This is a genomic window from Pseudalkalibacillus sp. Hm43 (assembly GCF_051842935.1).
Taxonomy (GTDB): domain Bacteria; phylum Bacillota; class Bacilli; order Bacillales; family Fictibacillaceae; genus Pseudalkalibacillus.
In genome coordinates this window covers 1,660,793-1,716,916 of the sequence record NZ_JBPXRR010000001.1, presented here as the reverse complement: position 1 = coordinate 1,716,916, position 56,124 = coordinate 1,660,793, and the positions used below count along the sequence as shown (strand labels likewise).

The 56,124-nt window shown below is 41.6% G+C and carries 68 protein-coding genes and 1 tRNA gene (2 of these 69 only partly in view); 57 read left to right on the top strand and 12 right to left on the bottom strand.

The features are described 5' to 3' along the window. The 16 genes from ACSVDE_RS09210 to ACSVDE_RS09135 all read left to right on the top strand — a co-directional run. On the top strand, positions 1 to 245 hold the 3' portion of the coding sequence (locus ACSVDE_RS09210) for a GNAT family N-acetyltransferase (RefSeq protein WP_439300634.1). Its footprint begins 187 nt before the window's first position; the window shows 245 of its 432 coding nt (coding positions 188-432); its start codon lies off the left edge, out of view; it ends in the stop codon at positions 243 to 245. 74 nt (positions 246 to 319) lie between these two features. Further along, positions 320 to 886, top strand: a complete 567-nt coding sequence (locus tag ACSVDE_RS09205) for a hypothetical protein (RefSeq protein WP_439300633.1) — start codon at positions 320 to 322, stop codon at positions 884 to 886. A 168-nt stretch (positions 887 to 1,054) separates the two neighbouring features. Next, positions 1,055 to 1,726 carry a 5'-methylthioadenosine/S-adenosylhomocysteine nucleosidase family protein gene (locus tag ACSVDE_RS09200; protein ID WP_439300632.1) on the top strand — a complete coding sequence of 224 codons (672 nt, stop codon included), beginning with the start codon at positions 1,055 to 1,057 and terminating at the stop codon, positions 1,724 to 1,726. 103 nt (positions 1,727 to 1,829) lie between these two features. Then, positions 1,830 to 1,979, top strand: coding sequence for a hypothetical protein (locus ACSVDE_RS09195; RefSeq protein ID WP_439300631.1), 150 nt, complete (start codon positions 1,830 to 1,832; stop codon positions 1,977 to 1,979). A 125-nt stretch (positions 1,980 to 2,104) separates the two neighbouring features. Further along, positions 2,105 to 2,857, top strand: coding sequence for a phosphotransferase (locus ACSVDE_RS09190; protein ID WP_439300630.1), 753 nt, complete (start codon positions 2,105 to 2,107; stop codon positions 2,855 to 2,857). 208 nt (positions 2,858 to 3,065) lie between these two features. Beyond that, on the top strand, positions 3,066 to 3,353 hold the full coding sequence (locus ACSVDE_RS09185; RefSeq protein ID WP_439300629.1) for a hypothetical protein: 288 nt from the start codon (positions 3,066 to 3,068) through the stop codon (positions 3,351 to 3,353). 70 nt (positions 3,354 to 3,423) lie between these two features. Further along, positions 3,424 to 3,891, top strand: a complete 468-nt coding sequence (locus ACSVDE_RS09180) for a hypothetical protein (protein ID WP_439300628.1) — start codon at positions 3,424 to 3,426, stop codon at positions 3,889 to 3,891. A 256-nt stretch (positions 3,892 to 4,147) separates the two neighbouring features. Continuing rightward, entirely contained in the window at positions 4,148 to 4,513 is a 366-nt protein-coding gene (locus ACSVDE_RS09175; RefSeq protein ID WP_439300627.1) for a GNAT family N-acetyltransferase, read from the top strand. A gap of 55 nt (positions 4,514 to 4,568) precedes the next feature. After that, complete coding sequence (locus ACSVDE_RS09170) at positions 4,569 to 4,991, top strand: VOC family protein (protein WP_439300626.1); 423 nt, start codon at positions 4,569 to 4,571, stop codon at positions 4,989 to 4,991. 529 nt (positions 4,992 to 5,520) lie between these two features. Then, complete coding sequence (locus tag ACSVDE_RS09165) at positions 5,521 to 6,078, top strand: DJ-1/PfpI family protein (RefSeq protein ID WP_439300625.1); 558 nt, start codon at positions 5,521 to 5,523, stop codon at positions 6,076 to 6,078. 425 nt (positions 6,079 to 6,503) lie between these two features. Beyond that, entirely contained in the window at positions 6,504 to 6,695 is a 192-nt protein-coding gene (locus ACSVDE_RS09160; protein WP_439300624.1) for a PspC domain-containing protein, read from the top strand. A 256-nt stretch (positions 6,696 to 6,951) separates the two neighbouring features. Next, positions 6,952 to 7,512, top strand: coding sequence for a sugar O-acetyltransferase (locus ACSVDE_RS09155; protein WP_439300623.1), 561 nt, complete (start codon positions 6,952 to 6,954; stop codon positions 7,510 to 7,512). An 81-nt stretch (positions 7,513 to 7,593) separates the two neighbouring features. Then, complete coding sequence (locus ACSVDE_RS09150; protein ID WP_439300622.1) at positions 7,594 to 7,836, top strand: hypothetical protein; 243 nt, start codon at positions 7,594 to 7,596, stop codon at positions 7,834 to 7,836. 313 nt (positions 7,837 to 8,149) lie between these two features. Beyond that, a complete protein-coding gene (locus tag ACSVDE_RS09145; protein WP_439300621.1) occupies positions 8,150 to 8,659 on the top strand; it encodes a hypothetical protein in 510 nt (169 codons plus the stop codon). 139 nt (positions 8,660 to 8,798) lie between these two features. Continuing rightward, positions 8,799 to 9,272: a DUF2975 domain-containing protein gene (locus ACSVDE_RS09140; protein WP_439300620.1), complete on the top strand. Its 474-nt coding sequence runs from the start codon at positions 8,799 to 8,801 to the stop codon at positions 9,270 to 9,272. A 10-nt stretch (positions 9,273 to 9,282) separates the two neighbouring features. After that, a complete protein-coding gene (locus ACSVDE_RS09135; protein ID WP_439300619.1) occupies positions 9,283 to 9,498 on the top strand; it encodes a helix-turn-helix domain-containing protein in 216 nt (71 codons plus the stop codon). A 72-nt stretch (positions 9,499 to 9,570) separates the two neighbouring features. Here ACSVDE_RS09135 and ACSVDE_RS09130 read toward each other — a convergent pair whose 3' ends face one another. Together ACSVDE_RS09130 and ACSVDE_RS09125 are read right to left on the bottom strand one after the other, a co-directional pair. Beyond that, positions 9,571 to 10,302, bottom strand: coding sequence for a HipA family kinase (locus ACSVDE_RS09130; protein ID WP_439300618.1), 732 nt, complete (start codon positions 10,300 to 10,302; stop codon positions 9,571 to 9,573). Between the two features lie 68 nt (positions 10,303 to 10,370). Next, positions 10,371 to 10,694, bottom strand: a complete 324-nt coding sequence (locus ACSVDE_RS09125; protein ID WP_439300617.1) for a hypothetical protein — start codon at positions 10,692 to 10,694, stop codon at positions 10,371 to 10,373. 199 nt (positions 10,695 to 10,893) lie between these two features. On the opposite strand from ACSVDE_RS09125, the gene ACSVDE_RS09120 reads away from it, so the two are divergent. The 3 genes from ACSVDE_RS09120 to ACSVDE_RS09110 are packed head-to-tail and all read left to right on the top strand — an operon-like array spanning position 10,894 to position 13,120. Beyond that, positions 10,894 to 11,448, top strand: coding sequence for a cysteine hydrolase family protein (locus tag ACSVDE_RS09120; protein WP_439300616.1), 555 nt, complete (start codon positions 10,894 to 10,896; stop codon positions 11,446 to 11,448). Positions 11,449 to 11,464: 16 nt separating this feature from the next. Continuing rightward, complete coding sequence (locus tag ACSVDE_RS09115; RefSeq protein WP_439300615.1) at positions 11,465 to 12,223, top strand: class I SAM-dependent methyltransferase; 759 nt, start codon at positions 11,465 to 11,467, stop codon at positions 12,221 to 12,223. Positions 12,224 to 12,241: 18 nt separating this feature from the next. Beyond that, positions 12,242 to 13,120, top strand: coding sequence for a GNAT family N-acetyltransferase (locus tag ACSVDE_RS09110; protein WP_439300614.1), 879 nt, complete (start codon positions 12,242 to 12,244; stop codon positions 13,118 to 13,120). 43 nt (positions 13,121 to 13,163) lie between these two features. On the opposite strand, the gene ACSVDE_RS09105 is transcribed toward ACSVDE_RS09110, so the two are convergent. Both ACSVDE_RS09105 and ACSVDE_RS09100 read right to left on the bottom strand, forming a co-directional pair. Then, positions 13,164 to 13,487, bottom strand: coding sequence for a hypothetical protein (locus tag ACSVDE_RS09105; RefSeq protein ID WP_439300613.1), 324 nt, complete (start codon positions 13,485 to 13,487; stop codon positions 13,164 to 13,166). 105 nt (positions 13,488 to 13,592) lie between these two features. After that, positions 13,593 to 13,937 (bottom strand): winged helix-turn-helix transcriptional regulator, encoded by a 345-nt coding sequence (locus ACSVDE_RS09100; RefSeq protein WP_439300612.1) that lies wholly within the window; start codon positions 13,935 to 13,937, stop codon positions 13,593 to 13,595. Between the two features lie 121 nt (positions 13,938 to 14,058). Between ACSVDE_RS09100 and ACSVDE_RS09095 the strand changes: the two genes are divergently transcribed. The 6 genes from ACSVDE_RS09095 to ACSVDE_RS09070 all read left to right on the top strand — a co-directional run bounded on the left by ACSVDE_RS09095 (position 14,059) and on the right by ACSVDE_RS09070 (position 18,507). Then, the gene (locus ACSVDE_RS09095; protein ID WP_439300611.1) at positions 14,059 to 14,553 is read left to right on the top strand and encodes a lactoylglutathione lyase family protein; all 495 of its coding nucleotides are present in this window, start codon (positions 14,059 to 14,061) and stop codon (positions 14,551 to 14,553) included. Positions 14,554 to 14,711: 158 nt separating this feature from the next. After that, positions 14,712 to 15,674: a metal ABC transporter solute-binding protein, Zn/Mn family gene (locus ACSVDE_RS09090; RefSeq protein WP_439300610.1), complete on the top strand. Its 963-nt coding sequence runs from the start codon at positions 14,712 to 14,714 to the stop codon at positions 15,672 to 15,674. 548 nt (positions 15,675 to 16,222) lie between these two features. Continuing rightward, entirely contained in the window at positions 16,223 to 16,657 is a 435-nt protein-coding gene (locus ACSVDE_RS09085; protein ID WP_439300609.1) for a BrxA/BrxB family bacilliredoxin, read from the top strand. Positions 16,658 to 16,775: 118 nt separating this feature from the next. Then, a tRNA-Arg gene (locus ACSVDE_RS09080) sits at positions 16,776 to 16,850 on the top strand. Positions 16,851 to 16,972: 122 nt separating this feature from the next. Next, complete coding sequence (locus tag ACSVDE_RS09075; RefSeq protein ID WP_439300608.1) at positions 16,973 to 17,929, top strand: aromatic acid exporter family protein; 957 nt, start codon at positions 16,973 to 16,975, stop codon at positions 17,927 to 17,929. A 62-nt stretch (positions 17,930 to 17,991) separates the two neighbouring features. Then, entirely contained in the window at positions 17,992 to 18,507 is a 516-nt protein-coding gene (locus ACSVDE_RS09070; RefSeq protein ID WP_439300607.1) for a L,D-transpeptidase, read from the top strand. 81 nt (positions 18,508 to 18,588) lie between these two features. Here ACSVDE_RS09070 and prli42 read toward each other — a convergent pair whose 3' ends face one another. Continuing rightward, positions 18,589 to 18,678, bottom strand: coding sequence for a stressosome-associated protein Prli42 (gene prli42, locus ACSVDE_RS09065; RefSeq protein WP_439300606.1), 90 nt, complete (start codon positions 18,676 to 18,678; stop codon positions 18,589 to 18,591). Between the two features lie 170 nt (positions 18,679 to 18,848). Here prli42 and ACSVDE_RS09060 point away from each other — a divergent pair, with 170 nt between their 5' ends. From ACSVDE_RS09060 to ACSVDE_RS09040, 5 genes are all read left to right on the top strand, one after another. Next, positions 18,849 to 20,504, top strand: a complete 1,656-nt coding sequence (locus tag ACSVDE_RS09060) for an acyl-CoA mutase large subunit family protein (RefSeq protein ID WP_439300605.1) — start codon at positions 18,849 to 18,851, stop codon at positions 20,502 to 20,504. 24 nt (positions 20,505 to 20,528) lie between these two features. Beyond that, entirely contained in the window at positions 20,529 to 21,371 is an 843-nt protein-coding gene (mce, locus tag ACSVDE_RS09055; RefSeq protein WP_439300604.1) for a methylmalonyl-CoA epimerase, read from the top strand. 2 nt (positions 21,372 to 21,373) lie between these two features. Continuing rightward, the gene (locus ACSVDE_RS09050; protein WP_439300603.1) at positions 21,374 to 22,921 is read left to right on the top strand and encodes an acyl-CoA carboxylase subunit beta; all 1,548 of its coding nucleotides are present in this window, start codon (positions 21,374 to 21,376) and stop codon (positions 22,919 to 22,921) included. A gap of 24 nt (positions 22,922 to 22,945) precedes the next feature. Beyond that, entirely contained in the window at positions 22,946 to 24,073 is a 1,128-nt protein-coding gene (locus ACSVDE_RS09045) for a M20/M25/M40 family metallo-hydrolase (RefSeq protein ID WP_439300602.1), read from the top strand. A 253-nt stretch (positions 24,074 to 24,326) separates the two neighbouring features. Continuing rightward, on the top strand, positions 24,327 to 24,830 hold the full coding sequence (locus ACSVDE_RS09040; protein WP_439300601.1) for a MarR family transcriptional regulator: 504 nt from the start codon (positions 24,327 to 24,329) through the stop codon (positions 24,828 to 24,830). Here ACSVDE_RS09040 and ACSVDE_RS09035 read toward each other — a convergent pair. Continuing rightward, the gene (locus tag ACSVDE_RS09035; RefSeq protein WP_439300600.1) at positions 24,827 to 25,051 is read right to left on the bottom strand and encodes a hypothetical protein; all 225 of its coding nucleotides are present in this window, start codon (positions 25,049 to 25,051) and stop codon (positions 24,827 to 24,829) included. The two genes, ACSVDE_RS09040 and ACSVDE_RS09035, sit on opposite strands and share 4 nt — an antisense overlap. Positions 25,052 to 25,161: 110 nt before the next feature. Here ACSVDE_RS09035 and ACSVDE_RS09030 point away from each other — a divergent pair, with 110 nt between their 5' ends. The 4 genes from ACSVDE_RS09030 to ACSVDE_RS09015 are packed head-to-tail and all read left to right on the top strand — an operon-like array spanning position 25,162 to position 29,756. After that, positions 25,162 to 26,385 carry a DNA polymerase IV gene (locus ACSVDE_RS09030; RefSeq protein WP_439300599.1) on the top strand — a complete coding sequence of 408 codons (1,224 nt, stop codon included), beginning with the start codon at positions 25,162 to 25,164 and terminating at the stop codon, positions 26,383 to 26,385. Next, the gene (locus ACSVDE_RS09025) at positions 26,360 to 27,310 is read left to right on the top strand and encodes an AAA family ATPase (protein WP_439300598.1); all 951 of its coding nucleotides are present in this window, start codon (positions 26,360 to 26,362) and stop codon (positions 27,308 to 27,310) included. Before ACSVDE_RS09030 ends, ACSVDE_RS09025 begins: the two co-directional genes overlap by 26 nt. Beyond that, positions 27,307 to 28,515, top strand: a complete 1,209-nt coding sequence (locus ACSVDE_RS09020) for a DUF58 domain-containing protein (protein ID WP_439300597.1) — start codon at positions 27,307 to 27,309, stop codon at positions 28,513 to 28,515. The genes ACSVDE_RS09025 and ACSVDE_RS09020 overlap by 4 nt, the downstream gene beginning before the upstream one ends. Next, positions 28,512 to 29,756 (top strand): hypothetical protein, encoded by a 1,245-nt coding sequence (locus ACSVDE_RS09015; RefSeq protein WP_439300596.1) that lies wholly within the window; start codon positions 28,512 to 28,514, stop codon positions 29,754 to 29,756. The genes ACSVDE_RS09020 and ACSVDE_RS09015 overlap by 4 nt, the downstream gene beginning before the upstream one ends. Before the next feature lie 137 nt (positions 29,757 to 29,893). Here the strand turns inward: ACSVDE_RS09015 and namA are convergent, their stop codons facing one another. Beyond that, on the bottom strand, positions 29,894 to 30,910 hold the full coding sequence (namA, locus tag ACSVDE_RS09010) for an NADPH dehydrogenase NamA (RefSeq protein ID WP_439300595.1): 1,017 nt from the start codon (positions 30,908 to 30,910) through the stop codon (positions 29,894 to 29,896). 102 nt (positions 30,911 to 31,012) lie between these two features. Next, complete coding sequence (locus ACSVDE_RS09005) at positions 31,013 to 31,804, bottom strand: glycerophosphodiester phosphodiesterase (protein ID WP_439300594.1); 792 nt, start codon at positions 31,802 to 31,804, stop codon at positions 31,013 to 31,015. 248 nt (positions 31,805 to 32,052) lie between these two features. Here ACSVDE_RS09005 and ACSVDE_RS09000 point away from each other — a divergent pair, with 248 nt between their 5' ends. The 4 genes from ACSVDE_RS09000 to ACSVDE_RS08985 all read left to right on the top strand — a co-directional run bounded on the left by ACSVDE_RS09000 (position 32,053) and on the right by ACSVDE_RS08985 (position 36,299). Continuing rightward, positions 32,053 to 33,675 (top strand): M20/M25/M40 family metallo-hydrolase, encoded by a 1,623-nt coding sequence (locus ACSVDE_RS09000; protein ID WP_439300593.1) that lies wholly within the window; start codon positions 32,053 to 32,055, stop codon positions 33,673 to 33,675. Positions 33,676 to 33,832: 157 nt separating this feature from the next. Further along, the gene (plsY, locus tag ACSVDE_RS08995) at positions 33,833 to 34,429 is read left to right on the top strand and encodes a glycerol-3-phosphate 1-O-acyltransferase PlsY (protein ID WP_439300592.1); all 597 of its coding nucleotides are present in this window, start codon (positions 33,833 to 33,835) and stop codon (positions 34,427 to 34,429) included. Positions 34,430 to 34,540: 111 nt separating this feature from the next. Beyond that, positions 34,541 to 35,527, top strand: a complete 987-nt coding sequence (locus tag ACSVDE_RS08990) for an MBL fold metallo-hydrolase (RefSeq protein WP_439300591.1) — start codon at positions 34,541 to 34,543, stop codon at positions 35,525 to 35,527. After that, complete coding sequence (locus ACSVDE_RS08985) at positions 35,514 to 36,299, top strand: SDR family NAD(P)-dependent oxidoreductase (RefSeq protein WP_439300590.1); 786 nt, start codon at positions 35,514 to 35,516, stop codon at positions 36,297 to 36,299. The genes ACSVDE_RS08990 and ACSVDE_RS08985 overlap by 14 nt, the downstream gene beginning before the upstream one ends. Before the next feature lie 38 nt (positions 36,300 to 36,337). Here the strand turns inward: ACSVDE_RS08985 and ACSVDE_RS08980 are convergent, their stop codons facing one another. After that, a complete protein-coding gene (locus ACSVDE_RS08980) occupies positions 36,338 to 36,538 on the bottom strand; it encodes a YqzH family protein (RefSeq protein WP_439300589.1) in 201 nt (66 codons plus the stop codon). 142 nt (positions 36,539 to 36,680) lie between these two features. Between ACSVDE_RS08980 and ACSVDE_RS08975 the strand changes: the two genes are divergently transcribed. The 7 genes from ACSVDE_RS08975 to ACSVDE_RS08945 all read left to right on the top strand — a co-directional run bounded on the left by ACSVDE_RS08975 (position 36,681) and on the right by ACSVDE_RS08945 (position 41,242). Beyond that, positions 36,681 to 36,857, top strand: coding sequence for a hypothetical protein (locus ACSVDE_RS08975; RefSeq protein ID WP_439300588.1), 177 nt, complete (start codon positions 36,681 to 36,683; stop codon positions 36,855 to 36,857). 93 nt (positions 36,858 to 36,950) lie between these two features. Beyond that, entirely contained in the window at positions 36,951 to 37,868 is a 918-nt protein-coding gene (locus ACSVDE_RS08970) for a GNAT family N-acetyltransferase (RefSeq protein WP_439300587.1), read from the top strand. Next, positions 37,843 to 38,445 (top strand): TetR/AcrR family transcriptional regulator, encoded by a 603-nt coding sequence (locus ACSVDE_RS08965; RefSeq protein WP_439300586.1) that lies wholly within the window; start codon positions 37,843 to 37,845, stop codon positions 38,443 to 38,445. The genes ACSVDE_RS08970 and ACSVDE_RS08965 overlap by 26 nt, the downstream gene beginning before the upstream one ends. 108 nt (positions 38,446 to 38,553) lie before the next feature. Continuing rightward, positions 38,554 to 39,810, top strand: coding sequence for an MFS transporter (locus ACSVDE_RS08960; RefSeq protein WP_439300584.1), 1,257 nt, complete (start codon positions 38,554 to 38,556; stop codon positions 39,808 to 39,810). Between the two features lie 256 nt (positions 39,811 to 40,066). Beyond that, positions 40,067 to 40,267, top strand: a complete 201-nt coding sequence (locus ACSVDE_RS08955; RefSeq protein ID WP_439300582.1) for a hypothetical protein — start codon at positions 40,067 to 40,069, stop codon at positions 40,265 to 40,267. A gap of 14 nt (positions 40,268 to 40,281) precedes the next feature. Then, on the top strand, positions 40,282 to 41,010 hold the full coding sequence (locus ACSVDE_RS08950) for an alpha/beta fold hydrolase (protein WP_439300580.1): 729 nt from the start codon (positions 40,282 to 40,284) through the stop codon (positions 41,008 to 41,010). A gap of 10 nt (positions 41,011 to 41,020) precedes the next feature. Beyond that, complete coding sequence (locus tag ACSVDE_RS08945; RefSeq protein WP_439300579.1) at positions 41,021 to 41,242, top strand: hypothetical protein; 222 nt, start codon at positions 41,021 to 41,023, stop codon at positions 41,240 to 41,242. 42 nt (positions 41,243 to 41,284) lie between these two features. Here ACSVDE_RS08945 and ACSVDE_RS08940 read toward each other — a convergent pair whose 3' ends face one another. Continuing rightward, positions 41,285 to 42,808, bottom strand: a complete 1,524-nt coding sequence (locus tag ACSVDE_RS08940; protein WP_439300577.1) for a glycine betaine uptake BCCT transporter — start codon at positions 42,806 to 42,808, stop codon at positions 41,285 to 41,287. 274 nt (positions 42,809 to 43,082) lie between these two features. Here ACSVDE_RS08940 and nagA point away from each other — a divergent pair, with 274 nt between their 5' ends. The 6 genes from nagA to ACSVDE_RS08910 are packed head-to-tail and all read left to right on the top strand — an operon-like array spanning position 43,083 to position 48,794. Beyond that, positions 43,083 to 44,258 (top strand): N-acetylglucosamine-6-phosphate deacetylase, encoded by a 1,176-nt coding sequence (nagA, locus tag ACSVDE_RS08935; protein ID WP_439300575.1) that lies wholly within the window; start codon positions 43,083 to 43,085, stop codon positions 44,256 to 44,258. A gap of 1 nt (position 44,259) precedes the next feature. Beyond that, complete coding sequence (nagB, locus tag ACSVDE_RS08930) at positions 44,260 to 45,000, top strand: glucosamine-6-phosphate deaminase (RefSeq protein ID WP_439300574.1); 741 nt, start codon at positions 44,260 to 44,262, stop codon at positions 44,998 to 45,000. Further along, positions 44,990 to 45,745 carry a GntR family transcriptional regulator gene (locus ACSVDE_RS08925; RefSeq protein WP_439300572.1) on the top strand — a complete coding sequence of 252 codons (756 nt, stop codon included), beginning with the start codon at positions 44,990 to 44,992 and terminating at the stop codon, positions 45,743 to 45,745. Before nagB ends, ACSVDE_RS08925 begins: the two co-directional genes overlap by 11 nt. Then, the gene (locus ACSVDE_RS08920) at positions 45,729 to 46,685 is read left to right on the top strand and encodes an N-acetylglucosamine kinase (RefSeq protein ID WP_439300570.1); all 957 of its coding nucleotides are present in this window, start codon (positions 45,729 to 45,731) and stop codon (positions 46,683 to 46,685) included. Before ACSVDE_RS08925 ends, ACSVDE_RS08920 begins: the two co-directional genes overlap by 17 nt. 1 nt (position 46,686) lies before the next feature. Continuing rightward, a complete protein-coding gene (locus tag ACSVDE_RS08915; protein WP_439300568.1) occupies positions 46,687 to 47,850 on the top strand; it encodes an exo-beta-N-acetylmuramidase NamZ family protein in 1,164 nt (387 codons plus the stop codon). Then, complete coding sequence (locus ACSVDE_RS08910; RefSeq protein ID WP_439300566.1) at positions 47,847 to 48,794, top strand: GNAT family N-acetyltransferase; 948 nt, start codon at positions 47,847 to 47,849, stop codon at positions 48,792 to 48,794. Before ACSVDE_RS08915 ends, ACSVDE_RS08910 begins: the two co-directional genes overlap by 4 nt. A gap of 48 nt (positions 48,795 to 48,842) precedes the next feature. Here the strand turns inward: ACSVDE_RS08910 and ACSVDE_RS08905 are convergent, their stop codons facing one another. Further along, positions 48,843 to 49,463 (bottom strand): class D sortase, encoded by a 621-nt coding sequence (locus ACSVDE_RS08905; RefSeq protein ID WP_439300564.1) that lies wholly within the window; start codon positions 49,461 to 49,463, stop codon positions 48,843 to 48,845. A 6-nt stretch (positions 49,464 to 49,469) separates the two neighbouring features. After that, the gene (locus ACSVDE_RS08900) at positions 49,470 to 50,633 is read right to left on the bottom strand and encodes a processed acidic surface protein (RefSeq protein WP_439300562.1); all 1,164 of its coding nucleotides are present in this window, start codon (positions 50,631 to 50,633) and stop codon (positions 49,470 to 49,472) included. Between the two features lie 372 nt (positions 50,634 to 51,005). Between ACSVDE_RS08900 and ACSVDE_RS08895 the strand changes: the two genes are divergently transcribed. The 6 genes from ACSVDE_RS08895 to ACSVDE_RS08870 form a co-directional block, all read left to right on the top strand. Next, positions 51,006 to 51,719, top strand: a complete 714-nt coding sequence (locus tag ACSVDE_RS08895) for a hypothetical protein (protein WP_439300561.1) — start codon at positions 51,006 to 51,008, stop codon at positions 51,717 to 51,719. Between the two features lie 80 nt (positions 51,720 to 51,799). Continuing rightward, positions 51,800 to 52,219, top strand: coding sequence for a hypothetical protein (locus ACSVDE_RS08890; RefSeq protein ID WP_439300559.1), 420 nt, complete (start codon positions 51,800 to 51,802; stop codon positions 52,217 to 52,219). A gap of 477 nt (positions 52,220 to 52,696) precedes the next feature. Continuing rightward, positions 52,697 to 53,212, top strand: coding sequence for a GNAT family N-acetyltransferase (locus ACSVDE_RS08885; RefSeq protein ID WP_439301963.1), 516 nt, complete (start codon positions 52,697 to 52,699; stop codon positions 53,210 to 53,212). An 86-nt stretch (positions 53,213 to 53,298) separates the two neighbouring features. Then, positions 53,299 to 53,514 (top strand): DUF6366 family protein, encoded by a 216-nt coding sequence (locus ACSVDE_RS08880; protein WP_439300558.1) that lies wholly within the window; start codon positions 53,299 to 53,301, stop codon positions 53,512 to 53,514. Positions 53,515 to 53,636: 122 nt separating this feature from the next. Further along, on the top strand, positions 53,637 to 54,125 hold the full coding sequence (locus tag ACSVDE_RS08875; protein WP_439300557.1) for an HIT family protein: 489 nt from the start codon (positions 53,637 to 53,639) through the stop codon (positions 54,123 to 54,125). A 748-nt stretch (positions 54,126 to 54,873) separates the two neighbouring features. Continuing rightward, a protein-coding gene (locus ACSVDE_RS08870; RefSeq protein ID WP_439300556.1) for a tetratricopeptide repeat protein crosses the window boundary here: on the top strand, positions 54,874 to 56,124 show its 5' portion. The gene runs 138 nt beyond the window's last position; 1,251 of the gene's 1,389 nt are visible here — the first part of the coding sequence; it begins with the start codon at positions 54,874 to 54,876; its stop codon lies beyond the right edge, outside the window.

The following is a 56,124-nucleotide window of genomic DNA, read 5'->3' as shown; positions in this document are numbered from 1 at the left end:
ATTTGTTCTACGAATACGATGGTTCTTATGTTCGAATTGTAGCTTTTGTTGTTGATTCAAATTACAGAAGGAAAGGCATAGGAAAAAAGTTGATGAAAGAAATCGAAAGTTGGGCAAGAGACCAAGGTGTTAATGCAATAGCTTTAAATAGTGGAAATCGTAAAGAGAGAAAGGATGCACACCAATTTTATTTAAGTATGGGCTTTGAGGCTCAAAGTATTGGATACGGTAAGGCTCTTACTTAACTAATTCAGCTAATTAATAGAATATCATTTGTTATTGCGTAAACGGGGGCTATTCTTAAAATAGGGGAATAGCTTTGTATAAATTTATTGCGGTAGGGTTGAAGGTTAGGGTAGGAGGGAGTTCTATTTTAGAATTTTTGTATGTTTTAACGTTAGTGACCCTTATTTTAGGGCCAATGTTTGTGTTGATCCATGAATTAGGTCACGTTTTACCTGTTTATTCTCAATCAGAAAAAGTATACATACAATTAGGAATACCTTATAAAGGTTTGTCTAGGCGTATGATCATAACGTTAGGAAAGATAAGGTTTAAGATATTTCCCCTTATATTAATTAACGGCAGTTTCACTATATCTAACTGGAATCAATTTTCTAAGAAATATAAAATTGCAAGCTTATTATCCGGTCCTATAATTACACTTGTGATGCTCGTAATTACAATTACTTTTTTTTTATTAGATTTAAAAGACTTAAATGTTTTTATAGATTATTTAATATTTGCAAGTTCTGTTTTTTTATTTTGGGAATTAATCTTCACGGCTATTCCAATGGTGTATTCTAGAAGATTTGGCCAATTCTACGATTCCCGAGAAAGTGATGGACTCCAGGTTCTAAAATTGATTAGTCGAAAGGGAGGATAACAGGCAGGTCCCTTATTGTGCTTACCAAGCAGGTTAGGAAAAAAGGATACTTACATATCAATAACAATTTTTGTTGAATCGAGGAAAGAAGAATAGGCATAAACATGAAATTCTGACCATGTATAGACATTTTAAAGTGACTAATTAAATTTGTAGGGTGATCAGTCGATGATAGGAATAAGCATAGCAACGAAGTGGGAATACGAAGCAACATTGAAATACTATAGCATAAAAGATAACGAACGTATCGATTACCCATTTGGCGAGTATTTTATAAGAACAATTAATGATGCCGAACTGGTTTTTTATAGTACAGGTGTAAGAAAAGTAAATGGTGTTGGTGGTAATCAGTATATGATTTCTAGTTTTAATTTAACTAAAGTTATCGTTGCTGGAACTTGTGCAGGAATAGATGATAAGTTCAGTAATTTAGATATTTTTGTACCCGATAAAGCCGTTCAATATGATTGCACAGTAAAAGAAATTGAGCCTCTTATTAAAAAATCCTTCATAGTCGATATTGCTCTATCAAAATATGGAGATGATTTTTATACTGGAACAATTGCCACCGCTGATAAAGCAGTTGTTATGTGGAAGGACTATTTAGAACTTAAAGAAAACGAAATAACAATAGCCGATACAGAAGCGAGTGCAATTGCTTATATCTGTAAGAAGAATGATGTTGAATGTATTATTATAAAAGGGATATCTGACTTTCCAACGGAAGAAAGTAACTCTGATCAATTCGAATCGAACATTGAACAAATTAATGTTTATTTAGAAAACACCCCCAAAGTTATGAACAAAATATTTGGCGAATATTTAAATAGATTTATATAAATAAATTGGTTAATAGAAAGGTTAATATTGCTGACCTTATTCAACAAACGAGGCGATTTTCTTAGAAGTGTTCGCTCTATTATATGAAAGGTGGTTTTTATTCTTGGCAATTATATTTCTATTATTAGGAGCGATAATGCTATTTGGTATAATTTATTATGGAGTAAGAATGGGGATTGATAGCTCTGAAACTAGTATCTATATTAAAAAAATACACGATCTTCTTGAAGAACAGAAAAACAAAGAGTCTTGATTTGTTTTATTCCATTATAGGGGCATATCCAGAATAGGAGATGTCCCTTAATTATGAAATTTTTAATTGTGTTAAATCTTATAATTTGAAATAATTGGTATTAAGAGAGGGGGTATTAGAGTCAAATGAATTTAGGTACTCCAGTAGCGATAGGAAACACAGCAAAGATCTATCTTTATGAAAATAAAATCATCAAGTTATTTAATGACAATTTACCAGATAATGAATCTATAAATGAAGCGTTTAAACAGAAGTATGCTTATTCGTGTAGACTCTCTGTTCCGAAGGTATTGGATGTCACAAAAATAGAAGGTAAGCAAGCTCTTATTATGGAATACATCAAAGGAAGAACAGTAGGGAAGATTTTATCAGGTAATATAGAACAAGCAGAATATTACATGAGCATTTCCATAGATATACAACAAAAAATTCATCAAATTGAAGCCAATACAATCGAACTTATGTCAAAAAAATTGACTCGACAAATAGAAAATGCTTCTGCTTTAGGATATAAAGTGAAGTTAGCTTTGATAGATAAGTTAAACTCAATGAAATTTGAAAAAAGGCTTTGTCATGGAGATTATCATTTATTTAACTTAATTATGTCGGAAAATAAAGTGACAATTATTGATTGGGTAGATTCAAGTGCTGGTGATTTACGGGCCGATATATATAGGACGTATCTGCTGTATTCACAACTTTCATTAGAATTAGCTGATATGTATTTGCGAATTTATTGCGAAAAAAGTGGCTTGTCAAAAGATGAGATCTTTCAATGGGCTCCAATAATTGCTGCAGCAAGATTGTCTGAGAATGTATCATCTGAAAATTCCAATCGACTAATGGAAATTGTAAATTATTATTGTTCTACAAGATAATTTTATTCAACAAACGGGAGCATATCTGATGTTTGGATATGTCTTTTTATTATGGAATTAATGATTGAGTTAATACCTATATTTTGGAATAATTGCTATAAATCTAGAGTGCAGATTTATTCAAAAGAAATTAAAAGTAATTTAAAAACTGGGATGAAGCACATTATTATTTATCAGGATATGATTAAAATATATGGAGGTATTAGTTATGTGGGTAATATTAGGGGTTATTGCAATAGTAGCAACTATTATAAATCTTTATATGTATACAGCAGGAAAGGATTATAAGCTTGCTATGGCAATGGGATTATCATTTACAGCATTAACACTTTGTGCAGAATACAGTCTTGTATCTCGATGGGTAAAAGTGGAAGATTGGGCAGCTTTATTAGATGTAGTACCTGGTATGGAAAGGGCATTATGGGTTTTAACAATCGTTTCTATCTTACTAAATATATCACCTATAATTTTAGAACTAAGAGGTAAGAAAAAATGATTTTTCTTGTTCAACTTTCTTTGGCGAATTTCTATGAAAGATAGGCTAAATCATATGAAGGGGTTACCATATGAAAAATACACTAGTCATATTTTTGTTTCTAATTGGATTAACCCTTAGCGGATGCTCGAATAATGGCTTGGATGGAGAAAGGCCTCCAGAAGCTTTCGTAAAAGTGGGAAGTGAAACTTTTAGAACCATTTTAGGAACTTATTGCTGGAAAGGAAAAGGAAAAGGGATTTGTGTAGATACAGTTGGACCTAAAGAAATTTTGAAAGGGAAAGAACCGATTCCAGTGAAACAAGGAGAAGAAATAAATCTTGTAATCAATTTTGAACCAAAACCAAATGAGTTTCATGTCCTACAGATCAATGAGAATGATGAAGAAATTGAAGTAAGTGTAAAAAATAATAGTTTCAATGTCCCTTTGCAGAGGGGCGTTTACTATTATTCTTATGGAGTATGGTGGATGGACGAAAAGGTAGAACACTTATCTCATGGTGATGCTTTTTATAATTTTGTTATAAAAGTGGAATAAGCTATTTGAATGAGCGTTGATCTATTAAAGGATTAATGCTTTTTTTGTTTTATATCTAACCTTATTAATAGGTTCGTTTACCGTTTGAAGGATAAACGGTCCTTTTATCGAATCTTTAAATAACAGTTGGCAGGAAAAATTTTGACAAGGTGATTTATATGGTTAGGATGGGGATAGGTGTCTCTTGAAAAGTAATTAGGGAGGCGAAAACATAAATATAAAATATGAAGAAGATACTGAGTTAGAAATCTATGCAGTGAAAACATTATATAATGATGCGAACTGGTCAGCTTATACTAATGATATCGTAAAACTGAAGGAAGCAATAAACTGTTCTTTAAAGGTTATTACGGCTTGGGATCATGACAAATTGGTAGGGTTAATTAGAGCTGTCGGTGATGGAAAGACCATTATCTATATCCAAGATATATTGGTTCTGAAAGCATACCAGAATAATGGAATTGGTTCACACCTTCTTGAATTGCTGTTATCAAGATATAAAGATGTCAGACAAAAAGTGTTATTAACGAATGATGCGGTGGATGTAAGAGCCTTTTATCAAAAACACGGATTTTCATCGTGTGATAAAGGTGATCTAGTATCGTTTGCTAAGTTTGATTAATGATTTTCTCTTTCAATTAGGGTTTTCTTTATTATTCCAAAGGAGTTGTTGAATAATGTCAATTTCACTGAACCCATATTTATTTTTTGACGGTAACGCGAGAGAAGCAGTCCAGTTTTACGAGAAAGCGCTGGGCGGTAAAGTAATCGGTATCATGACTTACGGAGATATGCCGGCGGACCTGAATAATCCGCTGTCGGATGATATGAAAGATCGTGTCATGCATGCACATTTGAAAGTTGGCGATGGGGACCTTATGTTCTCTGATACGTTTGAAGGCATGCCTTATCAGCCAGGCGATACAATTCAGATTGCCATCCATCCAAAGGAAGAGTCAAGAGCGAGAGACATTTTCGCTGCTTTGGAAGACGGCGGACAAGTCCTTATCCCCCTTCATAAGACGGATTTTAGCCCATTGTATGGGATGGTAAAAGACAGGTTCGGGGTTAGTTTTAATGTGAATGTTCCAGCGGAGTAACTTACAAGAAACAAGCTCTTACTATTTCAACCAACAACGCCTCCTGTTCAATGGCACAGGGGGCTTACTCATTTTCAAGTTCAATGGTAGGCTTAATCCTAACTGGAGTGTGTGTGCAATCGATAGAAAGAATTAGATTGGAGTATAGAAAATGTTAGGTGAAGAGAAAATTCCGGATTTTTCACCTCATCCATTCACTCAGTGGTTTTTGGTGATTGTATTCGGTGTTCCATTTGTAGTGTTGTTAATATGGTCCATAAAAAATTCCGAAAAAAGCTATTTATTCGGGAAACGATGGCTGTTTAAAGGCGAACCGCATATTTCTAAAGTAGGCATCTTTTGGCTTCGTATAACTAATACCATACTATTAATTATCACATTATTGTTCTTTATGAACTGGCTAATTAGTTTTTTCAAGAATTAGTTGGTCAAAGCTTACGATTACATAAAGGGGTTGTTATATATGAAACATATTAAAAACAAAGAAACAGGTCGTTGTAGAATTTAAAATGACAAAGGGGATGAACATTTGAAAGTTTTATTTTTTCTGTATGATGGATATGTAGATTGGGAGATTAGTCCATTGTCTTACATGTTAAGTATTTCGGATATTGCTATTGAAACAGTAGCATTAACAGAGGAAGTCACTCATAAAGGTATGTTCAAGATCATGCCTGATCTGAATATTGAGGATTGCGACCCATCAGAATATGAAATGTTGATCATACCCGGAGGCGAGCCTGCTCCACTAGATAAAGAGGAGCGCTTGTTGGATCTTATCCGTAAGTTCGATGAACAAGGGAAATACATTGCTGCCATTTGTGGCGCTCCGACATTTCTTGCAGCAACAGGAATATTACGGGAAAGAAAATACTCGACCTCAATTGAAGAGCCAGAGTACTTACATTACTTTGATCAAACATTCAAAAGTGAATCAGATGTGACTGTGTGTGAAAATCTAATAACCGCTGAAGGGAATGCCTATATTGAATTTAGTGTTGCGGTTGGTAAAGAACTGAAAATATTTGAAGACAGAGAAGATGAACTTGAAACAGTCTTGTTCTTTAAAAATCAACTTAGAGGATAATAGCGTACAGGAAAAGATCAACCATATTGCTGGTTGGTCTTTTTTTAGTAAGTATTTAAAAATTTGTACGCTCTTTTTTTGTACCCTTGTTCCTTCTGGAAAATATAAGAAACTTTTTGATTGATTAATGCGTATAGAAAGAAATAAGCTTTATTAATGGGAGGTATTCCATGGATTTTATTAGTTGGTATGACTGGATAACACCTACTAATCCTTATGCTTCAATATTTTTCGGCGTCTTATTTACTATGATTCTAGGAATTACAATATGGGTAGAAACGAAGCATTTTAGAACTGTCATAATCCTTGCTGTAACTGGGTTTGTTGTGACTGGCATTGGGGTTGTCATACTAAATGCTATCGGCTACTATGTGTAACTCTAAAATAGTGGTTTTGATTTAAATATGTGAGAAGGAGGGGGGGCTATGATGTATAAAAGAAATTTAAGAAGATCATATATTGATAAGTCCATACAAGGAGTTTGTGGGGGAATAGCTGAGTTTTTTGGTATTTCTTCGTTAGCTGTTAGATTAATATTTGTACTTACACTGCCAACTTCTTTACTTATATATCTGATTCTTGCTAACACGCTTGACGATACCCCTCCAACTTTATAGAATTCTGAAGGACATATTTTATTTCACTGGGGGACTTGTAATGGGAATAGGTTTAATAATCTTTGGGATTACTATTTTTCTGCTAGGTTTATTTACACCTGTGAATGATTTTTATACTCTTCCAATATCAATCGTATTGATTGCATTCGGTAGTAATCTAATAATGAATAGACGAAAATCCTCTAGGAGGCGTTAATCTAATTAAGGGTTACGCTTTCTTACTTTGGAAGAGGAATATAAAAAGGAGATTTACTTTATGAGAACAGAAAAAGAGAAGATGTTAGCAGGAGAAATGTATGATCCAGCTGACCCAGTCTTATTAAAAGAACGGGAGGAAGCTAGACGAAAGGTCAGAATCTATAATCATACATTGGAGACTGAACATGAAAAACGGATAGGAATATTGAAAGAACTACTTGGATCTACTGGTAAAAACGTTTATATGGAGCCAAATATCAGATTTGACTATGGTTATAACACGCATGTTGGAGAGGACTTTTTTGCGAATTTCGATTGTACCATCTTAGATGTCTGTGAAGTACGATTTGGGGACCACTGTATGCTTGGTCCTGGTGTACAAATCTATACAGCAACTCATCCTCTTCAACCGACAGAACGTAATTCAGGTAGAGAATACGCCAAACCGATTACATTTGGAAATAATGTGTGGATTGGAGGAGGTGCAATCATTAACCCTGGTGTAAAAGTTGGGCATAATGTGGTAATCGCCTCTGGTGCAGTAGTAACGAAAGATGTCCCCGAGAATGTGTTTGTTGGCGGTAATCCAGCAAAAGTAATTAAAGAGATAGAAGTTTGAGCAGCTCATTCTGGAATAATACCGAAACAAAATACATAACCATTCGTAAATAATAAATAAAAACTTAAAGGTGGGATTAGTTTGAAAAAGAGCGTAATCTCATTAGTGGGTGGAATAATCTTAGGTCTCATCATTTCTTATTACACACTTGAATACAACGGTTGGAAATATATCTATGGAGACGAGAATGGTGATCCATATCTCATCATTAATGAATTGGATGTAGATTTATTAATGAACGGGTTATTGATTGTAATCGGTATGTCAGCCCTGATTTATTTGATTTGGACTCTGATAGAAAGGATTTCGGAAAGGATTAATTAGGGGAACAGACGAAAGACAATCCAATACAACGATTTGAATTCATCACCCTTCATGTCTTGGTTAATGTTTGCACCCATAACTTACTATTCATTCAAGATAGAGTTTTACATCATTTTCATAGGTGCAGCATTGTGGCAGCTATTTCTGTTCATTCATTTAGTTAGAAATTTGTTATAGAAAAGATAGACAAGTAGATCGTTTTAGATGATTAAGATTCCCCAATATAAAGTAGGAAGCTTCACATTTATATACCTGAGTGTAATTCGTTAAGTGATGAGGGATACTACAATGAAAATATATTGGGGTGATGTTTTTGAAGAGAGAAATGTACTTATTTGTAGTTGTGTTAATTGGTCTAACCCTAGTCCCATTCAAATCCTATGCTGAACAACCAAGGTTATCGGAAGAATGTATGAAAAAGATGGAATTGAGAAATGAAAAATACAATCGATTGGTAATGAAGGATATCATTGCCGGGTTCAACCTTGATATAGATGAAGTGAATTACCGAAAAGTAACAAGAGAAGGTCTGGAAACGGCATATATGATTTACGGTGGAAAGCTAAGAGATGACTACTACAATTCTTTGAAAGAATATTTTAATGTGGCATCTCGTGGAAATCCTATGTTATTTGTAAGACCACAAGAAGCTTATCTTTTGTATAAACAGCTTAACAACACAAATGTAATGATTCATTTAAAGCTCAACGGCTCTAAATGGGTGGAAATCAACCGGGATAAAAAATCAGGAAACTACATTGAATTTCAAAAGCTGAAATGCGAAACAAAATACATGAAAGAAAAGCAGAAAATTTTAAACTAAATTCAGCTAGGAGCATTCCTTCATAAGGAGTGCTTTTTATTTTGTCTGTGAGATATATATTAATAAATAACAATTATTTATTGTAAAACAATAAATAACGTAGTATATTTAACTAAAATAAATAAGCGAGGTGCTTTTAATGAATAGAGGAACGCTCTTCCTGAAGGTGGTTGTCTTTCTCCTAGCCATTCCAATCATCGGGATGTGTATATTTTTGTTACCGTGGATTGCGCGAGAAGTATCAGATAGTCAATTTGCGAATTATTTTTATCCAGTCTTAATCGGTATGTATGCATCAACGGTTCCATATTTAATCGGTTTGTTCCAGGCTTATCGTTTGTTGAGCTATATTGATCAAAACCGAGCGTTCTCACAATCGTCCATAGGTGCTTTGAAAACAATCAAGTTCTGTGCCAGTACTATCAGCGTCTTCTATCTCGTATGCTTACCCTTTTTCTACCTTATTGGAGAAAAAGACGATGCACCAGGAGTCATCCTCATGGGGTTCATTCTTATTTTCGCCCCAATGGTGGTCGCTGTCTTTGCTGCTGTTCTCCAGAAGCTTTTACAACAAGCCATCACCATAAAAACAGAAAATGATCTGACAGTGTGAGGTGGTTATTATGGCAATCATAATTAATATTGATGTGATGCTAGCGAAAAGAAAAATGAGCGTAACAGAACTCACCGAAAAGGTTGGTATAACGATGTCCAATCTTTCTATCTTAAAGAACGGAAAAGCCAAAGCGATTCGATTTTCAACGTTGGAGGCAATTTGCAAAGCGTTGGATTGCCAACCAGGAGACATTTTAGAATATAGAAATGACGAGCATGAATAAAAACACCCATGATAAAAAGTACCCTAAGCTGTCAGTGCTAAGGGTACTTACTGAGCAGTTATACAATATCGATTAAGTTGCTAGTATCGCATTCATGTTCTTTGCTAATTGTTCTTTAGATCTTTCTAAAAAGGCTTTTATAGCTTGCTTTTTTTGATCGGTGACTTTCCAATCAGAAGGTATGGATTCAAGAAGTTCGTCTAATTTATCTTCAGGAAACTCCTCAATTTGTTTGATAAACGTTAATGTGGCGTCTTTACAATTTGAAATGGATAGTAACCAATCGTGTATATGTTTTTTACTTGAATGCAACTGTTGATAGTTGGTTTCCGCAAACGTATGGGTGTGGTCTATTATATGAATGAAGTATTGATCGTCCTCGAGTTTTTGACAAAGGATATTTTTCCGATGTCGATCCTTGTTACCTGTCCATACATCAAATACGAAGACTTTAGGTCCTGCATCCCGATTGATGAGTTGATGTTCATTCGGTCTAAATTTGTTCAAGTCAATACAATTCGTTAGATACTCACTGCAAAATTGTGTCCCGTGCTTAAATCGATGCTTGAATAGTCTTCCATTTTTTCTGATGAAGCTTTTCGGTATCTGAATGGTATCGAATTGAACGATGGGAAGGTTCAGTTCTTGAGCAAGTCTACCGATAACATACTCACGAACCAGATATTTTGATCCACCAAGGTAATGTTGGAATTTGACGACATACTGCCTTTCGTTATCAAATTGTATGATTTGTGGACGTGTGAAACCATGTAATTCCTTGATGACTTTAATTGGTGTCACCATGGCCTGCCCTCCTAATCTATCTTCAAACTAAAAAGGGGTGGCCGATTAGACACCCCATCCAATTTCTGTTACTCGCTGCTGTTATCTTGAGGTGTATTGCCCCAATATTGAATCCCTTTTATCTCTCTGCAGTCAACTGTGACTGGGAGGTTCAGGTCACCATCATTGTCTTCACTAATAAATGTTGCAGCACAGATGTCTTCTTCTAAACAAACGAATCTCAGTACAGCTGCTGTGGAAGTAGGGTCTGTAGTCGTAATCAAGAAGTAATCATCTCCGAATGTGATACGGACTCTGTCCCCGACATTCAACCGTTTAACGAGTTCACAGCCGAATGAATCACATTTCTTTCCTTTCTTCTTACAACACCCATCACTTGAAAATAAACTCATTCTCCATCCCCCTTTCTTCGGGTTTCATATTAATATATTGCGACTAGCAGAAATTTGGATGGACATGTACCCAAGTCGTCCAAATTTGGGTTCACATCAGATTGTAAGCAGCTGTCCATAAATTTACAAATATACATCTTTTGCTTATGATGAAGAAGTGGGAAATTTCAGATAAAAGAGAAAAGGGGTTCTTGTGATCATGATACATAATCAGGTTTTGTTGAGTGTTGATGTACAAAATGCATTTTTCGACCCGAAATGGGGCGAGCGCAACAATCCGAATGCGGAAGAGAATATGAGAAAAGTATTGGATGTGTATCGTGAAAAAGGTTGGGAAGTCATACATATCCAGCATAAAAGCGACAAACCTGACTCGGTTTTCTACCATGAAGGGGAAGGATTCACTATAAAGGAGATCGTTGCACCGATTGAAAGTGAGAAAGTGTTCACGAAGTATGTGAACAGTGCTTTCATCGGAACAGGTCTGAATGAGTATTTACAAAGTATACACGCTGAACATGTTGTCATTGTAGGGTTGACGACTCCTCATTGTGTATCGACGACAACGCGGATGAGCGGAAACTTCGGGTACGATACGTACTTGTTATCCGATGCGACTGCTGCTTATGAACTGGTCGACCACAACGGCAAAAATGTAGATCCAGAAACGGTCCACTATGTGTCGCTTGCTACTTTGCATGAGGAATTTGCGACTGTGATGACCACTGAACAATATTTGCAAACAATCAAATAACAAACGAGGGATACATATGCTAGGGTACTATAGTCGATTATCATCTGAAATTTATGATATTGATAAGCCGATCGGCCGTTCGTTCGGCGATATCGAGTTCTACTTGGAACGTCTCGAGTCGGTGGAGGGACCGATCCTCGAACCTGCGACAGGGACTGGCCGGATCTTGATTCCTCTGCTGGAAAAGGGCTTCCAAGTAGATGGCTTCGATTCATCCGAGGAAATGCTCAGCATCTGCCGAAGAAACTGTAAGCAACGAGGGTTAGACCCGACACTTTTCAATGGAAAAATGGAATCCTTTTCATTGGACACCCAATACGGAGCGATCATCATTCCGACGGGCACCTTCTTGCTGTTGCATGAGCGGGAGAAGTCGATCGCTGCGTTAAAGAATTTCCACAAACATCTGAAACATGGTGGGAAGTTGATCGTCGATGTGTTCTTACAAACGGATATTACGCTTGGAAAAGTATCGACAAGAACGTGGGAGTTGGCGAACGGGGATGTCATCACGCTGGAAGACAAGACCGTGCAAGTCGATTACATCAACCAGTATACAGTTGGTCACAACCGTTATGAAAAGTGGCGTGATGGAACGTTGATTCAGTCTGAGCTGGAGAAGTTTCCATTGCGTTGGTACGGGGTAGAGGAGTTCAAAACGATCCTGGAGCAGGTCGGGTTTGAGAATATCGTCATTTCTTCCGGTTATGAGTATGGAAAATATCCCGAGACGCATGGTCAGCCAATCACGTTTGAAGGGACGGTACACAAATAAAAGCAAGGAGTTCGAATGATGATCCATTTGCAAAATCGTCCGGTCTATGAAGAAGTGGCAAGTTTCATAGCGGAGTTAAACAAAGAAAAACATCACCACGTCGGTTATTGTGGTGAACAGACAGATGAGGTCTTACATACTTTGCTCAACGAATTTTCGGATTTACCGTTGGAATCCTCTTTAGTCGCTGCCTTTGAGGATGACCGAATGGTAGGTGTGTTTGGCATCGATCTGGAGAAAGAAAGTGGAGAAGGTGAATTGTGGGGACCGTTTGTCCGACATGTAGATTGGCATGAAGTTGCCACGTTGATGTGGGCGTTTTTAAATGGACAAGTTTCCGATCATCTGAAAAAGGTGGTGGGCTTTTACAACGTGGAAAATCAGAATGCCCATCAGTTCATGGAATGGTTGGCAGCTGAAAAGCGTAACAGACATGCTATTTTGAAGATCGCTCAAGGGAACCATACCTCTGATACTGTCGGGCAAGAATGCGTTGAACTGTCAGATCCATTGATTGAGGATTTTCAAAGGTTACATGACGAAACGTTTGAAGATACGTATTTCTCTTCCGTTGACATTCTCGGTAGGAAAAATCGAGAAAATAAGGTGTTCGTAGAGAAAGATGGTGGCGATTTGAAGGGATACATTTACGTGGAAGCGAATCCTGCTTTTGGCGAAGGAGATATCCACTATGTCGCCGTGTCACCTCAGTATCGGAAGCAGGGTGTTGGAAAGCGGTTGGTTCAGAAAGGGTTGGATTTCATGTTCTCATTCCAGGAACTTGAGGAGATTGTCTTATGTGTGGATGCGGACAATGAACAAGCATGCAGATTATATGTAGGGGCTGGCTTTAAAAAAGTACATACGCTCAATTCGTATGTACTGGAGGTCAATTAAGTGGAAGGACACATAAATGGTTTATGTGTCCTTTTTTTTCATGTTACTTTAAACGGTTGAAATTCGGGAACAATTGGTCGGCTTCTGATAGTGAAGAGAGGTTTTTCATTTCGGCGACTTCCATCATATGCTCCCAAACTTTCATGACTGTACTGGATTCATGGGCCTGATTTTTTGCCTCGACAGATTTCCATTGAAACAGTTCTAAATATGTACCGTTCTCACTTTTGAGCAGCAAAGGTTGGAAATCGGTAATCAAGCCTTCACGCCGTAATAGTGGTGTGTGACCTTCAATGATCTTCAGCAGTTCTTCTTCTTTTCCCTCTTTAGGTTGATATAGAGCAATGGCGAAATTCGAATTTTCCACTTCAGACACCCCTTTAGATTAGATACTTCAAGCGTAATCCGAAGGCCGCTCTTTGTAAATAAAAAGGTGAACGGTGTCGTTCATCTATCATTACATTATTCCTCATCAACAGAAGTCTTCGCCGTTATCGGTTCCCCAGCGATGCATTTCATGGAGTATGGGCATGAGGGTCATTCCTTTATCCGTCATGGAGTATTCGACTCTTGGTGGAATCTCATCATATTGCTTTCGAGTGATCAGTCCATCCTGCTCCAATTCCTTCAACTGTTCTGTCAAAACTTTATGTGTCACACCGGGAAGTAGCCGTCTCAATTCGTTATAACGATAGGTTCCTTCGACTCCAAGGTGCCATAAGATGACCGTTTTCCACTTGCCGCCGATTTTGTTCAATGTATATTCGATTGCACATTTCAGTTTCCCTTGATCATCGACTTGAACAGAATTTTTCATGTATTATTCCACTCCTTACTTACCTTAAGGTTAGTTTCTCACAAAAAAGTGCATTCTTACATAAACGAATCTTACTGATTTATAATAATCAATGTCAAAAGATAACTAGGAGGGAATTGAAATGTACCCATATCCAAGAACATTTTCACATATCGGATTGTCTGTACCGAACCTTGAAGAGGCAGTCAAATTTTATAAAGAAGTCTTTGGTTGGTATGTCATTATGGAACCATCCGAGGTTCTGAACGATGATACGCCAATTGGACAAATGTGCCGCGACGTATTCGGGAATGATTGGGAGAAGTTCCGTATTGCCCATTTAGCGACTGGAGACAAGATTGGCGTTGAGCTATTCGAGTTTCCACACAACGAAAATCCTGAAAACAACTTCGAATATTGGAAAACTGGGTTGTTCCACTTCTGTATCCAGGATCCTGATATCGAAGGAATTGTGGAGAAAATCAAAGAATACGGCGGAAAGCAACGGATGCCGATTCGCGAATACTATCCAGGTGAAAAGCCTTATAAGATGGTTTACGTGGAAGATCCATTCGGTAACATTTTCGAGATTTACACACACAGCTACGAATTGACGTATTCACAAGGTGCATATTAAGAATAGGAAAGACAGGGTGACTGCATGGTCATCCTGTTTTTTTTACATTGGAAAAAGAAATAGCTTGTCTAACGCTTGAAAATCGGAATGGTTACGATATAATAGAGAATGCTTTTATTTTAAATAGTAATTGGAAAGAGACGAAAGGGGAAGTACCATTGAGATTATTCACGATCATACTCTTGTTCTCGATGTTGATTGCCGGATGCAGTCCTGATGGCTCAGACGCGGAAAAAGAACAAGGATCTCAATTGAAAATTTATACGTCCATCTATCCGTTGCAATATTTTGCTGAGCGGATCGGTGGGGAGCACGTAGACGTTCAATCGATCATTCCGCCAGGTGCGGATGGACATACGTATGAGCCGACAACGAAAGAACTGATTAAAATTGCTGAATCGGATATGTTGATCTATAACGGCGCAGGGTTCGAAGGTTTTATTGATAAAGCGAAAAACTCCCTGGATGAACAGGATGTCGTATTCGTGAAAGCATCGGAAAATATTCATGCTGGTGAAGAGGGCGAGGATGCCCATGAGGACCATAGTGATCATGATGAAGGTGAGCATGAAGGCGAACATGATGAACATGCTCATGAGGGTGAAGATCCACACTTCTGGCTTGATCCCGTTCAAGCGATTCAGATGGCTGATACGATTAAGCATGAAATCATCGAGCTACGCCCTGAGTTGAAAGATGAAATCGAAGCGAATTTCGGCACTTTGAAAAAGGATCTGCAAGAGCTGGACGGACAGTTTGAAAAAGTAGCAGAGGAAGCGGAACGAAAAGAATTCATCGTCGCCCATAGTGCCTATGGGAAGTGGGAAGAGCGGTACGGCTTGAAGCAGATTTCCATTTCCGGCTTGTCCCCGTCGCACGAACCAACTCAGAAAGAAGCACAAAAAATCATCGATTATGCCCGAGAACATGATGTCCGCTATATCATCTTCGAGAAAAACTTCACTTCGGATGTCGCTGAAATGATCCGTAAAGAAGTGGATGCAGAAGTGCTCTATTTGAGCAATTTGGAGTCACTGACTGAAGAACAGCTAGATGCTGGAGAAGATTATATGAGCATTATGAGAGAAAATGTCCAGACACTGAAAAAAGCACTAAATTAATTACAAAAAAATCCTGGAAATTAGTTTTAAAATTTGACAGCGGGGTATATAACCAATACAACACCTCTATACCCCCTAACCCCCTTTCAAAGTGAGCCTCGTGCTTGCTTTCTTTTTTTGCGCAGATCTAGGTGATATCATGCACGAAAATCGGGTTTTAGGGGGATTTCCTGCGGGTAGAGCGGTTATCCTGCCCTCAAACTAGCTGTTCTGTTGTTTTCAGGGAAGGATCTAAGCCCAATCCCTCGTATTCATTACCACCAAGACTGATTTCTGCGTTCATAGGGATGAATAGCCCTTATTCATTCCCATCATCAGCGGTTTTTGCCCTTCTTAGGGACGAATAGACCCTATTCAAAACCATCATTGATGGTTTTTTCATTTTATAGGGATGAATAGATCTCTATGAGTACCCGAAAAACCAAAGATCCAAAAAGGAGGACTCATACATAAGTATGAGTCGTCATATTGAATCCACAAATTTGCGCTCCAACCCTGATTCAGAATAAAATAGGATTAAGAGGGATATGGAAAGGGTGTGTTGGATTATGAGTAATATGAATTTCAACTTCTTCATGAATGATGTCGTCGTAACGGCCCGTAACGAAGCGAAAGAGGCAGGTTTCCAGGAGCTGACGACTCCAGATGAAGTCGATACAGCTCTAACGAAAGAAGGAACGACGCTCGTACTCGTGAACTCGGTTTGTGGATGTGCAGGTGGAATCGCACGACCAGCAGCCAATTATGCACTGCACAAGAGCGAAGTGAAACCAGAGCATACGGTAACAGTTTTCGCTGGACAAGATAAAGAAGCGACGGAAAAAGCAAGATCTTACTTTACAGGCTACCCGCCTTCATCACCGTCATTCGCACTACTAAAAGACGGCAAGTTGTTGACGATGATTGAACGTCATGAAATCGAAGGTTCAGAGCCGATCGAGGTTGTCGAAAAGCTTCAGGCAGCCTTCAAAGAACATTGCTAATCGATCAATTCAGAACGTCAGCCCACCCAAGGGATGACGTTCTTTTTTCCATTAAAAACACTGTTGACAATCCTATCGACTTCCGATAAAATTAATTTCTGTCACCACATAACAATTTGCGTCCATAGTGAAATGGATATCACACGAGATTTCGGCTCTCGTATTCTGGGTTCGAATCCTGGTGGGCGCGCCATTCATTGACTATTCAAACTCTGCTTAGCGAAAGCGGAGTTTTTTTGTTTTTGTTTGACCTTTATCGGATTTTTGGGCACGATGATTAATGAAAGATTTTCGTTCAGGAGGAAGGGGTAACCCATGAAATTTCAAATTGGGTATCGGACCATCAAGACTGCAATCGCAGCTCCCATAGCGATTCTCATCGCACAAGCTTTCAATCTGGAATTTTACATATCAGCAGGAATCCTTGCCATCCTTTGCATCAAGGTAACGAAAAAGAAATCGATCGTCAGTTCCTGGGAGCGTTTTGCCGCCTGTCTGGTCGGGATTCTTTTCGCTTTCATCTTCTTTGAAGGGATTTCGTATCATCCGTTGGTCCTTGGGCTTCTGTTGCTCGTTTTCATACCAACGATGGTCGCACTCAAATTGAAGGAAGGCGTCATCACAAGCTCGGTCATCATCCTACACTTCCTGGTCATTCAAGATTTTACATGGGCAATCGTATGGAATGAACTGGGCATCATCGTCATCGGAATCGGTATGGCGTTAGTCATGAACTTGTACATGCCGAGCATGGAAAAACAGTTGAAGAAATACCAGGGAGAGCTTGAGTCGAAATTCGAGATAATCCTTAAAGAGATCGCCTCATTCTTAAGAGAAGGCAAAAGCGATTGGGATGGAAAAGAGATCGTCGAAGCGGATGAAATCATCCAAAAGGCGAAGAGTCTTGCGTTCCGGAACGTCGAGAACCATCTCACCCGACATGAAGACCAATATTACAATTATTTTAAAATGAGGGAAAAGCAGTACGAAATCCTCGGAAGGGTCATGCCAATCATCACTGCTATAGACCACACCTACGTTCAGAACTTCCGTATCGCTGACTTTCTGGATGATATCGCAGATGCGATCCATCCTGGGAATACAGCACAAATTTATCTGGATGAATTAGAAGGGATGAGGGAAGCATTCCGAGAGATGGACCTACCAAAAGACCGATCGGAATTTGAGACGCGTTCAGCGCTCCATTACTTCCTGACCGAAATGGAACAATATCTGATCCTGAAAAGGTATTTTAAAGCTAGAGACGTGTGATAATCATGAGCCATTCAACGCAAAATAACCTGAAAGCGACTATTTCAGGAGGTTATGGCGTTATGGCATCATTCACACTGTTTCTAGCTTCTTTTTTATTCGTGGCGTCTCCGATCTGGCCACTCGGACTCAATCCACTTCCGGGTGATCCTTATGTGATCGTCAATAAAGCCGATAATACGTATGCCTATATTGATGATGGGAAAATTGAAAGGGAAGGGCAAGTCGCCACAGGGAGATTCAATGGGCTCACACCCGAGGGGGAATTCACGATCGTCGTCAAAGCGAAGGATCCTTATTATCGTAAAAAAGACATCCCTGGCGGAGATCCGGAAAACCCGCTTGGGTCAAGATGGATCGGCTTTGACGCTGAAGGGACGGACGGTCGCATATACGGACTTCACGGCACGAACAACCCAGAAGTCATCGGGAAATTCATCACTGCAGGTTGTGTGAGATTTTACGAGAACGATATCCAATGGCTCTTCGATCACGTTCCTTTAGGTACGAAAGTGTTAATCGTCGATCATGACACATCCTTTGAAGAACTCGCAAAAGAACGCCATTTAATCGAATAACCGATTCGTCATGAAAAAAGGCGGGAAAAGGATACCGAAGTCACAGCTACGGTAATCACATTTCCCCGCCTTTTCTAGTATCTAGAACATCAGTGCAACATTCGCCAAGAGTGAGACGACCATCGTTACGATCATGATGTAGATCATCACTTTCATCAATTTGTTTCGCATGGAATCTACCTCCTAAAACTCTCCTTCTTATTGTACATAGATTCGTGAAACCGGACAAGTGAAAGACTAGTTCGAGTTTTTTCGACGATTTGCAGGAGTTAACCGCTTACATAGAGAAGTGATGTAGGTGGTATATCTGGTTTACGTTATGGAAAAAGGAGGCTTCTAGAATGGAACAGGAGAAAGACTTCAATCAATTATACAAAGAGTGGCAAGAAACGACGAAAAAGTTGATGGAAAGATTCCCGGAGCGGAAAGAGGAGTTCAAAACTTCCTCCAACATACCGGTTGAACGATTATACTTACCTGAGCAACTGGAATCTGACTATATGGAGCAGCTCGGACTGCCTGGACAATATCCATATACAAGAGGGATTCAGCCGACGATGTATCGTGCACGGCATTGGACGATGCGCCAATATGCAGGATTCGGTTCTGCGGTTGAAACGAACAAACGGTTCCACTATTTGCTTGAGCAAGGACAAACGGGACTGTCCGTCGCGTTTGATCTCCCGACTCAAATCGGGTATGACTCCGATCATGCGATGTCGAGAGGGGAAGTCGGAAAAGTCGGCGTAGCCATTGATTCCTTAGAAGACATGGAAGCTTTATTGAAAGGCATTCCATTGGATAAAGTAAGTACATCAATGACGATCAATGCACCGGCGGCAGTGCTGCTAGCGATGTATATCGTCGTTGCAGAAAAGCAAGGGGTCTCACCTGAGAAAATCTCAGGAACGATCCAAAATGACATTTTGAAAGAATATATTGCACGGGGGACTTATATCTTCCCGCCTAAACCATCAATGCGTCTCATTACAGACATTTTCGCGTATTGCTCGGACAATGTGCCTAAGTGGAATACAATCAGTATTTCCGGTTATCACATCCGTGAAGCGGGAGCAACGGCAGCGCAAGAGCTTGCTTTTACAATTGCCAATGGAAAAGCATACGTCGAGGCGGCATTATCGGCTGGTCTCGATATCGATAAATTTGCACCACGCCTCGCATTCTTCTTCAATGCGCATAATGAATTTTTTGAAGAAGTGGCCAAGTTCAGAGCGGCGAGAAGAATGTGGGCGAAGATCATGAAAGAAGAGTACAATGCGAAGAATCCGAAAAGCTGGCAGCTCCGTTTCCATACCCAAACAGGTGGTTCTACATTAACGGCGCAACAACCTGATAACAACATCGTACGTGTTACGGTGCAAGCGTTATCGGCTGTACTTGGCGGAACGCAGAGTCTTCACACGAATTCCCGCGATGAGGCACTTGCTCTTCCGACAGAGGATTCAGCTCGAATCGCATTACGTACGCAGCAAATCCTGGCAAATGAGAGCGGAGTAGCAGATACAGTCGATCCACTTGCAGGCTCCTACTATGTCGAGTCGTTGACCAGTGAGTTGGAAAATGAAGCAAACAGCTATCTGGATAAAATAGAAGAGCTAGGTGGAGCTGTGTCTGCGGTTGAACAAGGTTACATGCAGCGTGAAATCCATCATACGGCTTACGAAACACAGAAAGCGATCGAAAAGGGCGATCAGATCGTCGTCGGAATGAATGCTTACCAATTGGATGATGAACCGAAGCCTGAACTGCATCGACTCGATCCGGAACTTGCGGCGAACCAGGTGAAAAAGTTGGCAGATATCCGGGAGAACAGGGATCAAGAACGAGCGAGCGCTCAGTTAGAAGCACTTCGCCGGGCAGCCCAAGGTTCAGACAACTTGATGCCTCATATTGTGGAATGTGTAAGATCGTATTGTACAATCGGTGAGATTTGTGGCGTTTTACGTGAAGAGTTCGGGGAATTCACAGGAATTTAAACAGCGGAGACGGAGGGAAATCAGATGGAAAAGAAAATAAGAGTGTTGATTGCGAAGCCAGGATTGGACGGACATGACCGTGGAGCGTTGATCATTTCTCAAGCCTTGCGGGACTATGGGATGGAAGTCATCTATACAGGGCTAAGACAAACACCGGAACAGATCGTCGCATCCGCCATCCAAGAGGATGTCGACGCAATCGGATTGTCTTGCTTGTCCGGTGCGCATAATGAACTTTTTCCAGATGTCATAAAAGGTTTGAAAGCACAAGGCGCAGAGGACATCATCGTTGTCGGCGGTGGCGTCATTCCGTGGGAAGACATTCCGTTCTTAGAAGAACAAGGTATCAAGAAGATCTTCACACCAGGCACGCTCTCAATTGATACAGCGAAGTTCATCGAGCAGGCTGTGTACCAGCGGGATGGGATTGAAGTGAAGAGTGACATGGAACTTGTGGAGAAGATTGATCACATCGGAATTGCTGTCCAATCACTTGATGACTCGCTTCCTTTTTATTTGGACACACTGCAACTAAAGCTGCAAGGCGTTGAAGAAGTAGAGTCGGAAAATGTGAAAGTCGCGTTCATCGAGGCTGGCAATGTGAAATTGGAATTGTTGGAGCCGACATCCAAAGAAAGCTCGATTCAAGGATTCATTGATAAGCGCGGACCAGGGATTCACCATGTCGCCTTAGGTGTGAAAGATATTGAAGGCAGGATTGCAGAATTGAAAAAGAAAGGCATCCAAATGATCCACGATGCACCTAAGCCTGGCGCAGGAGGAGCATCCATCGCATTCATGCATCCTAAATCAGCAAATGGTGTACTTTATGAATTGTGTGAGAAAGAATCGAAGGAGCGTTTGTAATCATGGACATCTACGATAAAATCAATGAACTGTATGACCGGCGCCGCGAAGTCGAAATGGGTGGCGGAGACGAACGAATCGATAAACAGCATGAAAAAGGGAAACTGACGGCACGCGAGCGGATCGATCTGTTGTTGGATGAAGGAAGCTTTGTCGAAATCAATCCGTTCATTGAACATCGAACGAACGATTTCGGTATGGACAAAAACCGTGCGCCTGGTGAAGGGGTCGTGACCGGGTATGGTACGGTCCACGGTCGTTCCGTCTATCTGTTTGCACAAGATTTCACCGTGTTCGGAGGCGCACTCGGAGAGATGCATGCACAAAAAATCGCGAAGGTGATGGATCTCGCTGCTGAGAACGGCGCACCATTCATCGGATTGAATGATTCCGGAGGCGCGCGTATCCAGGAAGGAGTCGTATCCTTGGATGGATACGGTCAAATCTTCTATCGCAACTCCGTCTATTCCGGTGTCATCCCACAGATTTCGGTCATCCTTGGACCGTGTGCGGGTGGAGCGGTTTATTCACCTGCAATCACTGATTTCGTTTTCATGGTCGAACAGACGAGTCAGATGTTCATTACCGGACCGAAAGTCATTGAAACCGTTACGGGTGAGAAGATCAGTGCAGAAGACTTAGGTGGAGCGAAAGTTCACAGTTCGAAGAGTGGCAATGCCCACTTTACAGCACCTACAGAAGAAGAAGTGTTGGCGAATGTGAGAAGGTTACTCGATTACTTGCCACAGAACAGTGAAGAGAAACCGGAACCGAAGCAAGTGGATGATGAATCGGATTATCGCGACAACCTTGCTGATATCGTTCCATTTGAATCGATTCGCCCATATGACGTCAGAAATGTTATTGTAGAAGTGGTCGATGACGGATCGTTTATGGAAGTCCATAAGGATTTTGCAAAAAATATCGTCGTTGGGTTTGGTAGAATCAACGGGGAATCCGTGGGTCTGATCTGTAATCAACCGAAAGTGATGGCAGGCGGACTGGACATCGATTCTTCCGATAAAGTAGCGCGTTTCATCCGTTTCTGTGACAGTTTCAATATTCCGTTGATCACCTTTGAAGATGTGACAGGCTTTTTCCCTGGCATTAAGCAGGAACATGGCGGTATTATTAGACATGGGGCGAAAATCCTTTACGCATACTCCGAAGCGACTGTACCGAAAATTACCGTCATCACTCGAAAAGCATATGGCGGTGCTTATGTCGCATTGAACAGTAAATCCATCGGAGCGGATCTTGTGTTTGCATGGCCGAATGCTGAAATCGCCGTTATGGGTCCTGAAGGTGCAGCGAACATCATTTTTGCAAAAGAGATCAATAATAGTGAAGACCCTGAGCAGACGAGAAAAGAAAAGATTGAAGAGTACCGGGAGAAATTCGCGAACCCTTATGTTGCTGCGGCAAGGGGAATGGTCGATGATGTCATCGATCCAAGGGAGACGCGGATCAAACTGACCCAATCCTTACATATGCTCAGGAACAAGAAAGTGCATCGTCCATATAAGAAACACGGCAATATACCGTTGTAAAGAACTGAAAGGAGACTTGATGATATGATCAATCAAGACAGACTTGTTGAAGAGTTTCTAGAGCTCGTGCAGATCGACTCAGAAACAAAATATGAAGAAGAAATTTCGAAAGTGTTGAAGAAGAAGTTTTCAGACTTGGGCCTTGAAGTCGTAGAAGACGATTCCAAAGAGAGAACAGGCCATGGTGCAGGGAATCTCGTTTGTACATTACCTGCTTCCAACGGATCTGCAGACTCGATCTACTTCACTTCTCACATGGATACAGTTGTACCTGGCAAAGGCGTGAAACCTTCCATAGAAGATGGCTACATCAAAACAGATGGGACAACCATTCTTGGCGCAGATGACAAAGCAGGGCTTGCTGCAATGCTTGAAGCCCTCAAAGTCCTGAAGGAGCAAGACATCCAGCACGGACAAATTCAATTCGTCATCACAGTAGGTGAAGAATCAGGACTTGTCGGTGCAAAAGAATTGGATCCTTCCCTTGTGGATGCGAAATTTGGATTCGCGCTCGATTCAGATGGTAAAGTCGGGAACATCATCGTCGCTGCTCCTACGCAAGCGAAAGTGAAAGCTGTCATCGAAGGGAAAACCGCACACGCAGGTGTGGCTCCGGAAAAAGGTGTTTCTGCCATTACAATTGCTGCAAAAGCGATCGCGAAAATGCCGTTAGGACGCATTGACGAAGAAACGACCGCGAACATCGGACGTTTTGAAGGCGGTGCAGGTACGAATACGAACATCGTCATCGATCATGTGGAAATCCTTGCGGAAGCTCGTTCATTGATTCCTGAAAAAATGGAAGCACAAGTGAAGAAAATGAAGGATGCTTTTGAGGAAACAGCAGAAAAAATGGGCGGAAAAGCACATGTCGATGTGAACGTCATGTATCCAGGCTTCAAATATGACCATGGAGATCATGTCGTTGTAGTGGCGAAACAAGCGGTCGAGAAACTTGGACGTAAACCGGAATTGCAACAAAGCGGTGGAGGAAGTGACGCAAACATCATCGCAGGCTTCGGAATTCCGACGGTCAATCTAGCAGTCGGATATGAAGAGATCCACACAAAGAATGAGCGCATGCCGATTGAAGAACTGGTCAAGACTTCCGAATTGGTCGTCAACATCATTCGCGAAGTAGGAAATCAATAAGTATGATGACGAAGGTTGATTTGGAGAAATGGGACTGTTTTCGTGTTGAAAGTCCTTCCAGCTCCAGGTCAACCTCTCATTTTACCTTATTAGCGAAAGTGGAAAACTCCTTCCATAGAGCTAGTCGTATTTAAGCACCCTGAAACGAATTTTGTAAAATAAGCATTGAAGGGTGTCGAAGTTTACAAAATATGTTAATATTAAACTACCTTTTAATGCCTATTAATAGACTAGAGAAAGCGAGGCGCTGGTAGTGAAAGTCAATATGTCCAACTTGCATATCATCATGAATTATTTGAGAGGGACTTATAAAGTATTGGAAGAAGAATGGCAGAAATCAGCTAGAAGCATTGGATTGACCCAAGCTGAGCAACACGTGCTGTGGATTGTCCATCTCGAAAAAGAAGCAACCATCACGAAAATTGCATCCATCGGATTGTGGGATGTGTCTACGGTTATGCAGGTCATTACACGTCTCAAGCAAAAAGGTCTCATCACCTTGATGAAAAAAGCGGCAGACCGCCGTGTGTCCTATGCGACTTTAACTGAATTAGGGGAACAGAAAATTCAAGAGTCCTATGATTTCTCGTATAAGTTGTACGACTATCTAGAAGACTATAGTAAAGAATCTGAGGATAATATGGAATTCATGAAACAAATGATGGATTTCCATAAAGAACTGAATCAATACTTTCATGGTTCCGAGTTCATCGATTGGACGGAAAGGACTTCAAAGTCTTTAAAAGACGGGAGCTAATGTAATGTGCATTCTCTTATGCCAGAGATTCTTTGATTGGACGCCACGTTGAATTCCATGGATTCAAGGATCCATTCTACAGAAGCGCCTGTTACAAGGGAAAGCTCATTGATAGTGGGGGAGCGATGTTGTTCTGCTTTCACATGTTCTACTGCTGCCAAAACCTTAAATCTCAGTTTAGGGTAAGGGGTACGAGAATAATGTCGAATGCGATTGTACATAAGGACATTCCTCCCTCCTATTATAGTCCCATTTTAGCATAAGTATATAGAATTTTCAAAATATTCTTACTATAATAATTTTGACGATTTTGTTCGAGGTGAAAGGGTTCATGTTGAAAAAAGAAAATACAGCAAGAATAATCTTTCATATCGATATGAACAGTTTTTACGCCTCAGTCGAGAGTGCACTGAACCCAGAGCTAAGAGGGAAACCCCTTGCCATTGCTGGGAATGTGGAGGAAAGACGCGGAATCGTTGTAACGAGCAGTTACGAGGCGAGGGCACAAGGTGTCAAAACGACCATGCCGGTTTGGCAGGCGAAGAAGAATTGCCCGGACTTGATCGTCATGGCACCCTCATTTGAAAAGTATCGAGCGGCCTCGGAAAAGATGTTTGATTTGCTATTCGAATATACGGAATTAGTGGAACCGATTTCCATTGATGAAGGGTACATGGACGTCACCGATCTTCAAGGTGATCTTTCACCCGTCCAAATAGCGAAAGAAATTCAACAACGGCTCCAAGAGGAACAACATCTGCCATGCAGTATCGGGATTGCACCGAACAAGTTTCTTGCGAAGATGGCTTCAGATATGAAAAAACCACTCGGAATAACGATTCTTCGTAAAAGGGAATTGGCAGATAAACTTTGGCCTTTACCGATAGAGGAAATGCATGGTGTCGGGAAGAAAACGATGAAGAAATTTCATGAAATCGATGTCTATACGATCGGGGACCTTGCGAAAAAAGAGTCGTACGATGTAAAGCTCCAGCTTGGAAAGAATGGTCAAAAACTATGGGAACGCTCCAATGGAATCGACGATCGTCCTGTTGATCCTGAAGCCTCCGGTGAGTTCAAGTCTGTTGGAACTTCCACAACCTTACCTCAAGATCTGCTCCGTATCGATCAAGCCTCCCAAGTCTTGAGAGAGCTTTCAGAATCCCTTCAACAACGATTAAAAAGAAAAAATGTAATGACCAATTCGATCCAATTGACGATCCGGTATGCCGATCTGAAAACGATTACGAGAAGCCATACGATGTTAAATCCGGTTTTCAAGAAAGAAGAGATTTTTGACATTGCGATGCTTCTATTCCGTCAAAATTGGAATGAAGAACCTGTCCGGTTGTTAGGCATAACGGGAACACAGATCATAGAGAGAAGTCATGCCACTCAGCAACTGGATTTGTTTACATATAAAGATCATAGTAAAGATGAAAAGCTGTATGACACGATGAACAATCTCCATAAAAAATATGGAGATCATTCAATAAGAAGAGGTGTAGAGAAAAAGGGGGATCAACAAAATGGAAATGAGAACGAAGCTGAATGATTTGAAGCAGGGGATTGGAAAAGTTTTGATTGGGAAAGAGGAGAGCGTCGAACTGTTGATGGTCGCGTTGCTCGCAAAAGGACACGTGTTGATGGAAGATGTTCCAGGTACCGGGAAGACGATGCTTGCGAAAAGCCTGGCAAAGTCGATTGACGGATCATTCCGACGGGTACAATTTACGCCAGATGTGCTACCGTCCGATGTGACAGGCATTCAATACTTGAATCCAAAAACGAGAGAGTTCGAAATGCGATACGGTCCTGTCATGGCGAACGTTTTACTGGCTGATGAAATCAACCGAGCGACTCCAAGGACCCAATCAAGCCTTTTGGAAGTGATGGAAGAGCGACAGGTGACCATCGATGGATACACTGAACTTTTACCTGTACCTTTCATTGTATTGGCGACGCAAAATCCGATTGAATCACAAGGGACGTTCCCATTGCCTGAAGCTCAATTGGACCGGTTTTTACTTAAAATCAAAGTCGGTTATCCGACTTTGAGAGAAGAACAGATGATCATGCAGGCGTACCGCGAGCAGGAACCGATTGAACTCCTCAAGCCTGTGTTTACGACGGATGACATCATCCAGATGCAAACCATGATCAAACAGGTTCACGTCAGTACAGATATCGAGCAGTATATCCTGAACATCATCAACGAAACTCGGAACTCCAAGTACATCGAGGTCGGTGTGAGTCCAAGGGGAACCCTCGCCTTCATGCGTGCCTTACAAGCTTATGCATGGCTTCAGGACCGGGAGTATGTCATCCCTGGTGATGTTAAAAAGCTTGCAACGGCTGTCCTTGCACACAGAATCGTATTATCATTGGACGGTGAATTGAGGAAGACCTCTATTCAGGTGATCGAAACCATTCTTGAAGAAGTCGAGGTACCAGTCGAAGCTGGAGCGGTAAGAGAATGAACTGGCGGATAATGATCCACACAGGGAAAACACAAAAGTTTTTGTATTTGTTTTCCATCATTACCATGATCGTATCCTTCTATAGTAAATCCCGTTTTTTGTTCATGGTGGGTGTGCTGATTACATTAAGTCTTTTTCTATCAACAAAATATTTGAAAACGATCACCGATAAAATACAGTTTTTGAATAAGAAACAGGTGTATCGGATGTTTCCGGACGATGAGGAAGTGTGGCATCTGACGATGACCAACCGGAGTCGATTACCGGTACTCCAGAGCAACCTCGTATTTTCGATGAATAAAGAAGTGAGTCTAGGAGAATTCAAACCGAGGGATGAACGAAAAGGCTATAACATATTTACTTTGCCACTTGTCTTCCAACCGAAAGAGACGAAGACTGTCCAAATTCCAGTCGTGGCATTGAAACGCGGCGTTGCGAAGATTTCTAGCTTCGAACTGCATATCAGCGATCCTTTGAATCTTGAACAATATCAGTTGTTGAACGATCGACTTGTCCGGACAGAGTTCATCGTCTATCCGACACCTGTGCCTGTGAAGGGAATTCATAAACTGGACCAGCTGAAACAGGGTGACAGGGCCGTGCCATTGTCATTATATGAGGATCAGAGTCTTGTGATCGGAACGAGAGAATATGAGCCAGGCGATTCGTTCCAACGGATTCATTGGAAAGCGTCAGCCCGAATGAATGAGCTTCAAACGAAAATCTATGAAAAGACACTGTCTCAATCGTGGACGATCCTATTGAACATCAATGTAAGCAGTGCACTCATTTCTGAATATGGAGAATTGGAAGTTTCAGAGAAACAGATCAGTCATGCAGCATATTTGTGCCAGTATGCCACCCAACATAACATTCCGTTTGATATGTATGTGAATATCCGGACGAAAGGGAGAGTGCCCTATCTTCACCTGGAAAAAGGAGAAGGAAAACCGCATTTGATGAGAGCGTTGGAGCTTCTTTCCCGGATGAATATCAACAGTGTACGGGTGCCGATGCACAGGCTATTAAGCATGTACGACAGCTGGGAGTCCGATTCAACTTCTGTCATCGTTCTAGGCGATCGATCGTCAGATGACTTTTATTACGATCGGTGGAAAAAGAAAGGGATGGATGTATTCCATGTGCAGTTAGATGGAGAGTCTGCCAGCCTTGAAAGAATGGAAACAAGGAGGGCGACATCATGAAGATTTCAAATCGATTCCTTTCCAGATGGCTTCACTATTCGGTGGATATGACATTCCTCCTGATCATGTCCGTATGGGCATTTGCTCCTTACAAAGAAAATCAATATTTACAAGTTTTCGCGTTGATGGTAATTGCCGGGCTTCTGTTCGAGCTCTTGTTGCCGAGGATCTCTGCGACTGTCGGTAAGATTTTGCTTGCGTTGCCGGTCATTATCGGAATAGGCTGGTTGCTTCAGATCGATATGTTCATTTTAATTGTCACGACCGCTTTTGTGGGATGGCGTTTCACGAGTCATTATTTTGATGAAGACCTGGGGCAAGAAGCAATCATGCTGCTGTTTTCAATCGTGTCCGGTCTTTTGTTCCTTTTCTTGTATGCGAATAATGCAGCGGTTCCAATCGTGTTAGGGTTGCTATTCTTGCAGACGATCCTGTTCACGCTCACACGGATCAATCGTTATATTCAGAGTAACCCGAATACAGTCGTGAACAATTGGATATCGAGGTTTGCGTTACTGATCATTGGTGGGACTGCTCTGATAGCTGCATTCTATCCTTTCATCAAATCAGCAGCTATGTTCATATTGAAAGGTTTCGCTGCAGCCTTTGCGGTCATCTTCTATTATCCTTTAAGCTTCGTTTTCGGTGCTTTTGAGAGATTGTTGAACGAAAGAGAAATTGATCAAGAAGCTGCGGAAGATAATGAAACGAGCTTAGAGCAGAATGAGGAATTGAAGAAACTGATTAATGACAACAATCAAAACGAATGGTTCACGTATATGCTTGTCATACTGATCATTGCAGGATTGATCTGGTTTGGAATCAAGTTGTACAAGAGAAGAATGATGAAGTTGGACCGGTTTGCATTTGATGGGATGCATGAAAAAAGCGTTATTTTTGAGGAAGACGTACCGAAGAATTACTTTGGTGGAAAAGTAAAAGCACCTGACAATAAGATCAGAAAACAGCTATTCCGACTTGAAAAGAAAATGTCTTCGTATGATTCTGGAAGAAGGTCTAGTGAAGCGGTACTGGAATGGCTTGATCGAGTGGAAGCTCCAGATGAGCTTTCCGTTGAGATTAACCGTATATATCAGAGAGTCCGATATGGAGAGCAAAATGTTACAGCTGAAGAAGAAGGACGTTACGTCCATTCCATTGACGAACTGCTGAAATGGGCGAAAGCACAACACAAAATGAGAAAGAAAGAGCAAAAAAGGAAAGATCGACTCGATAACTGAGTCGATCTTTTTCATATGATATGGCTATTCATCCCTATAAAGAAAAAAATCCTTCATGATGGTAACGAATAGAGGCTATTCATCCCTATGAAAAGGAAAATACCCTCACAACGGTAATGAATGGCGCTTAAACCACTCTACCAACCTCGCTCGTACTGTCTCGGTGATTCGATTTCGGTCTTCAGTTCAATCGCGGCTCTTCGTGGCCAATAAGGATCTCGCAACAATTCTCTTGCGAGGAAAATTAAATCAGCCCGGTCATTCTGCAAAATCGCTTCTGCATGAAGAGGGGAGGTGATCATTCCAACCGCACCTGTGGCAATTCCCGCTTCCTTTTTTAACGCTTCGGCATATTGGACTTGATAACCCGGATAAGGCTTGATCTTAGCAGGTACGACACCTCCAGAACTGCAGTCGATCAGATCGACTCCTAGCTCCTTCATCCACTGTGCGTATTCCACATAATCCTGAACGGAATATCCTTCGTTATTATAGTCATTCGCTGAAATCCGAACGAAGAGTGGTCCATCCCATACTGTATTCACAGCTTCAATGATTTCTTTCAGGAAATTGAATCGCTTTTCCTTGGATCCCCCATAACGGTCAGTCCGTTGATTGATCAACGGAGATAAGAATTGATTGATCAAATATCCATGCGCACCATGCAGTTCAATGACATCAATGCCAGCTTCCTTACTTCTTCTCGCAGCCAAGCGGAAGTCTTCAACCGTTTCTTCGATTTGTTCGATTGTCATTTCATTCGGTACTTCCATATCATCATTGAACGGTAAAGGGGAGGAGGAATAGATCGGTCCTTCTACAATCGCCTTCCGTCCAGCATGTGCGAGCTGGATACCGACTTTCGCATCCTGTTCGTGTATCATTTCGGTCAATGTTCGCAGTCCATCAACATGACTGTCATCCCAAATGCCAAGGTCTTGCATCGAAATCCGACCTTGCGTATGGACGGCTGTCGCTTCCAATACAATCAAGCCGACCTGTCCGACTGCACGGCTCGTATAATGCGTCTTATGCCAATTCGTCACCTGTCCATCCTCTGCTTCACAAGAATACATGCACATCGGTGACATGACGATCCTATTTTTCAATGTGACATCTTTAATAGCGAACGGTTCAAATAGCTTTCTGCTCATGCACTCCACTCCTATTATCTATGTTTCGTTAAGTTTATCACAAGGACATGCGGGAACATCTCTTATATGCTCATCCTTTAAACAAGTAAAAAAAGCTGACGATCATGATCGCCAGCTTTTCAAATTGATTTTTTGCAGTGCATTTATGACTTTCTTACCTTTCGTGGAATGTGTTCCAGCTTTTACAGCCCGTGCAACATCCGGGATGTCAGTGACGATCGCTTCCACTTCATTTTCGAACAACCATTTCATTCTCTTCGGATCGTTGATCGTATAAGGACGGACTTTGATGCCAGCATTTTTAAAACCGTTCAAGATCGTTTGGTTCAACGTCCGCCAACTTGGATGGGCACTGTAGGCAGGCAGCTGCTGCACATACTTCCATGGTTCGTACAATCCATTGGAATAGAGTGGCGCAACATCCACTGAAGGGTCCAGATTTTTCATTTCCTTCAGACTGTAATGATTAAATGAGGAATAGATGAGTCGGTCCTGAAGACCATGCATCTTCACGAGATCATACACGATTTTTTCCATACCGTAATATGGTAGGATATTGTTTTTGAATTCGATGTTCAGTAAAAGGTTAGTCGGTTTCATCCAGATGAGGAACTCTTCAAGGGAAGGAATTCTCTCACCTTTGAATTTTTTCGAAAACCATTTGCCGGCATCCAGACATCTCAATTCCTCAAATGTATACTCACCGACGAATCCTTTGACGCCAGTCGTACGTTTCAGCGATTCATCATGGATGATGACAGGTACTTTATCTTTCGTCAGCTGGACGTCAAGTTCGATGCCGTCCGCTTTCAGTTCATATGCCTTTCGAAAAGCAGCCATAGAATTTTCAGGTGCGTACTTACTCGCACCACGGTGTGCGAAAATATAGGTCAAACCAATCTCTCCTTGAATGGTGTGATGTCCCATTTTTTTCTGGAAAAATGTATTCTCTAATCAGTAATTTAGCATTATTTATATAGTATACACAAGTGAACCTCCAGTGCGTAGATCCAGCCCGAAATGGTCACTCTTCTTCATCCGAAAGTTTTTTTACTATAGAAAGGAATTCGACGTCATCCGCCGAAATCTTACTATTACACATACAAATTTCGACATATTTTTAATATAGGAGTGAGGCATCTATGAAGAAGTGGCAGGATAAAGAGAGTCTGAAAGAATTGCTATGTCACCTGATTGAGTTTCCGAGTATTACGGGATCTGAAGCGGAGCTTGCAATCAGTGAATTCATCCATATGCAGTTGAACGACTTGGATTATTTCCAGGAGCATCCTGAGGATTTGCAAATCCACCCGACAAGTGATGGCCGTAAGTTCGTCACAGCGTTTGTCCGGAACGGCAATAAGAAGGAAACGGTCGTTTTGATCAGCCACTTCGATGTTGTGGATGTGGAAGACTACGGGGAATGGAAGAACCTCGCATTCCGCCCGAAAGAATTGACGCAGGAGTTTCTTGCGAATATAGATGAATTACCTGACCTCGTCCAAGAGGACTTGAAGGAATCGGAATGGCTGTTCGGGAGAGGCTCGATGGATATGAAAGCGGGACTTACGCTTCAAATGTCCATGATTGAAAAAGCCACTCAAGGTGAATTTGATGGCAATTTGCTACTTCTTACCGTCCCGGATGAAGAAGCCAATTCCACCGGGATGATGGAAGCGGTGGAAGTCCTTCTGGAGATGTCTCAATTGCACGATCTTGAATATAAAGCGTGTTTGAACTCAGAGCCGGTCTTCACGCGTTATCCAGGTGACACGAATCAGTACGTCTATACCGGTTCAATTGGAAAATTGTTGCCTGGATTCTTGTGCTATGGTATGGAAACGCATGTCGGTGAGCCATTCTCAGGCATCAATGCCAATTACATGGTTTCCGAGCTCACCAAGGAGCTTGAGCTGAATACCGATTTTTGTGAGTCGATTGACGGTGAAGTGACGCCACCTCCGACCAATTTGATGCAGAAAGATTTGAAGGAAGAGTATTCTGTGCAGATCCCACACGTTGCGGTCACGATGTACAATTTGATGGTCATGGATCGGTCGGTGTCTGAGATCAATAAAGATTTGTTGTCACTTGCCTCAAAGGTGGCGAAACGAATTGAAAGGCATCTCTACAATCATGCGATGACATTCACCCAATGGGAATCGTTTGAACCATTGGAACATCACATATCCGTTTTTACCTATCAGGATTTATTGGAAAAAGCGATCCAACAATACGGTGAAGCAGAAATCGTCCGGCGTCAGGCATACATTGCGGCCAACTACAAGGTACTCGGTGACCGCGATCTTTCCACCCGTCTCGTTTATGACCTTGCGTCGCTTTGTAAGGATGAAGGGCCGATGATCGTCTTGTTTTACAGTCCGCCATTCTATCCTGCAGTTTCATCCCGGAAAAATCCATTCATCAAGCAGGTTGTCCGTGAGATGATCGAGTATGCGGAAACGAAGCATAATGTCGTTTTGAAAGAGCAAAATTACTTTGCGGGGCTCTCAGACTTGAGCTTTACAAGCCTTTCTCAATCAGTCGAAGGGTTGAAGCCGTTGTTTCGGAACATGCCCCTTTTCCAAAACGGATACCGTTTCCCGTTGGATGAACTGCAACAGTTGAAGATTCCTGTCATGAATCTCGGACCTCAAGGTCGGGATGCCCATAAATGGACGGAACGATTGAACATCGATTATTCCTTTGGCGTATTTCACGACATGCTGCCCGTCGCGATTTCCAAGCTATTGAAAAATAAATGACTTATAAGAACACAGGTGCTTTCACATTAGAAATCGCCTGTGTTTTTTCTTGTTACATGATCGGTATAGAGGGAAGCACTTAAGTCGTATATAATGAAAATAATGACAAAATAGAAAATGCACAGTTGAAAAAGGGGATGTAAAGGGGCGATAGGGGATGGCTTGGATTTTACTCATAGTCAGCTACTTGATCGGTTCGTTCAGTTTTTCAATTTGGATCGGTAAACGATGGCATGGTGTTGATGTTCGAACGCAAGGAAGTGGAAATGCAGGGGCAACCAATACTTTCCGCACATTTGGTAAAAAGACCGCAATCCTGGTGGCTGTTGGGGATGTTTCAAAAGGACTGTTTGCTGCTTCATTGCCTATGCTTTTTAACGTGGATGTTTCACCTCTAACAATCGGGATGATGGCCGTTATCGGGCATTGCTTTCCTATTTATTACGGGTTCAAGGGTGGAAAAGCGATCGCTCCGACAGCAGGTGTACTACTCGTCTGGAATCCTATTTGGAGTCTCATCGCATATGGTGTTTTCTTTCTCGTCATCTTTCTGACTCGTTACGTATTTCTCGGGTCCATTTCCATCGGCATCACATTGACCATCCTATGCTTGCAAATGAACGAGTGGAGAACGGGTGTGTTTTTTATCTTCTTCACCATTTTTCTTATCTATCTACACCGATCGAACATACGGAATTATTGGAACCGAGTTGAACCGACAATTCACCATAAGGACGTGAATAGAGAAATGTAATCCCTGCTCCTTCTTTGGGATTGTTTTAATCTACGCTATAATATGAATGAGCACCCATTCATTTTTTTACATAGTCGTTGGAACTTCTAACACAACGGAGGCGTTGTTAACTTGAATATAAATGAACAGATACACTGTATAACATTACCTACACCATTCGCAGTCGGCGATGTGAATCTCTATTTGATAGAGAGTGAGAAATTGACTCTAGTCGATGCCGGTGCAAAGACAGATGAAGCATGGGCATCTTTCCAACAACAACTGCAATCACTTGGGTTCAAGGTCGATGACATCGAGCAGGTCGTTTTAACCCATCACCATCCTGATCACGTTGGACTTGCCGATTATTTGAAAAGAAATGATGTCAGATTCATCAGTCTAGCTTACAATTTGCCTTGGTTAAGGCAGGACCCTGACTTTTTTGATCACCATGATGACTTTTATTTGACCGTCTATCGGGAAATGGGCATCGAAAAATTCCACAAAAAAGCGATGGAAACAGTCCGAGGATACCTTCAATATTCTTGTAACATTAATATAGATGTCGTCGTGAAGGAAGGGGATTCGATTGAAGGGCTACCTGGATGGTATGTCATTGAAACACCGGGGCATGCGCAAGGTCATTTATCTCTGATCCGTAAAATCGATGGTGTCATGATTGGGGGAGATCATCTCATCAAGCACATATCATCCAACGCATTGGTAGAGCCGCCCCCGGTGGGTGTGAAGGAGCGACCGAAAACGCTGCTTCAATACCGTGAATCCCTTCAAAAAGTCATCCATCATGATGTCAAAAAAGTGTATGCCGGTCATGGGAAGCCGGTTGAGCACCCGAAAGAGCTTGTCCATCTGCGTTTGTTGAAGCAGGAGGAACGTGCGGATGATATTTTGAAGATGATCACGGAACGACCGATGACCGGATTTGAAATCTGTCAGAAACTGTTCCCGACGATCTTCTTGAAGGAACTTGGTTTGACGATGTCGGAAACATTGGGGCATCTGGATCTACTCGAAAGCCAAAACCGGCTTAAGATCGATGAGAAAGATGGCGTGCTGTACTTCCAAGCGAAAGAGGTCGTAAGAAATGAGTGCCGATAAAATCATCGTAATAACCGGAGCATCGAGCGGAATCGGTGCAGACATGGCAAGACTTGTCGCTGCAAAAGGTTGGACACCAGTCTTGATGGCTCGATCTGTAGCCAAACTCGAACACCTTCAAAATGAAATCCAACACGATTTTCAAGTGCAAGCGTACCGTTACAAATTGGATGTGCAAAACCTCGATGAAGTAGAGGACGTTTTTAACCGGGTCGAGAAAGAAATCGGTCCGATCCATGTATTGATCAATAACGCGGGGTACGGTATTTTTGATTACTTCCTGGATGCAAAAATGGAGGATGTGAAAGGGATGTTCGATACGAATGTCGTCGGGTTGATGGCTTGTACGAAAGCGGTCCTCCCAGAAATGATGGAGCGGAGGGAAGGCCATATCATCAACATCGCATCACAGGCAGCGAAACTCGCAACGGTGAAAGGCAGTGTCTATGCCGCCACGAAGCATGCGGTACTCGGGTTTACGAACAGCTTGAGGATGGAAGTGAAAGACTACGGAATCTACGTGACCACCGTGAATCCCGGTCCGATTCAGACGAACTTCTTCAAAGTCGCTGATAAGAGCGGTCAATATGAGAAGAACATTGAGAAATGGCTGCTGGATCCAAAGGAAGTGGCACAGAAAATTGTGAAGACGATTGACAAACCGGTCCGTGAACTGAACCTCCCGGGGTGGATGGAAGCAGGAAGTAAGCTCTATCAGCTCGCTCCAGCCCTTGTTGAAAAACTCGGCAAAAAAGCCTTCAGCCAGAAATGACGAACAACCTGAGTGGGATTCCCCTCAGGTTTTTTTGTTCACGTTTCTGTCGCCAAATACATATACACTTTGTCGTGGACGATGACATAGGTCGCTTCATCTTCCTGATTTCTGAGCTCATCCTTGATTTCGTCAATCAGTACGCTGTAATCCTCTTCTCCAAAAGGGGATAAGGACAGCTCTCCGAAATAATCGATCAAACATCGATCGATCATTTTCCTTATGAACTTTTCTTCCACTTGAACGCACAACCTTTCTCCATAATACGGTAGTGGACTCGGAATTTGTCGTCAATATGACCGTGTATGACCGAGGAATCAAGAAGGAAAAAATTCAGTAGACTTCGAATATACATATACAAGATCAAAGGGGGAATGAAAGGTGAGAATTAAAGTTGTGATGAACAGCGGTAAAGAGTATGTGTTGCAAATGGAAAAGAACGACTTTCAATCGATCGTGATGACCGAGGATGAATCGGTCCGAGATGAACTCATCGAAATACACCCTTCGTTATACATCAATCCTTCGCACATCTCATCGTATGAGGTTATGGATTAATTACCATTATTTTCTTGAATTGAAACATGAATTGGATTATGATGTACTTATAAAAAACTAACCAGTCAGTTTTATATGAGGAGGAAAAAAGAAATGATCGTGTTGGAACGGATGTCCAATTGCAGATTGACCGATGTGTTAGACGCCTGGAACCACGGATTCAAAGGGTATTTCACCGATATGACGATGACGATGGACCGTTTCTTGCAACGGATGGTTCACGAAGGCTTTTCCGCTGATGATTCAATCATCGCATTTGTAGACGGTGTACCAGCTGGAGTTGTATTGAACGGCTTTCGGGAAATCGATGGGAAAATGATCGGCTATAACGGGGGCACAGGTGTCGCTCCGGAATTCAGAAGATCAGGTGTCGGCAAAAAAATGATGGAGGAAGTCTTCCGGATTTATGAAGAAAAACGAGCAGACTTCGCAACTTTGGAAGCGATCAGGGACAACGAAGCTGCGATTCGGTTATATGAATCACTCGGTTACGAAATCCATGACCATGTTGAGTTTTTACAACAACAAGGTGTTATTGAAGAAACGCGAAGTACTATTCAAGAAGGTTGGCAGTTCGAACGAACAGCTCCTGAAATGGTCCGACATTTTCCTTTTTACGATGTGAATGGTCCATGGCAGACGCAATGGCAAAGCGTCCATAATGGGCGTGCACTCATTGTATCTGATGCAAGTGGAGAAATCGGTTATGCCTTATATCGGACGTTGTACGATGAACACGGCACGGTTTCCACGATCGTCCTCCATCAATTCGGCATGAAAAAGGATGTAGAGGCACCAGACACGTTGATGAACGCGATCTTGAAAGAAGTGCTTCAACCAGAGCTTGATTGCAAGCGCCTCGTCATCAATCTTTCGAGCGAAAAGAAAGAACAATACGAAGCCATCAAGCGCTTCGGGTTTTCGACGATGATCGAACAAGTGTGTATGGAGAAACCCATGAAAGAAAGGAAGTCGTCGCTGAGCAATGCCACGAGTATCGGAGAAATATAAGGAAGAGAAGCGTCAAGCGATCCTAGATGCAGCCGCCCAATGCTTTGCAGAGAAAGGGTATAACGAGACGACTGTGGACGATATTGCAAAAGCGTCCGGAACGAGTAAAGGCTCGATCTATATTTATTTTAAAAGCAAAGAAGAAATCTTCCACCTGTTGAATGAAAAGCGTACGGAGAAATATTTTGAGATCAAAGATCAACTCAATCGTTTGGATGGAGCTACCAAGAAAGTCAATCATCTGTTCCAATACTTTTTGTCTGGAAAAGTGAAGGATGAGGATTTCAATCAGATCGCTGTTCAATTTGAATTTTGGATCTACATTTCAAAAGGGGACCATCAAAAGCTTTTCGATGAACGAGCGGAACGATTCACCCGATTCTTGGAGGAGATCATAGAAGAGGGAGTCGAAACCGGTGAGTTCAGGGAAGATATCCAAGTTTCCGAGTTTTCAAGATTATTCTGGTCGTTGCTGGATGGGATCGTCCTCCACTTGCTGTTCCATAAGAGTGAAGAATCGCACAAATCCATGCTGCAGTTGTACCAACAAATGGTACTCCGATACCTGCTTCCATAAATCAGACCTGAGACGGAGAGTAAGAACATCCTTGAGACAGTATGAAAGATTGGTTGTTTTGTAGAAAATGGAAGTAGAAATTGTTCAATCATTTGGAGGCGATTATTCATGGAAGCAGTAGTGGAGCAGAAACCGCAGGGGGAGCTTGCCCCTGCCATTTGGAAAAATCGGAATTTCTTATTTTTGTGGATCGCGGGGCTTTGTTCTAGCTTCGGACTGGCGATCTTCATGTTCTCAGAAGCCTGGTACGTCGTAGAAGTGATGGGACTCGAAGCTTCGTTAGGTCTTGTATTCATCGCGTCCAGTGTGCCACGGGTCCTGTTCATGATGATTGGTGGAGCAGTGGCTGACCGGTTCAGCAAAAATTTCATCATGTTTTTGTCGGATATTTTGCGAGCCGGTGTTGCCGTCGCGCTTGTGTTATGGCTGTTGTTCGGTGATGTGACGATCTGGTCGTTCGTTCTTTTCGCACTCATTTTCGGAATACTCGATGCCTTCTTCTGGCCAGCTAGCGGTGGATTGCTACCAGCACTGGTAAGTAAGGAGCAGTTGACCCGCGCGAACTCGGTCATCCAGATGACGAGCCAATCCTCGTTTATTCTCGGACCGATGCTCGCTGGTGCTGTCATTGCACTCGGAAGCTATGTGTTTGCCTTTTCGATGACCGCAGCTCTCTTGGCTATTGCGAGTATCGCGATCCTGCTCATCCGTACATCGAAAAAGAAAGCGGAAGGCGGGGAGCAGGAGGCAGCTTCAGACTTGTTCAAGTCGATTAAGGAAGGAATCGCTTATGTAAAAGAATCCTCGTTCTTGCTTGCGCTGATCCTATTCGCAGTGTTCATCAACTTGTTCATGGTCGGACCTTTGCAAATGGGGCTTCCACTCTTCGTTAAAAATGTTCTCGGAGGAAACTCGCTGGACTTCAGTTATCTCGAAGGAATGTTAGCTGGTGGAATGCTGCTCGGATCGATTTTAATCGGCGTATTGAATGTACAGAAAAGAAGAGGCCTGCTCGTCATCGCAGCTGTCGGTATCAATGGACTCTTCTTCACCTTATTCAGTTTTACGAATGAGCTCTGGCAAAGCCTTGCGTTGATTGCGCTACTCGGCTCGACGTTCTCGATCATCAATATCCCGATCATCACTGCCATCCAGGCGACGATTAAAGAAGAGATGCTCGGACGCGTGATGAGCCTGTTGTCGATGGCTTCACTCGGACTCGTGCCGGTGTCCTTTGCCGTGACCTCCCTGTTTTTATCGGTCGGAGTGGACATCACGACGATTATGCTCGTAGGTGGGGGTCTGATCGTACTATTATCGATTGTAATCTACACGAAAGTGCCAGGATTACGTAACTTTGATTGAGAAAAGACCATCGCAGTCGGCTGCGATGGTCTTTTTTTGGTGATTTTAGCTAGATTTGTGCTTGTTTCCCGAAAAACGGGTCCGGTTTCCCGGAAATCAGCGGTTGTTTCTCGAAATTGTGTGAAGGTCTCTCGAATATCAGCATTCGTTTTGCCAAAACAAACGAACAGCCGGCCAATCGAGTATTTAGAGTGAATATCCTATTTCTGGGAATACGGAAGTATGGTATGGTAAAAGTAGGAAAGGGGGAAGCGAAATGAAAGATGTAATGGTGTTAATCGTCATCCTGCTCATCATATCCCTTCCCATCTGGATTGGGATGATTCGTTCGAGGTTCAATTCGAACTCGTTTTATGGGGATGAGCTGAACAAAAAGAAGAACAAACGGACTTTACGTGATGAGTCGTACGAAAAAACATCGAGTGCTTCAAAAGGGGAGAACTTCTATAATTCATAAGGGGGAATGGTGTTGTGATTTTACATACGGAATCTTATGGCGAAGGTGACCCGATCGTATTTTTACATACAGGACTACAAACGGGTGAGCTCGACTTTTCCACTATAAAAGAGCGCTTCCAAGATCAATACAAGGTCGTGCTTCCGGATCTCAGAGGTCATGGCAAATCTCACGCTGAGAATCTGGAAAACTATCTGGAAACGTGTATTGAAGATCTATACGAAACACTCGAATCACTGAATATTGACGAGGCCCATATCGTCAGTTGCTCACTTGGCTCTTTCGTCGCGTTAGGTTTTGCTAAAAAGTATCCCGACAAAATCATCAGTCTAACCGTTTCCGGCGTGATGGCTGAAGAACCGACGAACTGGCCGGAACTACACCGGGAAACGGTACGTCAGCAAACGGCATTGCTCCAAGATCCCGAATCAGTTGCATACCACGATCAATTGCACAGCTCCGATTGGAAACAGTTTATGTACATGTGTCAGGACCAAGATTGGTATCCGTTCCAATTTACAGCTGATATTTCTGATATCAAGCCACCTATGCTATTTATTGTCGGGGAACAAAATAAAGAAGAGGTTAAAACGGTCTCTACCTATCAATCTATGAAGGATAATTTACACGTTTGTGTCTTACCTTTCGCTGGACACCTTGTTCACTCAGAACAAACCGACCTGTACACCACGATTCTTAACAACTTTTTAAACCAGTACTCCTTAGTGAAAAACAACGAATAGGTGACGCAACTTGTTTAAAACTCACATCATATCGCTATGTACATTCTTGTTCGTCAGTGGATTTCTGCTCTTAATTGGGTATGCGCAAAACATAGAATGGCTCATGCTCTATTACTATGAAAAAACGGCTACAAGCCTCCATGCGGGTGGATCCATGCTGCCACTACTCATAGGCTTGGCTGCCAGCTACCTCATCACCACCATCTATAAAAGAACAACTCAACAAGCATAAAAAAGGCGTGCCACCGATGATGGAGGCACGCCTTTTAAGCATTTATGAAATTTTTTCTTCGTACTTTTTCTCTTCATAAGATTTATTCTCAAGCTCAGCTTTATCCTTCCGCAAGGCTTGATACAACGAGTACACCATGAGGATCATGATGAACGAGAACGGGAATGCGGCTGATATCAATGCATTCTGCAAGGCTTGCAATCCACCTGTATATAAGAGGACAGCCGCAATCGCGGATTGTGCGACACCCCAGGCAAACTTGACTGTTTTAGGCGGATTCAACGAACCGTTCGTCGTCTGCATACCCAGAACGAATGTTGCAGAGTCTGCGGAAGTGATGAAGAATGTTCCGATCAACATCATCGCAATGACTGACAATGCAATACTGAATGGGAACTGATCAAATACACCGAACAGCATTTGCGCATCCGGTAAACTCGCAATGTCTGCGCCTTCCTTCTCTTTTTGGATTGCGGACATTCCGAATACGGCCATCCACAAGAAACTGACGACAGATGGCACAATCAGTACGCCAGATAAGAATTCTCGGATGGAACGACCTTTCGAAACACGAGCAATGAAGATTCCCACGAATGGCGACCAGGCGATCCACCATGCCCAGAAAAAGACTGTCCAGTTACGGACCCATTGCTGTTCATCCTGATTCTCTGGACTTAACCGGAAACTTTCGACAGCCAGGTTTTGGATATACGCACCGATCGTATCAGTGAACGTGTTCATGATATATAAAGTCGGTCCGATGATCAGCATCGACACGAACAAAATCGTTGCAAGTCCCATATTGGCGTTACTCAAATAACGGATCCCTTTACTGAGCCCTGTATAGGCTGAAATCATGAACAAGACCGTCACGATGACGATGATGACAAGCTGTATCCAGAACTGTTTCTCGATGCCCATCAGATAGGTGAATCCACCATTGATTTGCGCAGCCCCGAAACCAAGTGTCGTTGCCACACCGACAATCGTCGCAAAGACAGCAATGACGTCCACGAATGTACCCCATGGTCCTTTCATTTTGTCACCGAACAATGGCTCAAGAGTGGCACTGATCAGACCAGGCTTTCCATGTCGGAACTTGAAGTAGGCGAGGACCAATGCAACGACCGCATAGATTCCCCAGGCATGGATGCCGTAATGGAAAAAGGTGATCCGCATGGCATCCCTGAGTGCTTCTGCCGTTCCAGGGTCAGCCGTCGGCGGGGTTTTGATGTATTGAGAAATCGGTGCAGCGGCACCATAGAATACGAGTCCGATTCCCATACCTGCACTGAACAGCATGGCGAACCAGGTAGAATAACTGTAATCCGGTTTATCATCCGGCTTCCCGAGCTTGATCTTTCCATAAGGACTGAAGATTAAGTATAGGCAGAAGATGACAAACAGGGAAACAATCAATAAATAATACCATCCAAAGTGAACGGAAATGTACGTTTGAATGGTACCTGTGATTTTCTCTAAATTTTTTGGAGCGAATGAACCCCAAACTGCAAGAAATATTGTGATTCCTAACGTGATCCAAAAGACTTTTGTGACTTTCTTCATCTCATTCTCCTTTCGTAAGCTTTGGTTGCAAAATTTGTCGTCTATAAGTTTAATACCCATAGAAAATTAGGATAAACAAAATTTTATCCCTAAAGTAAGCTGAAATCCCGACAGAAATAAAAAATGGCCATCTCTGACCATCCTGATTCTGACCAATTAAAATTCGTTGTGAAAAGCCTGTAGCAGTATAACATACATGCGAAAGATGTTTAAAGTTCGACAGATGACTGGTATAGACAACTATACAGCGAAACCACTATACTAGTATGTGGAGGTGAATGGATTGAGTATTCAGGTAATTGAAGGTGGAAACGTGTTCGTCGGTGAGATCGGATTTCAAAAGAAACAGATACATATTCATAATGGTAAAATATCTGCACTGACAGACGGAGCAGGAAATCAAAAGGCAACGATCAAGTTGGAGGAGGAAGATGTCGTCCTTCCGGGCAGAATCGACGGGCACATCCACGGGGCAGCGGGATTCGATGTGATGGACGGAACCCAGGGAGCCATCGAAGGCATCGCTACTGCCATCGTAAAAGAAGGGACTACAAGCTTCCTGCCGACGACAATGACGTCTTCTTCTGACCGAATCGCACAGGTATTACAAAATCTCAATGACTACATCCATTCACAAAAACGTACGGGAAAAGCAGAGGTCATCGGGATCCATTTAGAAGGACCTTTCATTTCACCAGAGAAAATGGGCGCACAAAACCCAGAACATATTCAGAAGCCGGACTTGGACACCTTCATGGCCTGGAACGAAAAAGCAGGCTCAACGATCAAAGTCGTGACGATGGCGCCAGAGTTGGAAGGTGCGCTAGCATTCATCCGGGCGATCACCGATCAACAGATCATCGCTTCCATCGGTCACAGCAATGCGACTTATGATCAAGTCCAAGCTGCGTACAAAGCGGGGGCAAAGCAGTTCACTCACTTGTACAATGCGATGAGACCGCTGCATCATCGTGAACCCGGTGTCGTAGGGGCGGCCTATCTCCACACTTCAACAATCGCTGAGCTGATTGCAGATGGTCTTCACTCTGCGCCGGAAATGGTCAACCTTGCTTTTCGCATGAAAGGGAAGGAAGGATTGATGCTCATTACCGACGCGATGCGGGCAAAGTGCCTTGGGAACGGTACGTACGATCTTGGTGGACAGCAAGTGAATGTCCTTGATGGGAAAGCGACTTTAGAAGATGGAACCCTTGCAGGCAGCGTCTTGACGATGCAAGAGGCTTTTACGAATATGAAGAACTTTACAGATGCGACGCTCGAAGACCTTGTTTATATAACGTCGATCAATCCTGCAAAACAATATAACTTGTATGACCGGAAAGGCTCCATCGACATTGGAAAAGATGCCGATCTGATCGTTTTAGATAAAAAAGGTGAGTTGAAGATGACCATCTGTCGGGGAGTCATCGCTTATCAGAGGGGGTGCTGACATGAACATCGTGACGGTGAAAAATGACATGCAGCTGAGTGATGTTGCTTCCTCACAAATTTTGAAAGCCATAGAAAACAAACCCGATCTCGTACTCGGAATTGCAACTGGGGGAACTCCAGCTGGCACTTACCAGCAACTGGTGAAGAAAGTCCAACTCAAATCCGTTGATCTCTCCAACATCAAGACCGTGAACCTGGATGAGTATGTCGGGCTAGCGCGGGACCATGAAGAAAGTTATTGGCACTATCTTCATGAGCATCTATACGGACCACTCGAACTGTCACCGGACCAGGCGATCATTCCGAACGGCCTGAACAAAAAATTGGAGGAAGAGTGTGTCCGATATGAACAAGCAATCCAACAAGTCGGTGGGGTCGACCTTCAGATCCTCGGTGTCGGGCGAAATGGCCACATCGGTTTCAATGAACCGGGCACGTCTCTCGACTCGAAGACGCATGTCGTGGAATTGACGGACAGCACGCGTCAGGCGAATGCACGGTTCTTTGAAGATCCATCCGAAGTTCCGACTCGAGCCATTACTGTAGGGATTTCCACGATCATGAAAAGCAGGTCGATTTTACTTTTAGCTTCAGGAGAAGAAAAAGCAGCTGCTGTTTCGGCATTACTCTCAGGAAAAATAGACAAGAATTGGCCCGTGACAATTTTGAACGAACATCCGGATGTCACGTTGGTCGTCACAGAAGATGCAAAAGCAGAGGAGCAAGGACATGCTGGATAAACACTCATCTTTACCGTTATATTCACAGGTTGAACTTTACTTAAAAGAAGAAATCCAAAATGGCGGCTACCATACAGGTGATCTGGTCCCTTCTGAACGGGAGCTATCGGAGAAATTCCAGATCAGCCGGATGACTGTCCGCCAGGCGATCAACAACATGGTCAACAGTGGTGAGCTGTATCGAGAGCGCGGGAAAGGAACGTTTGTCGCAGCGCCGAAACTCGCATACCCGCTAAAGGGTGTGTTCAGTTTTACGGATGATATGAAACGAAGAGGGTTGACGCCTTCGACGAACGTCATATCTTTTGAAACGATTCAAGACGCGCCACCTCACATATACAGAAAATTGGAACGAACGCTAGGCTCCAGATTACATCGCATCAAACGGGTCCGGCTGGCAGATGATGAACCTGTTGCAGTAGAGACCGCCTATCTACCGTATCAACTTTTCTCTGAATTTACCGAATGGCATTCGAGCGGTTCGATTTACGAGTATGTGAGAAATACGTTAGGCAGAGAAGTTACACGTGCCAACCAACGGATTGAGGCATCGGTTGCAGGTGATCAAAATAGTGTACGCTTAGGAATAAGAGCGGACAGCCCTGTGCTGATCGTCAACCGAAAGACGTACTTGGATACCGGAGAGCCATTCGAATATGTCCAAACGGTTTTTCGAAGCGATAAATATTCGTTCTCGATTGAAGTCGAACATGAAAAGGGGGATGACGATGTATCTAGGAATTGATGGTGGGGGCTCGAAAACAAGGATTGCACTCGCTGATGCATCCGGTAAAATTGTAGCCGATTTCGTTGGTGGACCGAGCAATCCATTGTCCGTTTCAATGGAAATGATCCAAAACACGTTGGATGATTTGCTTCAGCAAATAGAAACCGTCGTTGATCTTTCAGAGATTGTAAGTATCTGTGCAGGCATTGCGGGACTCGAAAACAGTCACTCCAAGGATGAATTGGATGCGTATTTGAAAAGTAATTTCTCTGAGCATACGAACGTGGAGCTTTGCCATGATGCACTGACCGCCCTCTATTCCGGCACGGATGGAGAACCAGGCATCGTCAACATTGCAGGGACAGGCTCGATTACATTCGGTCTGACCGATGAACTAGAGATGGTCCGGTCAGGCGGCTGGGGCTATCTGTTGGATCATACCGGCAGCGGTTATGGTATCGGTCGTGCTGCCCTTCAGAAAGTGTTTGAATCGTATGATGGTATGGTCGGAGAGACCACCTTGACAGAACGTATACTTACGAGGTTTGAAGTTTCTAGACCACCCGAATTGATTCCGTACATTTATAACCACCCCGATAGTCGGACGAACATTGCTTCCATCTGTGAGGAAGTTTTTCAGTTGATGCGTGAAGGGGACGGTCATGCGATGCAAATCATCGAAAAAGCCGCTTTCGATATTTCAAAATGCATCCGAAATCTGATTGAGCGACATTTTAAAAATCGATCTGAAATAAAAGTCGTCCTAACCGGGAGTGTGTTCAGGAGCTGTGATCTAATCCTGCCGATGCTTGAAAGGCATGTACCGGGAGAGGTTGAATTCTTACTGCCGAAATCACCACCGGTCTCTGGTTCCATCATTCAGAGCTACCAAACCGTGAACGGGAAATGCCCGGTTGAATTTACACGCAATCTTCATGCAAATTTAAAGGAGGTATAAGATGGTCCAGACAGGTCTCCATGCATTTCTCAACGGCCTAGGTGAGAAGTATAGAGGAAAGAAGATCGGAATGATCCTGAATCACACGTCCGTCACGCCTTCCATGGACTTAAGTATCGATGTTTTGATTGAGCAAGGATACGACATCGTTGCTTTGTTTTCCCCTGAACATGGACTGCGAGGGCACGTGAAAGAAGGACAGCACATCTCACATGAAACCGATCCTCGGACAGGTCTTCCAGTGTACAGTTTGTATGGGAAAAACAAAGTCCCACCGGATGATTGGCTGAAAGACATCGATGTGCTTCTGTTTGATATCCAAGACCTTGGCGTACGGTTCTATACATACATTTATACACTCGCGAATTGCATGCAGGTAGCTGGGAGACTGGGAAAAGAGTTTGTCGTACTCGATCGTCCGAATCCGATTACTGGGACCAGGGTTGAGGGAAATCCACTCGACTTGAACTTTGCCTCATTTATCGGAAATTACAATCTACCGATCAGACATGGGATGACAGTCGGCGAGCTAGCCGCTTACATCAATGAGGAATTCGGGTTCAATGCAGACTTAAAAGTGATTAAGATGGAGGATTGGAAACGAGAGATGTGGTTTGATGAGACATCTTTTCAGTGGACTCCACCTTCTCCCAATGCGCCTTCACTTGATATGGCAATCGTTTATCCCGGCACCTGTTTCTTCGAAGGGACGAACGTTTCGGAAGGAAGGGGGACGACGAAGCCTTTTGAATGGATCGGAGCGCCGTGGATTAATTCATTTGAATGGAAAAAACGACTGAGTACCTATTCGTTGGAAGGCGTTCAGTTCAGAGAAACCGTGTTTCAACCGACAACCTCTAAATATGAAGGTGAAACCTGCTTCGGCTTACAAGTGCATGTGACAGATCGCGAAACCTTCCAACCGGTAAAAACAGCATGTGCGATGATGGAAAGCTTGATTCAGCTCCATCCAGAAGAATTCTCCTGGATTCAATTGAAGGACGGTCGTTACATGGTTGATCTGATCTTAGGAACCGATGGATTCAGGTTCGCATTGGAACAACAAAGTCCGCTCATCCAATGGCTTGAGAGGGAAGAGGAACAGCTGGAAACCTTCAAGGTAAAGCGGGAGAAATATTTGCTTTATGGAGGTGAATCGCTATGAAACTCGTAAACTGGCACGATGGAGAAGTACCTGTAAAGGAATTGTGCCACTTATGGAACCGAACGATAGGAGAATCTTTTCCGATGTCTGAGCGACTGTTCCTCCAGAACAGCATCAAATGTCCACATGTATTTTCAGAAGGATCCTGGTATGTGGAGGTAGAAGAACAGATCGTCGGATGCGTGGTCTCGAAGGTCACCGCTGAACGAAAAGACCTTTTGCCATCAGGCGTTGGATGGATCCAAGTACTAATGGTTGATCCCAATCACCAAAACAAAGGGTACGGAACAGCTCTCCTTGAAAAAGCAGAACAAGCACTCCAATCGGCTGCCGTATCCAAAATCGCCCTCGGAAGTGATATCAATCACTACTTCCCAGGTATTCCGAGCGAATTGGAAACGACCATGGAATGGTTCGAAAAGAAAGGGTACATACAGGTCAATACCGAACACGACTATGTCCAATCGTATGAACAAACACCACAAGCACCTGTACCAAATAAAATTTCATTTACCGTACTGAAAAATGAAGAGAAGAATGACTTGCTCACATTTTTAGGCAGGTGTTTTCCAGGGCGTTGGTATTATGAAGCTTGGGATTATTTCCGTGCAGGTGGGCAAGGCGAACATTTCCTCGTTGCGAAGGACAACCAAATCATTATCGGTTTTGTCCGCGTGAATGATTGGAGTTCACCTATCATCGGACCGAATGTGTACTGGAAAGATGCGTTCGAAGACCAGACGATGGGAATCGGTCCTTTAGGAATCGACCCTAACTACCGGAAAAAGGGATATGGAAAAGCGATCATCGAGCAGGCCATCAAGACCGCATACGACCGCGGTGCAAGAAACATCATCATCGACTGGACAGATTTAAAAGGCTTTTACGAGTCGTTTGGTTTTTGTAAATGGAAGAGCTATGTCCAATTTAAGAAAAATATATAAAAAAACAGACTCGACACCAATTCTTGTGTCTGAGTCTGTTTAATTCATTTAACTTCTTTCCTTTTTCACCAAGTCAGCTACAAGCACGTACCGTTCTGGTGCTGCCCCGATAAACGTAAACGGATAGCAGGTGGTCACTGTCAGAGTAGCCTTTGGTTTCGGTACGATGACTGTACGATCATCTGCATCGACAATCCGTACCTTTCGAATTTTGTAAGTGAAAGTACCCTCGGCAGTTGTAACGATGAGTTCATCGCCTTCTTTTACCTCTCCTAGACGACGGAAGACCGTATCCCGGTGACCAGAAAGGACGGAGTTATCTTTTTCACCAGGCAACACACTTCCCGCATAGTGTCCGACACCGCGACTAAGTTCATCTTCATCCGTCCCATGAATGATGGGAAGCTCTTCATCAAGTTTCGGAATATATAGTGTACCGATGTTCTCCCCTTTTTCAGGCCGAGTAGGGTAGAGGAGTTCGGACGAATCATCGATCACATCCTCTGTATTGCCCACTTCTGGTTCGACTTCAACTGTACTTTTAGATCCCTTATTTCCATTGAAGAGTTTCGCCATATTGTTACCGGATACCACAACGCCAAAAGTAATGAACGAAATCGCAACAATCCATAAAACTATTCGTTTGACTGACGTTCGGGTTTTATTCATCTTTCGTTATGCAGCTTTCTTTATTTTTAAACGACGAATCATGTAAAGTCCGACAAGAAGGAATCCAAGTCCAGCAATTGAACCTTCTACATAATTTCCTGCAGTTTTCGGCATTTTAGCGCCTTTTTCGGTTTTCATAATTGGCTTTGCTTTCTCAGCTTTCGTAGGCGTTCCAGCCGTCTTCAGATCTTGAGCCGTTTCTTCAATCAATTCGGAACTCACCATGTCAGCAGTGATCAGCATGTCCAAAATCATTTCACCATTCAAGTTGTAAAGCTCAATTAAAAGGCTATAACCCGCAGCTTCTTCCTCTGACATTTCAAGCATCTGAGCAAGTGTAATCGGCGTTGTTTGCCCATCTTTCACAAGGTAAAACTTAGCATCCAATTCCATTAGGTTAAACATCTCTGTCATGATCGCTGCCATTTCAGCAACTTGTTCTTTCGTAAGCTCTTCAGCCGTTTCAAAATCCCCTAATGCAAGCATACGATCAGATAGCTCCATCATTTTCGCTTCCAAAGCAGGGTCTTCAACATTAAGCGTCATTAAATGATTGAACAAAGCTTCAAGCTCCGCCTCTGTAAGTCCCAACTCTGTAAAAAGATCTTCAAAGTTCAGAAGTTCATCCCCATACATATATTCAATCAAGGAAAGTTCTAGTTCCTCGATAAACTCATACGCTTCAATTGAATCACCGTTTTCTTCAAACAGTTCCACAAGCTCTTCATATGTGATTTCGTACAGATCAAGTAATTCTTGCAAGGATTCCTCTGTTATTGGCGTTTCAGTTTCCACCTCTAAGTAAAAACCAACCAATCCATCTAGCTCTTCATAGATTGTGAAAACTTCAAGAACATCCTGACCCACTTCTAATTCCCCGGATTCAACTAGCAATTCGTTCAGTTCTTCGCGAGTCAAATCATAGTTCGCTAGAATCTCTTGAAGATTTTCTTCTGTTAATGGATTACCAATAAACTCCTGGAGTTCTTCAATTGTCTCAAAATCATCCAAAGTCATATCAGAATAAGACAACTCTTCCTCCAACATTTCTTGCGTCCAACCGATCGACTTCAAATAAGCGTCGAGGTCAGATTGTTCGATGGCTGCAAACGCTGTCATCGGAACCATAATCAAACTAATTGTTAATACAACTGCCAACACATGCTTCACTGATGTGTCCCCCTTAAAGTTTATCAAAACAAGATAATTATATAGATATATTAATAGATTGGATACAGGTAAATTATACTAACTTTTAAGGGATGAAAACCGCTCAACGATAGGGGTTGAAACCGGTTTTTAAAAGATGCGAAATACAATCTGAAATATAGAAGTGTGGTAAAATGAGGAAAAAATATGCTTGTAAGGTATTACGGCTTTATTCCAGAAAAGGGCAGGATTGTGGAAGACTCAGTTTCGAGATAATATGTAGAATTTACATTTAATTATCATTCTACGAAACTCCATAAGAGTTATTCTAATATGTAAAATGCTAGTGAGTAAGAAATATATAATGAAAATTAATATGAATGGAGTTTTGAAATGAGTGACTTTAAGTTTCACAGAGGAATTAGAACTGCTTCTAGTGAACAATACGATATACACTACTTAGGTGAAAACATTGGTGAGTTACATATTCATTTTATGGAGCAAAGTTCAAACGAGATTTGCAATTTATTAATCACGAAAGAACTTGAGGAAATTAATAAAGAAAAGTTAGTTGATGAAATTGTTGATACACTCATTTACAACCCTGAAGATTTCTTTTGGATAAATGTTTTTAATGCGAATTATGAATTTGGAATAATAAATGAGCCTCATCCAGACAGTCTAAAAGCTAGACAGAAAGACTTGTCTAAAGTTTTAAATACTTTTCAAGTTGCAAAAGGTCAATTGTCAGAAGTTGCTCCAATAGAATACTTTAGAGGTTTTGACTATGAGGTTAAGGTAGCTTCTGAATATTATGATAAAAACCTGAAAATTGATTTAATCGGCGAAAATCTAAAAGAACAGCTATACATACAGGTTAAACTGGGTATGATTGGAGAACAAGAAATAATAAAGACTGTAAGTAAAGTATCTGAAATAAACAAAACAAATAAATCTAAAATTGCTTGTATTGTTGCTGAGAGATTTCCTGTTAAAGCAGAATTTTTAAGAAACAGGTTAGAAAATGAGTTAGGTTTAAGAGTGATGTTTGTTCATAAATACCAAATACTAGAGTCTGTTTCGAAATATAAAAGAACGCTAAAGTAACCAAGGTTTTTTCGCAGCACTGATTTAGAATCTGAATTAAGCAACCTTTATACAAGATAGATCATTAAGGGGGGAGTTCTATGCAAATTCTACAGGCTTTATTGCCATTAATTGGTGTTATTGTAGGTGGTTTAGTTTCTTATCTAGCCCAGACTGCCCATCAAAAGAGAACAGAAAAGCATAAGGACAGAAGACAGAAGACAATCGCATATAATGAAATATTAAAGATCGAAGGGGAAAATAGCCCCCTAGAAATCCCCAGCTATAGTGGTGAAAACAAAGGATTCGATTGGAAGAAGTATGTGGAGGGCAATAGGCGAATTTTATATGATAATCTTCATTTATTTGACTTTAGTATAGCGGATAAGGTCTTAGACATTGATCACATAGGGGAAAAAGCAGAGGTATTAGGCCCTGAACAAGAAGATATTGATATGGTATATGATCTTTATTGCGAAATCATTGATTGGATTAAAAAAGATTATCCCAGAAACCGATAACCCCTTTTCTGGATTTCAGGTCTACAAGAAATTGGGGCTTTTCTACAATATCTTAAGTAGAAGAAGGCTCGTTATACTGTTGAACGTGATTGAATAATACGAACCTATTAAAACATTATAAGGTTGTGGTTTTATTGAAAAATTCTATTAGTTTAATTATTATTATCTTCTTGATGCACTTGGTTACGCTGATTCATGTGACTGTTTTTAATGGTGACTGGGATGGAGTTGTTTTAATGCTATCTTCTATATTCTTTATATCAGCAATAGCAGTTTTTGGGATTAGCCAGCAAAGAAATAAACAAAAGTAGTTGTTAGACTTTAAAGTATTGATCGTCTTCCAGAATCGGGGGCGATAATCTAGGAAGGATTACGCTTCTTTTTGTTTAATACATAAGAATTGGTCAGGATTGTGGACTAAGGAATTTATTTATGAGTAGTTTAAAATAGAAAATTCAGTTTAAGGAGAGGGACGATATTTCAGAACAAATCAAAGAACGACAAATACAAATTAACATTTGGGGAGACACTGACCTGGATCTACTTTTTAAAATAAATGCACCAGAAATGATGGAACATCTGGGTGGCTCTGAAAGTAAAGAACAAATTCTAAAGCGTCACAAAAGGTATCTGAAACTTGGTGAAAAGGGGAAAATGTTTAGCATTACCCTAAGTCCTGATTTTGAAGCGGTTGGTTCTGTTGGTTATTGGCAAACAACTTGGAAAAATGAAAGTGTCTATGAAATTGGATGGAGCATACTACCACAATTTCAGGGAAATGGTATAGCAACTATTGCAGTTAAACTAGCAATTAAAGAAGCAATAATGGAAAGAAAATATAAATACATCCACGCTTTCCCTTCAATTGATAATCTTGCTTCAAATGCCATTTGTCGAAAACTCAACTTTTCATTTATTTCAGATTGTGAATTTGAGTACCCACCTGGTAACTTAATGCATTGCAACGATTGGCGTTTAGACATAAGTAAATAGTAAGCTGAGATCTTCAATTATAGGGGGCATTTATTGAATCAAGTGACCCTCTTTTCATATAAAAATTGGTCAGATGGAGGACAATTGTGAGTACTACTAAAGAAAAACCTAAGGATAGACGAGAGAGGCTTCGGCAAGAAGAAATCAAAACAAATTCAGCAAGTAATATAGGTGATGGATTTAATCGTTCGCATAGTGGCAGTTTCATTGATTTAGTTGGTAGTTTAAGTTGGAAAGGTACAGGAACTCTGATTGTTATAATCATAATAAGTTACATAATTTATTCGTTGTTATTCAATTAACGGGGGCATTTCTCCAGAAAGAGAAGTACCTAACACTATTAAATCAGGCAATGGATATTTTGAAAAAGGGCTAATTTCTGTACTGAATTTATACTGTATTTATTTATAAGGAGAAGAAACATTTGTATATACATATGCCATCTAACTATACTTGTCCTTTTTGTTTGGTTGTTAAGGGTGAAGAGGACGAATTCAATAAGCGTGTCCAAACAAAGCAGCAAGATATTATTTATAAAGACGATGATGTAACAGCTTTGATTGCAACCTTGTGGTGGCCTAATAATAAAGGCCATGTGATTATCATACCTAATAAACACTTTGAAAACATTTTTGATCTACCTATAGAGATTGCCACTAAAATACATAAATTGTCCCAACAAGTATCTTTAGCACTTAAGGAGTGTTACGGTTGTGATGGTATCTCAACAAGACAACATAATGAACCTGGTGGGAGTCAAGATGTTTGGCATTATCACCTACACGTTTATCCAAGATATTATAATGATAATCTATACCTAACACATGGTAATTTAAGTGAACCATCGGATCGTGTGGTATATGCTGAAAAGCTTAGAGCGTGGTTTCAATCAAATATTTTAAATAAGAGTTAATAATGTATAGATAATCGCTTAAAAAGTAGATCCATTAGTCCAGAATAGGGGGCAATTGATTAATCATGGAGGTATATATCCAATTTGAAATTAAGGATTGAGCAAAGAAAAATATTAAATATAATATCAGTATTTATTCTTGCGATTGGTTTATTTGAAGCCACTTTCCCAGTGTATAACTTGGTTGATTCAAAAGTAATTATAGTGCTTATTTTTTTGAATTTTATATGTTTAATAGTAATTTTCACTTTAATAAGTATTACATATTTAAATAAAAATTTTTTCTCATTACCAATTTTAATAGTTGCAGCAATACTAATAAGTGTATTATTAATGGTTAACATTACTGGGGGAGTATAACAAGCTTTATTAAACAATCGGGGGCTTATCTGAAATAGGATAAGCCCCCTTCATTATGAAATTAGTGATTGAGTTAGATCAACAATTTTGAAATAATTGGTATTAAGAAAAGGGCAGCATTCCTTGTTAAGAAAAGTTTGACAGGAGGAGAGGAAATATAATTAAAAAGATATTATTTTTTATAATAATGTGGGGTTTTTTAACAGGTTTGTTCTTTGGACTATCCCTCTGGTTTGATGAGGTACAAGGGTTCGAAGCATGGGTATACGTCTGTTTATTAGGAATAGTAGTTTTACTGTTTTGTATAATAGGTTTATTTAAACCACGGTGGCATCCCTTAACAAATAAAGGAGTTATTTTTCGTCTAATACTACTTTCGATATTGGTAATGACTTCAACGTTTGTCATCAGTACCGTAAATTATGCCTTTGAAGACATGATATCCAAAGAGGGGGATGATCAGAGTAGCCCTTCCCGAAAAATCAGTTTATACAAATTGTTTTTTGCAAACCTCCGTAATCAGGAAATCGATTTGGAAGGTCTGGATACAAAAAAAATCGGTCATATCACTTTTTATTATGAAGAAAGCGAAAAGAGTTCTAGTTATATCAACAAAGTGCTAAAAGCTTTGGACGAAAAAGAAAAAGAGTATCATTCTCTATTCGGAGACATTCCAGAAAAACCCGTTCGCATCATCTTTCGTGAACAACAGTCCTTTGATAATGAAACAAAGCTGGAAGGCGACAATAAAGGTTTCACCAGTGGTTATTATACATATGAGAACCATACAATTCATCTCCCTTTACCAGGAAAATCGGAAGAATTGAAAAGATTTGAAGGGACCGCTATACATGAATACACGCATCATTTATTCGCTACTTCATTGGAAGAACATGGTCTTTCCTATTCTGCTATCCCTCTTTGGTTCAATGAGGGTTTGGCGAGATACGTTGAAAGTAAAGATGTTGGGGTATTTGTTCGAAATTTTCAAGACTTAGAGTACCCGAGTCTTGAATCACTCGATACACTTATAGAATGGAATAACCATTTAAAGGAACCGTATGACCCTTACTTCCAAAGCATGGTATTTATCCAGCATATTTTGAGAAACGAAGAAACGGAATTCGTTCAAGAAATAATAGAAAAGACGAAAAAGAATGACTTCGAGAATGCGTTTCAACAAGCAACAGGTCAATCTGTCGATACGTATGAAGAGAGGGTATTCAATCAGTTGAAAAAGGTACCAGACATGATGGTTACCGCAAGAAAACTACACTATCAGGAAGACAAACCAAAAGAATCCATGGAAATATTGATGAAAATTAACGACTTCATGCCGAACCTGTTGGATTCGAAAATACTAATCGCCTCGTTGTATTCAGAAGAAGGAGATGTGCAATCCGCCATCCGATACAACGAGAGAATTGTGGAATTGAACCCTCATAGTAGTCCCTTATATCAAATGCTTTCTTTAACACTACTTTCAGAGGATATGGATAAGGCAATTGAGGCTTCTAAGTTAGCTGTCAAGTATGCTGAAGCGAGTGAATCTAAACATGCAAGAGGACTTTTAAACATCTTAGAATCAGCAAGAGAAACTATTCGTTCGGGTAACCCTTTCTCAGGCTACTTGCTCATA

What these genes read in the sequence shown, in the direction of transcription:
- ACSVDE_RS09135 (WP_439300619.1), top strand. Translation starts at nt 9,283, where the DNA reads ATGGCAATCATAATTAATATTGATGTGATGCTAGCGAAAAGAAAAATG.
- ACSVDE_RS09110 (WP_439300614.1), top strand. Translation starts at nt 12,242, where the DNA reads ATGATCCATTTGCAAAATCGTCCGGTCTATGAAGAAGTGGCAAGTTTC.
- ACSVDE_RS09100 (WP_439300612.1), bottom strand. Translation starts at nt 13,937, where the DNA reads ATGAAAAATTCTGTTCAAGTCGATGATCAAGGGAAACTGAAATGTGCA.
- ACSVDE_RS08960 (WP_439300584.1), top strand. Translation starts at nt 38,554, where the DNA reads ATGGAAGCAGTAGTGGAGCAGAAACCGCAGGGGGAGCTTGCCCCTGCC.
- ACSVDE_RS08925 (WP_439300572.1), top strand. Translation starts at nt 44,990, where the DNA reads ATGCTGGATAAACACTCATCTTTACCGTTATATTCACAGGTTGAACTT.
- ACSVDE_RS09120 (WP_439300616.1), top strand. Translation starts at nt 10,894, where the DNA reads ATGATACATAATCAGGTTTTGTTGAGTGTTGATGTACAAAATGCATTT.
- ACSVDE_RS08970 (WP_439300587.1), top strand. Translation starts at nt 36,951, where the DNA reads ATGATCGTGTTGGAACGGATGTCCAATTGCAGATTGACCGATGTGTTA.
- ACSVDE_RS08940 (WP_439300577.1), bottom strand. Translation starts at nt 42,808, where the DNA reads ATGAAGAAAGTCACAAAAGTCTTTTGGATCACGTTAGGAATCACAATA.
- ACSVDE_RS09200 (WP_439300632.1), top strand. Translation starts at nt 1,055, where the DNA reads ATGATAGGAATAAGCATAGCAACGAAGTGGGAATACGAAGCAACATTG.
- ACSVDE_RS08915 (WP_439300568.1), top strand. Translation starts at nt 46,687, where the DNA reads ATGGTCCAGACAGGTCTCCATGCATTTCTCAACGGCCTAGGTGAGAAG.
- ACSVDE_RS09095 (WP_439300611.1), top strand. Translation starts at nt 14,059, where the DNA reads ATGTACCCATATCCAAGAACATTTTCACATATCGGATTGTCTGTACCG.
- ACSVDE_RS08910 (WP_439300566.1), top strand. Translation starts at nt 47,847, where the DNA reads ATGAAACTCGTAAACTGGCACGATGGAGAAGTACCTGTAAAGGAATTG.
- ACSVDE_RS09030 (WP_439300599.1), top strand. Translation starts at nt 25,162, where the DNA reads ATGTTGAAAAAAGAAAATACAGCAAGAATAATCTTTCATATCGATATG.
- ACSVDE_RS09015 (WP_439300596.1), top strand. Translation starts at nt 28,512, where the DNA reads ATGAAGATTTCAAATCGATTCCTTTCCAGATGGCTTCACTATTCGGTG.
- ACSVDE_RS09140 (WP_439300620.1), top strand. Translation starts at nt 8,799, where the DNA reads ATGAATAGAGGAACGCTCTTCCTGAAGGTGGTTGTCTTTCTCCTAGCC.
- mce (WP_439300604.1), top strand. Translation starts at nt 20,529, where the DNA reads ATGGAAAAGAAAATAAGAGTGTTGATTGCGAAGCCAGGATTGGACGGA.
- ACSVDE_RS08965 (WP_439300586.1), top strand. Translation starts at nt 37,843, where the DNA reads ATGCCACGAGTATCGGAGAAATATAAGGAAGAGAAGCGTCAAGCGATC.
- nagB (WP_439300574.1), top strand. Translation starts at nt 44,260, where the DNA reads ATGAACATCGTGACGGTGAAAAATGACATGCAGCTGAGTGATGTTGCT.
- ACSVDE_RS08920 (WP_439300570.1), top strand. Translation starts at nt 45,729, where the DNA reads ATGTATCTAGGAATTGATGGTGGGGGCTCGAAAACAAGGATTGCACTC.
- ACSVDE_RS09160 (WP_439300624.1), top strand. Translation starts at nt 6,504, where the DNA reads ATGATGTATAAAAGAAATTTAAGAAGATCATATATTGATAAGTCCATA.
- ACSVDE_RS09180 (WP_439300628.1), top strand. Translation starts at nt 3,424, where the DNA reads ATGAAAAATACACTAGTCATATTTTTGTTTCTAATTGGATTAACCCTT.
- ACSVDE_RS09170 (WP_439300626.1), top strand. Translation starts at nt 4,569, where the DNA reads ATGTCAATTTCACTGAACCCATATTTATTTTTTGACGGTAACGCGAGA.
- ACSVDE_RS08890 (WP_439300559.1), top strand. Translation starts at nt 51,800, where the DNA reads ATGCAAATTCTACAGGCTTTATTGCCATTAATTGGTGTTATTGTAGGT.
- ACSVDE_RS09050 (WP_439300603.1), top strand. Translation starts at nt 21,374, where the DNA reads ATGGACATCTACGATAAAATCAATGAACTGTATGACCGGCGCCGCGAA.
- ACSVDE_RS09060 (WP_439300605.1), top strand. Translation starts at nt 18,849, where the DNA reads ATGGAACAGGAGAAAGACTTCAATCAATTATACAAAGAGTGGCAAGAA.
- ACSVDE_RS08895 (WP_439300561.1), top strand. Translation starts at nt 51,006, where the DNA reads ATGAGTGACTTTAAGTTTCACAGAGGAATTAGAACTGCTTCTAGTGAA.
- ACSVDE_RS09155 (WP_439300623.1), top strand. Translation starts at nt 6,952, where the DNA reads ATGAGAACAGAAAAAGAGAAGATGTTAGCAGGAGAAATGTATGATCCA.
- ACSVDE_RS09045 (WP_439300602.1), top strand. Translation starts at nt 22,946, where the DNA reads ATGATCAATCAAGACAGACTTGTTGAAGAGTTTCTAGAGCTCGTGCAG.
- ACSVDE_RS09190 (WP_439300630.1), top strand. Translation starts at nt 2,105, where the DNA reads ATGAATTTAGGTACTCCAGTAGCGATAGGAAACACAGCAAAGATCTAT.
- ACSVDE_RS09185 (WP_439300629.1), top strand. Translation starts at nt 3,066, where the DNA reads ATGTGGGTAATATTAGGGGTTATTGCAATAGTAGCAACTATTATAAAT.
- ACSVDE_RS09085 (WP_439300609.1), top strand. Translation starts at nt 16,223, where the DNA reads ATGAGTAATATGAATTTCAACTTCTTCATGAATGATGTCGTCGTAACG.
- ACSVDE_RS09130 (WP_439300618.1), bottom strand. Translation starts at nt 10,302, where the DNA reads ATGGTGACACCAATTAAAGTCATCAAGGAATTACATGGTTTCACACGT.
- ACSVDE_RS09035 (WP_439300600.1), bottom strand. Translation starts at nt 25,051, where the DNA reads ATGTACAATCGCATTCGACATTATTCTCGTACCCCTTACCCTAAACTG.
- ACSVDE_RS09070 (WP_439300607.1), top strand. Translation starts at nt 17,992, where the DNA reads ATGGCATCATTCACACTGTTTCTAGCTTCTTTTTTATTCGTGGCGTCT.
- ACSVDE_RS09020 (WP_439300597.1), top strand. Translation starts at nt 27,307, where the DNA reads ATGAACTGGCGGATAATGATCCACACAGGGAAAACACAAAAGTTTTTG.
- prli42 (WP_439300606.1), bottom strand. Translation starts at nt 18,678, where the DNA reads ATGCGAAACAAATTGATGAAAGTGATGATCTACATCATGATCGTAACG.
- ACSVDE_RS09000 (WP_439300593.1), top strand. Translation starts at nt 32,053, where the DNA reads ATGAAGAAGTGGCAGGATAAAGAGAGTCTGAAAGAATTGCTATGTCAC.
- namA (WP_439300595.1), bottom strand. Translation starts at nt 30,910, where the DNA reads ATGAGCAGAAAGCTATTTGAACCGTTCGCTATTAAAGATGTCACATTG.
- ACSVDE_RS09075 (WP_439300608.1), top strand. Translation starts at nt 16,973, where the DNA reads ATGAAATTTCAAATTGGGTATCGGACCATCAAGACTGCAATCGCAGCT.
- plsY (WP_439300592.1), top strand. Translation starts at nt 33,833, where the DNA reads ATGGCTTGGATTTTACTCATAGTCAGCTACTTGATCGGTTCGTTCAGT.
- ACSVDE_RS08955 (WP_439300582.1), top strand. Translation starts at nt 40,067, where the DNA reads ATGAAAGATGTAATGGTGTTAATCGTCATCCTGCTCATCATATCCCTT.
- ACSVDE_RS09025 (WP_439300598.1), top strand. Translation starts at nt 26,360, where the DNA reads ATGGAAATGAGAACGAAGCTGAATGATTTGAAGCAGGGGATTGGAAAA.
- ACSVDE_RS09115 (WP_439300615.1), top strand. Translation starts at nt 11,465, where the DNA reads ATGCTAGGGTACTATAGTCGATTATCATCTGAAATTTATGATATTGAT.
- ACSVDE_RS08985 (WP_439300590.1), top strand. Translation starts at nt 35,514, where the DNA reads ATGAGTGCCGATAAAATCATCGTAATAACCGGAGCATCGAGCGGAATC.
- ACSVDE_RS08905 (WP_439300564.1), bottom strand. Translation starts at nt 49,463, where the DNA reads ATGAATAAAACCCGAACGTCAGTCAAACGAATAGTTTTATGGATTGTT.
- ACSVDE_RS09125 (WP_439300617.1), bottom strand. Translation starts at nt 10,694, where the DNA reads ATGAGTTTATTTTCAAGTGATGGGTGTTGTAAGAAGAAAGGAAAGAAA.